At 43.7% G+C, this 48681-nt stretch carries 41 protein-coding genes and 1 pseudogene; 23 read left to right on the forward strand and 19 right to left on the reverse strand.

What is annotated here, in order from left to right; genetic code table 11:
• Positions 1 to 351 precede the first annotated feature (351 nt).
• On the reverse strand, positions 352 to 924 hold the full coding sequence (locus tag GVV58_RS12960) for a peptidylprolyl isomerase (protein WP_100355787.1): 573 nt from the start codon (positions 922 to 924) through the stop codon (positions 352 to 354).
• A gap of 103 nt (positions 925 to 1027) precedes the next feature.
• Here GVV58_RS12960 and GVV58_RS12965 point away from each other — a divergent pair, with 103 nt between their 5' ends.
• Positions 1028 to 1702: an acetoacetate decarboxylase family protein gene (locus tag GVV58_RS12965; protein WP_159516718.1), complete on the forward strand. Its 675-nt coding sequence runs from the start codon at positions 1028 to 1030 to the stop codon at positions 1700 to 1702.
• 71 nt (positions 1703 to 1773) lie between these two features.
• Here GVV58_RS12965 and GVV58_RS12970 read toward each other — a convergent pair whose 3' ends face one another.
• Positions 1774 to 2844, reverse strand: coding sequence for an alpha/beta hydrolase (locus tag GVV58_RS12970; protein ID WP_159516719.1), 1071 nt, complete (start codon positions 2842 to 2844; stop codon positions 1774 to 1776).
• A gap of 216 nt (positions 2845 to 3060) precedes the next feature.
• Here GVV58_RS12970 and GVV58_RS12975 point away from each other — a divergent pair, with 216 nt between their 5' ends.
• From GVV58_RS12975 to GVV58_RS13000, 6 genes and pseudogenes are all read left to right on the forward strand, one after another.
• Positions 3061 to 3570, forward strand: coding sequence for a hypothetical protein (locus GVV58_RS12975; protein ID WP_005173548.1), 510 nt, complete (start codon positions 3061 to 3063; stop codon positions 3568 to 3570).
• A gap of 853 nt (positions 3571 to 4423) precedes the next feature.
• Positions 4424 to 4972, forward strand: a complete 549-nt coding sequence (gene grpE, locus GVV58_RS12980) for a nucleotide exchange factor GrpE (RefSeq protein ID WP_005173545.1) — start codon at positions 4424 to 4426, stop codon at positions 4970 to 4972.
• A 155-nt stretch (positions 4973 to 5127) separates the two neighbouring features.
• Entirely contained in the window at positions 5128 to 7071 is a 1944-nt protein-coding gene (dnaK, locus tag GVV58_RS12985; RefSeq protein WP_074383783.1) for a molecular chaperone DnaK, read from the forward strand.
• A gap of 170 nt (positions 7072 to 7241) precedes the next feature.
• Positions 7242 to 7502 (forward strand): annotated as a pseudogene (locus GVV58_RS12990) (hypothetical protein); the annotation flags it as partial.
• A gap of 60 nt (positions 7503 to 7562) precedes the next feature.
• Positions 7563 to 8471 (forward strand): matrixin family metalloprotease, encoded by a 909-nt coding sequence (locus GVV58_RS12995; protein WP_005173536.1) that lies wholly within the window; start codon positions 7563 to 7565, stop codon positions 8469 to 8471.
• Between the two features lie 106 nt (positions 8472 to 8577).
• Complete coding sequence (locus tag GVV58_RS13000) at positions 8578 to 8955, forward strand: hypothetical protein (protein ID WP_167381287.1); 378 nt, start codon at positions 8578 to 8580, stop codon at positions 8953 to 8955.
• A gap of 55 nt (positions 8956 to 9010) precedes the next feature.
• On the opposite strand, the gene erpA is transcribed toward GVV58_RS13000, so the two are convergent.
• The 4 genes from erpA to GVV58_RS13020 form a co-directional block, all read right to left on the reverse strand.
• Complete coding sequence (gene erpA, locus GVV58_RS13005) at positions 9011 to 9346, reverse strand: iron-sulfur cluster insertion protein ErpA (protein ID WP_004281944.1); 336 nt, start codon at positions 9344 to 9346, stop codon at positions 9011 to 9013.
• 121 nt (positions 9347 to 9467) lie between these two features.
• On the reverse strand, positions 9468 to 10475 hold the full coding sequence (locus tag GVV58_RS13010) for a putative solute-binding protein (RefSeq protein WP_074384156.1): 1008 nt from the start codon (positions 10473 to 10475) through the stop codon (positions 9468 to 9470).
• A gap of 192 nt (positions 10476 to 10667) precedes the next feature.
• Complete coding sequence (locus GVV58_RS13015) at positions 10668 to 11678, reverse strand: putative solute-binding protein (RefSeq protein ID WP_159516720.1); 1011 nt, start codon at positions 11676 to 11678, stop codon at positions 10668 to 10670.
• Between the two features lie 254 nt (positions 11679 to 11932).
• Positions 11933 to 12937 (reverse strand): putative solute-binding protein, encoded by a 1005-nt coding sequence (locus GVV58_RS13020; RefSeq protein ID WP_159516721.1) that lies wholly within the window; start codon positions 12935 to 12937, stop codon positions 11933 to 11935.
• Positions 12938 to 13154: 217 nt separating this feature from the next.
• Between GVV58_RS13020 and GVV58_RS13025 the strand changes: the two genes are divergently transcribed.
• Both GVV58_RS13025 and GVV58_RS13030 read left to right on the forward strand, forming a co-directional pair.
• On the forward strand, positions 13155 to 15086 hold the full coding sequence (locus GVV58_RS13025; RefSeq protein ID WP_074383787.1) for an ATP-binding cassette domain-containing protein: 1932 nt from the start codon (positions 13155 to 13157) through the stop codon (positions 15084 to 15086).
• A 343-nt stretch (positions 15087 to 15429) separates the two neighbouring features.
• Positions 15430 to 16593: a zinc-dependent alcohol dehydrogenase gene (locus GVV58_RS13030; protein ID WP_005173519.1), complete on the forward strand. Its 1164-nt coding sequence runs from the start codon at positions 15430 to 15432 to the stop codon at positions 16591 to 16593.
• Between the two features lie 1172 nt (positions 16594 to 17765).
• Here GVV58_RS13030 and gyrB read toward each other — a convergent pair.
• From gyrB to dnaA, 4 genes are all read right to left on the reverse strand, one after another.
• Complete coding sequence (gene gyrB, locus GVV58_RS13035) at positions 17766 to 20237, reverse strand: DNA topoisomerase (ATP-hydrolyzing) subunit B (RefSeq protein WP_005173515.1); 2472 nt, start codon at positions 20235 to 20237, stop codon at positions 17766 to 17768.
• A 56-nt stretch (positions 20238 to 20293) separates the two neighbouring features.
• A complete protein-coding gene (gene recF / locus GVV58_RS13040) occupies positions 20294 to 21376 on the reverse strand; it encodes a DNA replication/repair protein RecF (protein ID WP_159516722.1) in 1083 nt (360 codons plus the stop codon).
• Between the two features lie 28 nt (positions 21377 to 21404).
• Positions 21405 to 22553, reverse strand: a complete 1149-nt coding sequence (dnaN, locus tag GVV58_RS13045; protein WP_005173508.1) for a DNA polymerase III subunit beta — start codon at positions 22551 to 22553, stop codon at positions 21405 to 21407.
• Positions 22554 to 22661: 108 nt separating this feature from the next.
• Positions 22662 to 24038 carry a chromosomal replication initiator protein DnaA gene (dnaA, locus tag GVV58_RS13050; protein ID WP_074383792.1) on the reverse strand — a complete coding sequence of 459 codons (1377 nt, stop codon included), beginning with the start codon at positions 24036 to 24038 and terminating at the stop codon, positions 22662 to 22664.
• Positions 24039 to 24698: 660 nt separating this feature from the next.
• Between dnaA and rpmH the strand changes: the two genes are divergently transcribed.
• From rpmH to mnmE, 5 genes are all read left to right on the forward strand, one after another.
• Positions 24699 to 24833, forward strand: coding sequence for a 50S ribosomal protein L34 (gene rpmH / locus GVV58_RS13055; RefSeq protein WP_000831329.1), 135 nt, complete (start codon positions 24699 to 24701; stop codon positions 24831 to 24833).
• A gap of 29 nt (positions 24834 to 24862) precedes the next feature.
• Positions 24863 to 25255 carry a ribonuclease P protein component gene (gene rnpA, locus GVV58_RS13060; RefSeq protein ID WP_005173501.1) on the forward strand — a complete coding sequence of 131 codons (393 nt, stop codon included), beginning with the start codon at positions 24863 to 24865 and terminating at the stop codon, positions 25253 to 25255.
• Between the two features lie 9 nt (positions 25256 to 25264).
• The gene (gene yidD, locus GVV58_RS13065; RefSeq protein WP_005173498.1) at positions 25265 to 25585 is read left to right on the forward strand and encodes a membrane protein insertion efficiency factor YidD; all 321 of its coding nucleotides are present in this window, start codon (positions 25265 to 25267) and stop codon (positions 25583 to 25585) included.
• Positions 25586 to 25590: 5 nt separating this feature from the next.
• Complete coding sequence (gene yidC, locus GVV58_RS13070; RefSeq protein WP_005173495.1) at positions 25591 to 27354, forward strand: membrane protein insertase YidC; 1764 nt, start codon at positions 25591 to 25593, stop codon at positions 27352 to 27354.
• Positions 27355 to 27445: 91 nt separating this feature from the next.
• Positions 27446 to 28804, forward strand: coding sequence for a tRNA uridine-5-carboxymethylaminomethyl(34) synthesis GTPase MnmE (gene mnmE, locus GVV58_RS13075; RefSeq protein WP_159516723.1), 1359 nt, complete (start codon positions 27446 to 27448; stop codon positions 28802 to 28804).
• Positions 28805 to 29192: 388 nt separating this feature from the next.
• Here the strand turns inward: mnmE and GVV58_RS13080 are convergent, their stop codons facing one another.
• Positions 29193 to 30338, reverse strand: a complete 1146-nt coding sequence (locus GVV58_RS13080; protein ID WP_074383794.1) for an MFS transporter — start codon at positions 30336 to 30338, stop codon at positions 29193 to 29195.
• 416 nt (positions 30339 to 30754) lie between these two features.
• On the opposite strand from GVV58_RS13080, the gene GVV58_RS13085 reads away from it, so the two are divergent.
• A complete protein-coding gene (locus GVV58_RS13085; RefSeq protein ID WP_005173487.1) occupies positions 30755 to 31456 on the forward strand; it encodes a DsbC family protein in 702 nt (233 codons plus the stop codon).
• Between the two features lie 77 nt (positions 31457 to 31533).
• Here GVV58_RS13085 and GVV58_RS13090 read toward each other — a convergent pair whose 3' ends face one another.
• From GVV58_RS13090 to GVV58_RS13110, 5 genes are all read right to left on the reverse strand, one after another.
• On the reverse strand, positions 31534 to 31791 hold the full coding sequence (locus tag GVV58_RS13090; protein ID WP_005173486.1) for a GlsB/YeaQ/YmgE family stress response membrane protein: 258 nt from the start codon (positions 31789 to 31791) through the stop codon (positions 31534 to 31536).
• A 172-nt stretch (positions 31792 to 31963) separates the two neighbouring features.
• The gene (gene hpt / locus GVV58_RS13095) at positions 31964 to 32491 is read right to left on the reverse strand and encodes a hypoxanthine phosphoribosyltransferase (protein ID WP_159516724.1); all 528 of its coding nucleotides are present in this window, start codon (positions 32489 to 32491) and stop codon (positions 31964 to 31966) included.
• A gap of 218 nt (positions 32492 to 32709) precedes the next feature.
• Entirely contained in the window at positions 32710 to 34047 is a 1338-nt protein-coding gene (guaD, locus tag GVV58_RS13100) for a guanine deaminase (RefSeq protein ID WP_100355775.1), read from the reverse strand.
• Positions 34048 to 34234: 187 nt separating this feature from the next.
• Positions 34235 to 35200, reverse strand: a complete 966-nt coding sequence (locus tag GVV58_RS13105) for a TerC family protein (RefSeq protein WP_005173479.1) — start codon at positions 35198 to 35200, stop codon at positions 34235 to 34237.
• A gap of 331 nt (positions 35201 to 35531) precedes the next feature.
• Positions 35532 to 36725 carry a sugar transporter gene (locus GVV58_RS13110; RefSeq protein ID WP_005173477.1) on the reverse strand — a complete coding sequence of 398 codons (1194 nt, stop codon included), beginning with the start codon at positions 36723 to 36725 and terminating at the stop codon, positions 35532 to 35534.
• A 153-nt stretch (positions 36726 to 36878) separates the two neighbouring features.
• On the opposite strand from GVV58_RS13110, the gene GVV58_RS13115 reads away from it, so the two are divergent.
• Complete coding sequence (locus GVV58_RS13115) at positions 36879 to 37163, forward strand: GNAT family N-acetyltransferase (RefSeq protein WP_005173474.1); 285 nt, start codon at positions 36879 to 36881, stop codon at positions 37161 to 37163.
• 24 nt (positions 37164 to 37187) lie between these two features.
• A complete protein-coding gene (locus tag GVV58_RS13120) occupies positions 37188 to 37478 on the forward strand; it encodes a GNAT family N-acetyltransferase (RefSeq protein WP_005173472.1) in 291 nt (96 codons plus the stop codon).
• 141 nt (positions 37479 to 37619) lie between these two features.
• On the opposite strand, the gene GVV58_RS13125 is transcribed toward GVV58_RS13120, so the two are convergent.
• Positions 37620 to 38702 carry a zinc-dependent alcohol dehydrogenase family protein gene (locus tag GVV58_RS13125; protein WP_005173470.1) on the reverse strand — a complete coding sequence of 361 codons (1083 nt, stop codon included), beginning with the start codon at positions 38700 to 38702 and terminating at the stop codon, positions 37620 to 37622.
• Positions 38703 to 39008: 306 nt separating this feature from the next.
• Positions 39009 to 40373: a UDP-N-acetylmuramate:L-alanyl-gamma-D-glutamyl-meso-diaminopimelate ligase gene (gene mpl / locus GVV58_RS13130; protein ID WP_159516725.1), complete on the reverse strand. Its 1365-nt coding sequence runs from the start codon at positions 40371 to 40373 to the stop codon at positions 39009 to 39011.
• A 242-nt stretch (positions 40374 to 40615) separates the two neighbouring features.
• Here mpl and GVV58_RS13135 point away from each other — a divergent pair, with 242 nt between their 5' ends.
• From GVV58_RS13135 to GVV58_RS13150, 4 genes are all read left to right on the forward strand, one after another.
• The gene (locus GVV58_RS13135) at positions 40616 to 40957 is read left to right on the forward strand and encodes a DMT family protein (RefSeq protein WP_074384157.1); all 342 of its coding nucleotides are present in this window, start codon (positions 40616 to 40618) and stop codon (positions 40955 to 40957) included.
• A 199-nt stretch (positions 40958 to 41156) separates the two neighbouring features.
• Positions 41157 to 41669: a 5-(carboxyamino)imidazole ribonucleotide mutase gene (gene purE, locus GVV58_RS13140; RefSeq protein WP_005173464.1), complete on the forward strand. Its 513-nt coding sequence runs from the start codon at positions 41157 to 41159 to the stop codon at positions 41667 to 41669.
• 27 nt (positions 41670 to 41696) lie between these two features.
• Positions 41697 to 42818: a 5-(carboxyamino)imidazole ribonucleotide synthase gene (locus GVV58_RS13145; protein WP_159516726.1), complete on the forward strand. Its 1122-nt coding sequence runs from the start codon at positions 41697 to 41699 to the stop codon at positions 42816 to 42818.
• A 595-nt stretch (positions 42819 to 43413) separates the two neighbouring features.
• The gene (locus tag GVV58_RS13150; protein ID WP_159516727.1) at positions 43414 to 44709 is read left to right on the forward strand and encodes a lytic murein transglycosylase; all 1296 of its coding nucleotides are present in this window, start codon (positions 43414 to 43416) and stop codon (positions 44707 to 44709) included.
• 73 nt (positions 44710 to 44782) lie between these two features.
• Here the strand turns inward: GVV58_RS13150 and GVV58_RS13155 are convergent, their stop codons facing one another.
• Entirely contained in the window at positions 44783 to 45910 is a 1128-nt protein-coding gene (locus tag GVV58_RS13155; RefSeq protein WP_159516728.1) for an anhydro-N-acetylmuramic acid kinase, read from the reverse strand.
• 80 nt (positions 45911 to 45990) lie between these two features.
• On the opposite strand from GVV58_RS13155, the gene tyrS reads away from it, so the two are divergent.
• Positions 45991 to 47205 (forward strand): tyrosine--tRNA ligase, encoded by a 1215-nt coding sequence (gene tyrS / locus GVV58_RS13160; protein WP_100535507.1) that lies wholly within the window; start codon positions 45991 to 45993, stop codon positions 47203 to 47205.
• A gap of 521 nt (positions 47206 to 47726) precedes the next feature.
• On the forward strand, positions 47727 to 48014 hold the full coding sequence (locus GVV58_RS13165; protein ID WP_005173437.1) for a hypothetical protein: 288 nt from the start codon (positions 47727 to 47729) through the stop codon (positions 48012 to 48014).
• The last annotated feature ends 667 nt before the right edge of the window (positions 48015 to 48681 follow it).

A 48681-nucleotide genomic window follows, 5' to 3' on the forward strand; every position in this document is an offset into this window, starting at 1 on the left:
GTAATTTCTACCATCAATCAATGAAAATAATTTCGATCGATCAACCAGTAAAAATCCACACAAGTTGTTCTTCATAAGCTCTTAATGATCTTTCTAACACCTCGTCAGTGCCAGAAGCTGGACTTCGATATACTTAACAACTCAGCAATCTGCTTCGTTCGTTTCCGTCTATCTCGTCGGTATGTGCTCATTATAGGGCAATTTCTTACACGTGCAAGCGCTTTTAACGCACAGGAATCACGAGTGTTTTATTTTTATGCACCAAATTGGTTCAATTCCATACAATTCATTACATAAGTACATATTTTTAAAACAGAAATATAAATTAAATATTTCTGTTTTATTCTGTACCTAGTTTTTCACGACTGGTGCTTTAATCGTCACACTGGTGATTTTTACAGGGTTCACCGGCACATTTTGATGCATTCCATAGTTTCGGGTCGGTACTTTAGCAATCTGATCGACGATATCCATACCTTTAGTGACCTTACCAAAGACCGCATAGCCGGCATTTCTGGCAGAACGATCCAGGAAATCATTATCAACCAGGTTCACAAAGAATTGTGCTCGGGCAGAATCCGGCTGATTGGTACGCGCCATGGCTAAAGTACCGCGTTTATTTTGCAGACCATTCGATGATTCGTTTTTAATGGGTGCTTTGGTATTGGCTTTTTCCTGCATGTTCACATCAAAGCCACCGCCCTGCACCATAAAGCCTGGAATGACGCGGTGAAAGATCGTGTCCTTATAGAAGTTACTCTTTACATAGCTTTCAAAGTTCTTTGCCGAGATTGGCGCTTTGTCATTGAAGAGTTCAATTTCAATATTTCCTGATGAAGTCTTCATCTCAATAATCGTATTTGCAGCAAAGCTTGGTAGACTGAGCGCAGCAAGTGCGATCACACATAATGATTTCTTTAACATTTATTAACTCATCTACTTAGAAGTAATGGTTGTGAATGACTATATATTAATCTTTTATAACTCATAATGCAGTGATCTGCCGACTAAAGACAAGAGAATAAGAATGAAGCATGCATTATTACAGGAGCAAAATATCCACCAGTTTCCACCTTGGCGTTTGCAGGGTGAAGGTTTTATTCTGAATTATTGGCTGACCCCCAGCTTTATTGAGCAAGCGAAACAGTTCCGGATCGCACCATCTCCGCTGGGGCGGATGGTCCAAGTCTTATTGGTGCGTTATCATTCTTCGCCGATTGGCCCTTATGATGAGTTACTGATTCTGGATCATCCTTTAATTAGTAAACGGCACCTCAGCTCGATTCCTAAAATTTATGTGTCTACTCATGAATCTGTCGTACACGGCCAGCATTTATGGGGTATTCCCAAAGAACATGCAGAATTTGAATGGCAGGAAAAAAATCAGGAAATATTGTGTCATATTCAGCATCAAAACCAGCGTATGACGATTCGACTCAAAAAAACCAAATCTGCGCGCAAGTTCTATATTAATAGTCATCATATTCCAGCCTCTATGCTCAAAATTCAGCAAGCCTGGAAAGGTCAGCGTTTTCAGTTCAGCCCACAATTCCGTGGTCATCTCTCCAAGCTGTCCCAAGTGGAATGGCAAAATATCAATAATATATTTCCAGATTTTTCTAAAGCCAAGTTGCTACAGAGCTTTTATGTACCCAAGTTTAATCTGATCTTCCCTGAAGCAAAGATTGCGACCAAGCCATAACAACTTATATCAAGCCAGGTATAAAAAAGGCATTTCCATGAGAAACACCTTTTTGTATGCACGTTTTGGATTTAGCTATGTTTATCCCAAAATTTGCGAAAATCTTTGCTGATCTCGATTACATATTTTTTAGCACGGCGGGAAATCGGGGTTAAATTGATAAAACCATGGGCCTGATCGATATAGTCATGATAATAAACACTTACCCCATTTTGACGTAATTTATGTGCATAAATAGAACCTTCATCATGCAAAACATCATGTTGTGCGGTAATCACATAGGCAGGCGGCAAGTTTTTCAATTGACCATAGGTGGGAGAAACCAATGGATCATCCAGTTCAATCTGGTGAGTTTGGGCATACATCAAGGTCACCAGATCAATATCCTGATCTGACAATACCAAGCCGTCTTTATAAGCATAAAAAGAGGGATGACGGCTTTTAAAATCAACCGCCGGATAAAGCAAGAGCTGGGCACGTGCTGCATAAGATTTGCCTGCACTACGCTGCGCCACCACTGCTGCCAGATTTCCACCTGCACTGTCTCCCGCCACCGCAATCCGGTTTTTATACACTTTCAGCTGTTTACTATGCTGATGTGCCCAGGCGAGGGCATCTTCACAGACCTGTACCATCTGCAAGGGACTAAATTCCGGTGTCAGCGGATAAGCCACACTCAGCACCTGTACTTTGGCATGCACTGCCAGAAGGCGACAGAACTCATCATGGCTGTCCAGACCACCCACCATAAATGCACCGCCATGATAAAAAATCACCATAGGCAACTTCTTTTGCGGTGCAGGATGATAATGCCGGGCAAAGATGCTGCCACTTTGCAAAGGCAGACGCAGCTCTTCTACCATTTTCACAGCAGTCGGTCTGGCCTGAATTGTTTTCATGCGCGCATCAAACGCCACCCGTGCCTGTGCGACATCTTCACTCAGAAAGCTGCCATGCCCCTGTTTAAGCTGAATCGCCATCAGGCATTTGACCATGGGGTCTAAATTAGGATAGTGATGAGGATAGTCCAAAGCCTTAACCAATGCGTCTTGTGCAATACCAGGTAAGCGATCCAGCATACGCGCTGCTGTGCCTTGCCCTTTCTCCATGACACTTTTCAGTACTGGATGATTCACAGTCATTATTTTTAGTCCTTATTCTCTTAATTCTTCATAGTTTCTACACGATTAGCGTTTCAGTGACCATATTCTTATATAAGTCTTAATATCTAAGTACATATAGTTTTATCCAATACGTTAACCTGATTTATAAAAGATGTCATTGACCGTTTAAATGGTATTTTTGACGTAGTTTTGCGAGCTTCAGTATATTTTTTATTTCAAGTTGGGAGAATGCCTATGGCTGGCAAAATTATAGCTCTGTCTCTGGCGACTGCATTTTTGGCTGTAGGCTGTGTTGCTTTCCCTGAAGATGGTGGCTACTACGATGGCCGTTATGATCAGCGTTCTGATCGCCGCTATGAACAGGACCGTCGTTATGAGCAACAGCGTCGTTATGATCGGCAACGCTGGGAATATGAACAGCAACGTAAACGTATTGAACTGGATCGACGTAAACAGGAAGTGCAGCGTCGTAACTGGGAACAGGACCGTAAAAGACAGTTAGAACAGGACCGACGTAAAAGCCAGCTGGAACGACAACGCCAGGAACAGCAGCGTAAAAACATGATGAGCCAACGGCAAAAACAGGCTGAAGCAGAACGTAATAAACGCCGCCTGGAGCAGGATCGTAAACGGATCACCGATCAGCGTGCCAGAAAAGCCCAGCAAAACCGTTCATCTAACCCACGCTGGAGCGATAATCGACGTCAACAGCAACAGCAGCGTCCACGCGATCGCCGTGATTAATGCTTTGATTTCACTCTTTGTTAAAAAAGCCTGTAGCAGGCTTTTTTAATGGAAAATTTTATCTCAAGCTGATTGAATAAAAGTAGTATTTTTGCATGAAGGTCGGACTAAGCCGCCAAGCCATCATTTTTATCTTGATCAGATCAAGAATGCTCAATTTTAGCAAAAAAAAAGGCCTATCTTAGAGAAAAAGATAAGCCACGAAAACACATTTCAAAATAAGAAGAAACTACAGCGATAGAATCTGGAATAAATATTAATCAAAAGTTCATCTATTGAGAAATACTTTATTGCTTAGATATTAATCGCTTTTATGTCTAATAAATAATCAGGCAAAAAAAAGCCAAGTCTTGGGGGAACTCAGCTTGAAAAAAGTAACTTGAAATAAGGCAACAGCAACCGAGTTCGGCTCTCTCCTCTGAACAAGGTCGCTGTCTATGTCAGTATCATGCAATTTTTTTACTAATATTTAAAACAGATTAAAATTATTAAATTTATTTAAAAATACGATTATCAATTTTTTATATTTATTTTCAAATAATTCATGTTTTATTTTAAAGCTCAGATTGTCTATTCAGCGACGTATACAACAATGATCAGATGACTCCTTGATCATTTACTTCAATTTATCTCCGCCTATATCGCGGTAAAAGCCTGCCATCTGCTCGCTGTTTTATTCAGAATTTTGTATAAATCTTAAATTTAATCTTGACTGACGCTTGAATTTTTACACCCTGCCCCGATTTCTTTAGGTAATCAAGAACTTCAACCATGGCAGTTCAGCATTAACGCAGTGAATACTGAGGCCTGAGGACTGTACATGTTTAAGAACCCATTTAAACGGAGTAAATCAATGGCGACTGAGCAAAACGAGCAAGCTCAAAAATTTGAGCAAGAGCAAGCGGAACAAGATACAGCGCAAACTCAAGCTGAAACCGAGCAGGCAGAAGTTTCCGTTGAGTCTTTACAAGAGCAGATTGCGCAGCTTGAAGGTGACTTAAAGTTAGAAAAAGCACGTACGGCCAATGCAGTCTACGAAGCACAAAAAAGTGTGGAACGTATTCAGCGTGAATCTGAAAAGCATAAAGATACCGTTTTAGAAAAGTTCTCTAAAGAACTTTTAGAAACCGTCGACAATCTCGAGCGCGCCATTGTTGCCGCAGGTGAAGAGAAAACTCCACTGCTGGAAGGCGTTGAACTGACACTTAAATCTTTATTGAATACCTTAGAGAAATTTGGAGTCGTGGTGGTAGACACCAGTAACGGCTTTAATGCTGATCTGCATCAGGCAGTTGGGATTGATCCAAATGCCAAAGCCAATGAAATTGGCACTGTTTTGCAAAAAGGCTACACGCTGAATAATCGCCTGTTGCGTCCGGCGATGGTCATGGTTGGCGCTTAAGCCAAATAAATTCGGGAGTTTGTGAAATTTTTTCAACAATTTTACTTGAAAAAAATCGAACGGCTCTCATATCGGATAACAAGTAAATCCCTTTTAATTTCCCTTTGATAAAGGGAAAAGTTTGGGAATAAAAAAATTTTTGAGGAAACATCCAAATGGCTAAAATCATTGGTATTGACTTAGGTACTACAAACTCATGTGTTGCAGTACTTGAAGGCGACAAAGTTAAAGTAATCGAAAACGCTGAAGGCGCGCGTACAACGCCATCAATTATTGCCTATAAAGATGGCGAAATTCTGGTAGGTCAATCGGCAAAGCGTCAAGCGGTAACGAATCCGAAAAATACCTTGTTCGCGATCAAACGTTTGATCGGTCGTCGTTATGAAGATCAAGCGGTACAAAAAGATATCGGTCTGGTACCGTACAAAATCATCAAAGCTGACAACGGTGATGCTTGGGTTGATGTCAACGACAAGAAACTTGCGCCACAGCAAATCTCTGCTGAAATCTTGAAAAAGATGAAGAAAACAGCGGAAGATTACCTGGGTGAAACAGTAACTGAAGCGGTCATTACCGTTCCTGCTTACTTCAACGATGCCCAGCGTCAAGCCACTAAAGATGCAGGTAAAATTGCAGGTTTAGAAGTGAAACGTATCATCAACGAACCAACGGCTGCTGCACTTGCGTTCGGTATGGACAAGAAAGAAGGCGACCGTAAAATCGCGGTTTATGACTTGGGTGGTGGTACATTCGACGTTTCAATCATTGAAATTGCGGATCTTGATGGCGACCAGCAAATCGAAGTGTTGTCTACTAACGGTGATACATTCCTGGGTGGTGAAGACTTCGATAACGCATTGATCGAATTCCTGGTTGAAGAGTTCAAGAAAGAACAAAACTTCAACTTGAAACAAGATCCGCTTGCGCTGCAACGTTTAAAAGAAGCTGCTGAAAAAGCGAAGATCGAGCTTTCTTCTTCGAATGCAACTGAAATCAACCTGCCATACATCACTGCTGATGCGACTGGTCCTAAACACTTGGTGATCAACGTAACACGTGCGAAACTTGAAGGTTTGGTTGCTGACTTGGTTGCGCGTACCATTGAGCCATGTAAGATTGCACTTAAAGATGCTGGTCTTTCGACTTCAGACATCTCTGACGTGATTTTGGTGGGTGGTCAATCACGTATGCCAATGGTTCAACAGAAGGTTCAAGAATTCTTCGGTAAAGAGCCACGTAAAGACGTAAACCCTGATGAAGCAGTCGCAATGGGTGCTGCGATTCAAGGTGCGGTACTTTCAGGTGACAAAACTGACGTACTTCTACTTGACGTTACTCCGCTGACACTTGGTATCGAAACCATGGGTGGCGTGTTAACAGCAATCATCGAGAAAAACACCACGATTCCTGCGAAGAAATCTCAAGTGTTCTCGACTGCTGCTGACAACCAGCCTGCTGTAGACATTTCTGTGTTCCAGGGTGAACGTAAAATGGCGCAGCAAAACAAATTGTTGGGTAACTTCCAATTGGGCGATATCCCACCTGCGCCACGTGGTGTGCCACAAATTGAAGTATCTTTCGATATCAACGCTGATGGTATCTTGAAAGTATCTGCAAAAGACAAGAGCACGGGTAAAGAGCAATCGATCCAGATTAAAGCAAACTCAGGTTTGTCTGATGCTGAAATCGAAGCAATGATCCGTGATGCTGAAGCGAATGCTGAAGAAGATCGCAAATTCGAAGAATTAGCGAAAGCACGTAACGAAGCGGATGCGTTAGTTTCTTCTGCTCAAAAAGCAGTGAAAGATTTGGGCGAGCAAGTGACTGCAGACGAAAAAACTGCAATTGAAACTGCGGTTTCTGAGCTTGAAGCATCAACTAAAGAAAATGATGTTGAAGAAATCAAAGCGAAAACTGAAGCGTTGCAAAACATCATCATGCCGATCACTCAGCGTGCCTATGAAGCAGCTCAAGGCCAAGGCGGTGCGCAAGGGTTTGATCCGAACGCATTCGGTGGTGACGCTGGTCAACAACAGCAAAAAGCGGACGACGGCGTTGTAGATGCTGAGTTCACTGAAGTAAAAGATGACAAAAAATAATTTGTCGCTTTAACTGAAAAACCGCGCAATAGCGCGGTTTTTTTATGTCCAAATTTTAAAGCATGAAGGTAAAATGACTAAAAATGGATCGTATGTTCAAGTAAAGCTGTTTAAGCTAAATCCAGCATGAAACGACCATCAACCCTGAAAATTCTGATTTTGCGGCCTTTCAGCAATGGGTTAAAGCCATGTTATTGCTACAGGAACGCCACGCTTGTCGACTGTATGCCAAATCCGGCCGGGGTATGGAGCTAGAAGCGCAAGTTGGCTGGCGCACGGGCTGGATCGAAACACCACAGGCTGACATCGTGGTCTTTTCCCTGAATATACAGATGCACAGTCATATGGATCCGGCGATTCGCCTGGACATTTTACAGCAGGCCTTGGCCGAATTAGGACTTTATCCAAAAGCTGAGCAGGAAGGCAAATAAGCATGGGAAATGCCTTAAAATTAAGCTATATTTTTTAAAAATAAGCATCTCAATAGCAATATGCGCCTTCTACTCTGTCTGGTCATCGTTGGGTTAATCCTGTCTGCCTCTATGCATATGCAGACCAAAGCTCATCCACAACTGCGCTACAACTCGCTTGCAGACCGGCTCAGTCATCCTTTTGACACACGTTTACGCTTTAAGGTCGATCAGGTTGATGCAGGCTTTGGGCTGAGTAAAGAGCAAGTGATTCAACTGAGCAAAGAAGCCGTCGAGATCTGGCATCAGGGCACCCATCGCGATGATCTGCTGCTCTATGATGAAAATGCCCAGCTGAGTATTCATCTGATCTATGATCAACGGCAACAGGAATATAATGCCTTAAAGAAAGTCGAAAAACAGTTGCTGGCAGATGATGCCCAGTATCAACGTCAGGTCAAAAATCTGGAAGCATCTTATCAACATCTGGAAAGTCAGCAACAGCGCTTGATCCAGCAAAGAGATCAGATTAATTATGAATTTCAGAAGCTACAGCAACGACGGCATCAGCCAAATTTATCTGCCTATGAGCACGAACAATTAGAATATGAGTTTCAGGCTTTACAGCGCAAATCGGAAAATTTTAAACGGGAAGCCGAGTATCTTCAGCGACAGCAAAGTTCTTTTAACCTGAATGTTTCGCTGCATCAACATAGTCTTGAAAATCATCAACAGAATATCATTCAGGCCCAGCAACGTTTTCCTGCCCGTGAATTTCATAAAGGGGTATTTATGGGTCATCAGATTCATGTATATCAGTTTGATGCAGAAGATGATCTGCGTCTGACACTGGCTCATGAACTGGGGCATGCTTTGGGCCTGTATCATCATGATGATCCAGAGGCGCTGATGTATCCGGTACTGGGAAAACAGAATTTACAACACTTTCAGTTGCGACCTGCCGACAAGACTTTGCTGTATCACCGTTAAGTGATCAGCCTGAATTCCTTAATTAATTTAAGTGTATAAGTGTTATAAAAAAACACTCTATTCGGATTTCATGTTATTGTGAACGGCTACATTGTTCAGGCCATCTTTGGAGATTCATGTGAGTTACTACCATATTTTAATTGAAGTAAATGACCACATTAGTACGATTGATGAAACGCGTGATATCGAGATCTTTGATATTGAGGATATTCAGCCACATCTTCATGCGATTTTATTGCCTTATTTCAATGAACAGCTGATTGAACTGGACGATGAGAATCTGGAATATAAAGATATTTTACATCTGGAAATCAAACAGACCCTCTTGCCGATCAATGACCTGATCGAAGAAGAGCAGCGCCTGTTGCCAAGTGATACCGATATTACCATTAGCGCTTATGAGATTTTTAATAATCGTGAGCTGAGTCAGGATGTCACATCAGTAATTTTTGACCTCTTGGAAGCGGTAAAACTGGAAAATTAAGTTTTCTTCAGATATAAAAAAGTCCTCATCAAGAGGACTTTTTTATTGTACGTGTTTAGATCGAGAATGAAGATCCACAACCACAAGTGGTGGTCGCATTCGGGTTTTGCACCACAAAGCGTGAACCTTCCAGACCTTCCAAATAATCTACAACTGAACCGACCAGATATTGATAGCTGAGTGAATCGACCAGTACTTTCACATCGCCGTTGGCAAATTCTGCATCATCTTCATTCTGACTTTCGGCAAAGTTAAAGCCATAAGAGAAACCTGAACAGCCGCCACCGGTAACATACACACGGAGCATTAAGTCTTGGTTACCTTCACTGTCACGCAACTGGCGTACTTTATTTGCGGCATTGTCGGTGAGCACAAGCGCTTGGGCATTCATGGCGGATTCCTCTGTTGAATGGAATGTCTTTAAAAAGAAAAGACCATATCGAAGTATAACACACTCAATATATGGTCAGTCTCTACAGATTAAAAGTCAAATCAGAGTAATTTTATCAGGATTATTTGTAGTTCTCATCCTGTAAGGCACATTCGAAGTTTTGCGGGTTCTGTTTACAACGGAATTGCCACAGCAGTTTCATCATGCGCTTATCATATACGCCGCGTTTGGTCAGGTCTATTCTGGAATCGCGCATCATTTTCTGATAGCCCGGTTTATCTGCAGCCGGAATATCCATCCAGTATTTTGCAGGAATATCGGCTTTCATTTTGCCCAGAATACCAAAAGCGCGCGGCAACTGGCTTCTCACCCATTCACGTGATTTTTGACCATAACCCGCCGGGAATTTATCGGGACGGATAATGATATTACCGGTCACTTGCAACACCGGATAATTCACAATCGCACCTTTTGTACCTAAGCCTTTGTGTAATTCTAGGGGTTTAAATACCGCAGCGGGTGCGCCAATGATATCAACCTGACCATTGTTAAACTTGGCGCCAAAGTTGGTGACATCGGCACTAACGGCTTGAGCACCAACCTGCTGCACCATGATTTTTTGTGCTTCATCATAGTCGAGTACCGCAATTTTTTTACCTGCAGCTTTGGCCACGGTATTAATACTACGGTCATTGACCAACAGAAAAGCATCACCGACAGGAATCACCCCCACCACTTCATATTTGCCATTGAGCATATGTTTGGCAAAAGTCGGACTCGCCAGACCCTGCATCACTTTAACGGCCAGATTCAGATCTGGAATCGCCCCGATGGCATCGAGTGAGCCGGTAAAACTGTTGAACTGACGCCCGCGCATTCCAGTAACACTAATCCCGTCACATTTTCCGGCTTTAAAATCTTCTGCAACCACGGCTTCATTGGTATTCACTCTAAGCTCGATATCAGCGCCCCAGTTTTTCGCTGCCAGCTGATAATCTTTCATGACGCTATACACATCGCCATTTTTGCCCACCAGATCAAATACGCACATCACCTGTTTGGCCTGTACCAGACCTGAAACAGTAAATGTCGCTGCGGCCAATGCCAGTATTTTCCATCTTCTTTGCATCATCCTAATGTCCTTATACCTTGTTTTTGTTATTGCGATTTCAGCCGCATCTAATTATTTTTATATCAATCATAAGAAATCAATCTTTAGATCAAGCTTAAGCTATTTAATCAGCTGTACAATGGCTGATCTGCCTCAGTTCAACCACAAAAAAAGCTTAGACTCAGCTAAGCTTTTTCTTTAAAAATCAAATTACTCACCCGGAAGTGAACACTCAAAATTGGCTTTGTCGACAGAACAGCGCGCGCGTTTTAACACTGACATCATGCCAGCATCATAGATTCCGCGTTTGGTCATGTCCATACGGCCATCACGTAACATTTTCTGGTACTTGGTTCTATCTTCAGCGCTCAGATTCATTTTATATTTCGACGGAATTCCGGCTTCCAGACGGCCGATCATGGCCATACTTTTTGGCAGGTTTTTGATAAACCAGTCACGCGATTTTTGCCCAAAACCTGCCGGGAATTTTTCCGGGCGAATGACAAAATCGGACGTCACATGCAGCACCGGGAAATTAAACATCGCGCCGTTATTGCTGAGGCCTTTATAAATCTCTAGCGGTTTATAAGCATAGGCTGGTGCCCCCACCATATCCACCTGACCATTGTTAAATTTGGCCACAAAATTGGATACATCGGAAATCACAGCCTGTGCACCGACACGCTGCACCATAATTTTCTGAGCATCGTCATAGCCCAATACTGCGAATTTTTTACCTGCGGCTTTTTCGATCGAGTTAATATTTTTGTCACGGACAAAGATGAACGCCGAACCAAGTGGTGCAATCCCGGCAATTTCGTATTTTTTACCACCCAGATTAGTTACCATTTTCGCGGCATTACGTTTGTCCAGAGCAAAACTGATCGCACGCTGGGCAATGGCATTACTTGGTGCGCCGCCCAGTGCGTCAATAGAACCGGCAAATTTATTGTATTGACGGGCACGCATGGCGGTCATAAATACGCCATCACATTTACCTGCCTTAAAATCATTGTCGGCAACCGCTTCATCCTGACGGGCAATCAGATTGATTTCTGCGCCCCAGCCTTTTGCAGCCAGTGCCCATTCTTGCGCCATCTGGAAAGACTCACCGGATTTACCCAGTAAGTCAAACACACAGATATCGACTTTTTCTGCATGTGCTGCACTTGCAAAACTAAATGCAGAAAATGCAGCCAATGATAAGAGTGTTTTTTTCATTGTAGTGATCCTTTGAAATCTTGTTATTCGCTGAGTGTCCGTACACGGGACAAATATTAAGCAAGTTTAATTAAAAAAAATAGAGCATTTACTCCATTTAAAGCCGGCATTTTGGCCTATAAAGATAAATCAGCAGGAGTTATCTCAGTTATTTTTAAATATATAATTAAATATCAATGCCTTAATATTTAAAATTGTTTTCTTATAATTACATTTACCTAGATATAGTTACAAAGATATACATCTTTGCAGATTTATTCCCCACTAATCGAACACTCAAAATTAGTTCGTTCTACCGTACAGCGGGCACGCTTCAATACCGTCATCATGCCGGGATCATAAATACCTTGTCGAGTTAAATCGATGCGGCCTTCGCGCAAAATCTTCTGATAGGCGAGGCGATCTTCACGGCTTAGATTCAAAATATATTTGCTTGGAATTTCAGCTTCCATGCGCTTGACCATCGCAAAGCTGCGCGGTAACTGTTTCACAAACCAGTTTCGGGATTGTGCCGCAAAACTTGCCGGAAATTTCTCCTGCCGGATGATCAGGTCGGCGGTGACATTGATCACTGGAAAATTAATCATGGCGCCTTTATTGCCCAGACCTTTTTCTAATTCAAGCGGTTTAAAGGCATAAGCCGGTGCAGCCACAATATCGACTTCGCCCTGATTAAACTTACGAATAAAATTGGAAATTTCCGACATTACCGGCACGGCTTCAATCCGGTTGACCATAATTTTCTGGGCATAGTCATAATGCAGCACGGCAAATTTCTTGCCTTTTACCTGTTCCAGTTTATTCAGCTCGCGATCACGGACAAAAATATAAGCCGGGCCAATCTGTCCGATCCCGGCCACTTCAAATTTTTCTTTGCCAATCTGGGTGATCAGGCGCTTGCTGTTGCGTTTGTCCAGTACATAACTGATGGCTTTCATGGCAATGTCATTATTTGGCACACCACCAATCGCATCAATCGAGCCGGCGAATTTGTTATAGGCGCGGGCCCGCATGGAGGTCATATAGAAGCCATCGCATTTGCCTGCCTTGGCATCCTGATCCACTTTGGCTTCGTCCTGATAGGCAGTCAATTGAACATCAGCATTCCAGGCTTTTGCAGCTAAGGCCCATTCTTCCAGTAATTTAAAAGATTCGCCAGACTTGCCCAGCAAATCAAAAACACAGACATTTACTTTGGCATGACTTGAAGTCGATGCCAGTAGACCCAGTGCAGATAAAACTAAAAATCCCTTTTTCATTTTTATTTTACTCTATTATATTTTTTGCTTGATCAGCTTCTACTATAAACAACTGTTAATGCTGAAAATAGAGCTTATACTCAACTTATGCGTCCATAATATATAAATTCACAGTATTTAAAAGCTGGCTCATTTCAGTAAAAGTCGCAAGATTTTTCATTTTCCCAAGGCTTTCCTTTAGAATAGGCGCATCTTATTTCTTAGCTTTGATTTCTCAATGATTCAGTTAGACCAGTTATCTATACGTCGCGGTGGACGTGTTTTATTTCAAAAAGCGTCGATGCAGTTACACCCAGGATGGAAAATTGGCCTAACCGGTGTCAATGGTGCAGGGAAATCGACCCTGTTTTCAGCTTTGCTTGGTGGCATGGAGTCAGACACCGGTTCGTTGACCCGTCCTGCGGTATGGACCGTGGCGCATATGGCGCAGGAAATCAAAGCGCTGAATATGAAAGCCATTGATTTCGTCTTGTCCGGCGATGAAGAATACTGGGATATTCAGCAGAAACTGGAGCAGCCAGATCAGCTGGATGATGCAGAACTGGCCCATTTATATGGCCGTTTTGATGAAATTTCAGGTTATTCTGCACCGGCCAAAGCTTCGCAACTGATGGCCGGTCTGGGCTTTTTTGAACATCAATCCCAACTGGATGTTTCAAGTTTTTCTGGTGGCTGGCGCATGCGCCTGAATCTGGCGCGTACCCTGATGAGCCGTTCCGATTTACTCCTTCTTGATGAACCGACCAACCATTTAGACCTGGATGCCATTCTCTGGCTCGAAGACTGGCTGAAAGCCTATGAAGGTACGCTGGTGCTGATTTCGCATGACCGGGATTTTCTCGATGCGATTACCGACCATATTTTACATATTGAAAATCAGGAACTGATTTTATATACCGGTAACTACTCGACCTTCGAGCGTACCCGCAGTGAACGTCTGGCGCAGCAGCAACAGGCTTATGAAAAGCAGCTGGAAACCCGCGCACATCTGCAAAAATATATTGACCGTTTTAAAGCGCAAGCCACCAAAGCCAAGCAGGCACAGAGCCGGATCAAACAGCTGGAGCGTATGCAGGAACTGTCTGCTGCCCATGTTGATACACCATTTACCTTCAGTTTCCGTGAACCGACCAAAATGAGTTCGCCTTTATTGCAACTGGAACATGCCGATATTGGTTATGGTGACAAGCTGATTGTCACCAATGTCAATTTACAGATCACGCCAAGCAGCCGGATTGGTTTGCTCGGGATGAATGGTGCCGGTAAATCTACCCTAATTAAATCGCTGGTCGGTGATTTAAAATTGCTTCAGGGTCTGCGCAAAGACTCGGAACTGCTCAATATTGGCTACTTTGCCCAACACCAAATGGATGCACTGGATGGCAATGCCAGCCCGATGTTACAGCTGGCCCGTATTGCCGATAAAAAAATCAGTGAAGCCAGCTTACGTTCTTTCCTGGGCAGTTTTGGTTTTAGCGGCGAACGCATGGATACGCCAAGTGAAAGTTTCTCAGGCGGTGAACGTGCCCGTCTGGCTCTGGCATTGATTGTCTGGCAGCGTCCAAACGTGTTGATTCTGGATGAACCGACCAACCATTTAGATCTGGATATGCGTCATGCATTGACCATGGCCTTGCAGGATTTTGAAGGTGCTGTGGTGCTGGTATCGCATGAACGCCAGCTGATTGCCAGTGTCTGTGATGAATTGCTGCTGGTACATAATGGTCAATGCCGTGAATTTGACGGTGATCTGACCGCTTATGCCGACTGGTTACGTCAGGCCCGCATTGAGATGATCAAAAACGGGCAGAAGCCAGCCGAGCCGGTGAAATCTCAGGTCGAAGTCAAAGCAACCATTTCCAAACTGGACAAAGAAGCACAGCGTAAGGAAGCGGCACGCCAGCGGGAACTGAGCCGCCCGATTCGTAAAAATATCGAAAAATGCGAAGCACAGATTGCAAAGGTTACGCCGCGTCTGGCTGAAATTGAAACTTTACTGGGTGACAGTGCTTTATATGAAGCCTCACGTAAAAATGATTTGCTCAAACTGATGAATGAGCAAACCGAGCTGAAAGCCAAACTGGAAACAGCCGAGGAACAGATGCTGGAACTGATGATGGAACTGGAAAGTCTGGAGCAGTCCTTCTAACGCTATTTCAACACCCCCCATTATCTGAGAGATGAGTAACAAGCGTTATTCATCTCTTTTTTTTATTAAAACCACCCATGTTTAATATTTTCCTCCTGCTTTTCATCTTCGGGTAGTTCCTCGCTATTCTTGAGTGCTGCATCTCTTCTTCAAAACTCGACACATTTTGTCGTGAATTACGCAAGTGCCATATAAGTTTATTTTTTAAACAGTGGAGTGGCTTTTTTCATACATTAATTTACAGCGTCAGCTTGCATCCTAAGGCTCTAATACAAGTGTTTTTTAATTTTTGGCAGCCTTGATTCGAGTCTGTTTAATGTTGAACTAGAGAGAGGAAATCCGCATGCGTGCTCTTACTTATCACGGTACTCGCGATGTACGAGTTGAATCTGTTCCTGATCCAGTCATTCAGGAAGCAGATGATGTCATTCTCAGAGTAACGGCTACTGCTATCTGTGGCTCAGACCTGCATCTTTATCGTGGGAAAATTCCCGCAACCGAACAGGGTGATATTTTCGGTCATGAATTTATGGGGGTGGTCGAAGAAGTCGGTCCTGAAGTCACTTCAGTAAAAAAAGGCGATCGGGTGATTATTCCCTTTGTGATTGCATGTGGCCACTGTTTTTTCTGTGAACACGAGCTGATGGCTGCCTGTGAAAATACCAATAGCGGACGTGGTGCAATTATCAATAAAAAACAGATTCCACCAGGTGCCGCCCTGTTTGGTTATAGCCATCTGTATGGCGGTGTGCCAGGCGGTCAGGCCGAATATGTGCGGATTCCCAAAGGCAATGTCGGACCGTTTAAGGTTCCCGGTTCCCTGCCTGATGAAAAAGTATTGTTTCTGACCGATATTTTACCCACAGCCTGGCAAGCTGTGACCAATGCCCAGATTGGCCGAGGTTCCAGTGTCGCCATTTATGGAGCTGGGCCGGTCGGTCTGCTGGCTGCGGCCTGCGCACGCATGCTTGGTGCTGAACAGATCTTTATGGTCGATCACCATCCTTATCGCTTGCGTTTTGCTCATCAAACTTATGGGGCGATTCCGGTCAATTTTGATGACGTGGATGCAGCCGAATTCATCATTCAAAATACGGCAGGTTATCGTGGTGTCGATGCGGTGATTGATGCGGTGGGTTTTGAGGCCAAAGGGAGTATGCTGGAAACGGTAATGACCAATCTAAAACTGGAAGGTTCGAGTGGTTCTGCGCTAAGACAATGTATTGCGGCGGTGCGCCGTGGCGGTGTGGTCAGTGTGCCGGGGGTTTATGCCGGTCCAATTCACGGTTTCCTGTTTGGTGATGCCTTCGATAAAGGCCTGACCTTTAAAATGGGACAAACCCATGTGCACAAGTTCCTGCCACAATTACTGGAACATATTGAAAATGGTGATCTTTCGCCAGACCTGATTATTACCCATCGCATGAAACTGGAAGATGCTGCTGAAGGTTATCGCATTTTCGATAAACGTGAAGAAGACTGCCGCAAGATTATCCTGACACCATAAAAATTTAAGCAATAAGAAAGCGCCGTCAGGCGCTTTTTTTGTTTTTTACCGCATTTGATGAATTGTATTTTTTCTATTTTCAATTCACAAAACTTTGATGTCCTTTTCTGTTTTTTCTAAACATCATGCATAGCATGATTGTCAAAATGAGATTTAGCACTCAGCCAGAAAATACAAACCTCAAGAAGGAATAAAAACAATAACACGATGATTTTAAATTAAAAAAATGAAAATTCACTTGATTGTTAAATTAATTATGTAGTTTAACTACACCCTCTATTTTTCAATCAAAATATGTTTCACGCTCATTATTAAATAAAACTACAATAGATATATAAGTAATTAATTTTAAAAGTATTTATAGTTTTCAATAAAAATAGCTGCTCAAGCATGCTGACGAGTAGCTATTGATTTTGCAGGGTTGTATAACAGAGGAAATATAACTCTAAATAGCACTTTAAATTCAAAACGCCATTTTAAATTCAAAAGCACTTGTCCACAAGCCAAATATTTTAAATTTAAAACCAGAAATTAACTAGAGAGGGAGTTGGTTTGTGGATAAATACAATCTTATTCACATAACTAATTAGGGATAACTTTGTAGTTATCCACATACTTGATCATATTTAGAGCAGACCTTAAAATAATCCTATTCACATATTATTTGAGATACGGCAGGATATTTTAATAAGCCATTCAAATAATAGAATTTAAAAAAACCAGCTTTATCATTTTGTATTTATTATTTTCCAGCTCTATCGCTCTCCACTCTTCAATTCGGCCTTCGCTACGGGTATTTTTCATACACCAACTTTGGCTTCAATGGCTTCTACACGCTATTTTGCAGCACATGTACAATTGATCCTAGTATCGATAGTTATCCTTTAAACCCTGCTAAAATCTTCATATTTATAGTGGCACAATTACTTCCCCACCATGATAAATTGCATTCATCCAGATCTCATACTTGTCTTTATATTGCTTACTTATGGATAATTTTTTAGGTCGATTAGCCACCGCTTAATTCGACTTTTTTTGCAGCTAAAATCAGCTGATCATTTGGCAGAAAAGCACGCTCTAGGTTGGAATTCCTCCAAAACAATTCAGATGATATTCGCATAAATTTTGCATCAAAAAAGCGCCTCGAAAGGCGCTTTTTAAAATCATCTTAATCAGGTATCAATGTCTGCATTCAAGGCATTTTCTTCAATGAAGGCACGACGTGGTTCCACATCATCGCCCATCAGACAAGAGAACATGCGGTCTGCTTCAATCGCATCGGTGACTGTCACTTGCAGCATGTTACGGTTATCCGGATCCATGGTGGTTTCCCACAACTGTTCCGCATTCATCTCACCCAGACCTTTATAACGCTGGATCATCATGCCGCGACGCGAGTCAGACAGAATATGCTGCCAAACCTGATGAAAATTGTTCACGTTAATCTTACGATCACCTTTTTGCAAATAAGCACCCTCTTCAAGCAGGCTGAACCAGCTCTTCGAATTCTTTAATAAACGTGCATATTCACTTGAACCTAAAAGCACAGAGTCTAATAGATAACTATGTGGCAGGTTATGCACATAGATGGTGATTCTTGGTAACCAGCTTTGAGTTTTCTGACCATCTGCCAGTTCTTTCTCAAAAGATTCCAGCGTTAATTCTGGACGTAGCGTCGGCTGAATGGCTTCAATCGCTGCACGCAGATTTTCACCCCAAGTTTCGACATAACTTTTATCTTCAAGCTGATCGAGTTTAAAGGCGTCCAGCGACAGCAAAGCATCGAGCAAGCTCGCCGGATAACGCTGGGTTAAACGGGCCAAGCTCTTCTGTGAGGTTTGATAATCGGCAATCACCCTTGCCAGTGCTTCACCACGAATCGCAGGTGCTTCAGCACTGATATGCAGTTCTAGCTCGTCAATGGCATTGGAAATCAGGTAAGTTTCCAGTGCATCGTTATCTTTGATGTACTGTTCCTGCTTGCCTTTTTTCAGCTTGTAGAGTGGTGGCTGGGCGATATAGATATGACCACGCTCGACCAGTTCCGGCATCTGACGGAAGAAGAAGGTCAACAGCAGCGTACGAATGTGCGAACCATCGACGTCAGCATCGGTCATGATAATGATTTTATGATAGCGCAGTTTGTCCGGGTTATATTCTTCACGACCAATACCACAGCCAAGTGCAGTAATCAGTGTGCCGACTTCCGCAGAGGAAATCATCCGGTCGAAACGCGCACGCTCTACGTTCAGAATCTTACCTTTCAGCGGTAAAATCGCCTGCATTTTACGGTTACGGCCTTGCTTCGCAGATCCACCGGCAGAATCACCCTCGACCAGATACAATTCAGACAAGGCTGGATCTTTTTCCTGACAATCGGCCAGCTTACCTGGAAGACCGGCAATATCCAGTGCGCTCTTGCGACGAGTCATTTCACGGGCTTTACGCGCTGCATCACGGGCACGTGCGGCATCAATAATTTTGCCGGCAATCGATTTCGCTGCTTGTGGATTTTCTAAAAGATATTCAGAAAATGCCTTGTTCATGGCCTGCTCAACCGCAGTTTTCACTTCACTCGACACCAGTTTTTCTTTGGTCTGCGAAGAGAATTTCGGATCAGGCACTTTCACCGAGACGATCGCGGTTAAACCTTCACGCGCATCATCACCCGAGACTGCAACTTTTTCCTTTTTCAGGATATTTTCGCTGTCCATGTAGTTATTTAAACCACGGGTCAGTGCAGCACGGAAACCAGCCAAATGTGTACCACCATCCTTTTGCGGGATGTTATTGGTAAAGCAGCGTACGTTTTCCTGATAAGAATCATTCCACTGTAATGCCACTTCTACCGTAATGCCGGTGTCGAGCTGTGCAGTAGTGAAATGGAAAATATCGTTCAGATGCGTTTTGCCTTCGTTAATGTATTTAACGAACTCAGATAAACCACCTTCATAGTCATAGATATTTTCAAGGTTGACGCGCTCATCACGAAGTACAATGCGTACACCTGCGTTCAGAAACGATAGTTCACGCAAACGACGCGCCAGAATATCGACATTGAATATGGTTTGGCTAAAAGTTTCAGCACTTGGGTAAAAACGTACAGTGGTACCTGACGTTTCGGTTATCCCTGTTTCACGTAATTTATAAACAGGATCACCATGACGGTATTCCTGTTCATAAGTTTTACCTGCACGACTGATGTTCAACAGTAGTTTTTCAGAGAGTGCGTTGACCACAGACACACCTACGCCATGCAGACCGCCTGAGACCTTGTAACTGTTGTCATCAAACTTACCGCCGGCATGCAGAATGGTCAAAATCACCTCTGCCGCAGACACGCCTTCTTCAGGGTGAATATCGGTTGGAATACCACGACCGTTGTCAGAAACTGAAACCGATTCATCTTCATGAATAGTCACTATAATTTCATCACAGTGGCCTGCCAAGGCTTCATCAATCGAGTTATCGACTACTTCGAACACCATGTGGTGCAAGCCTGTGCCATCGTCTGTGTCACCAATGTACATGCCCGGACGCTTACGTACTGCGTCTAAACCACGTAATACCTTGATGCTAGAGGAATCATAAGCCTTTTCAATGGTTTGTTCTGTTTGAGAAGCAGCTTGATCTTCTGAACTCATGGTTTCTCCCTAGTGAAAAATAGGTCTATCCCAAGATGGGTAAAACTAAAAAAATACTATTGCACAACAACCTGAACTGTACCGTTTTCAACATTGAATAACTGATATGAGATAGACAAATCATGTAAGTGCTTTTGTACTGATTCATGGTCTAAGGTGGTAATAAAAACTTGACTACCAAGTTGGCTCAATCGCTCAATTAAACGTTGTTGTGCGGTTAAATCTAATTCTGCTGTCACATCATCTAATAATACCACAGTTTCCTTATTACAAGAATGCAGCATTGCGATTTGCGACAGTTTTAACGCCATCATCAGCAGCTTTTTTTGCCCGCGTGACAGGATCACATCGGCATCCCCCAGAGGGGTTTTCAGACGCAAATCTGCGCGATGTGGACCGTATTCTGTATAACGTCTTTCCAGATCTTTTGCATGCTGATTGGTCAGATCATTCAGCAGGCCGGTTTCACTATGAAAACCCGGACTGTATTCCAGACTGATCTGCAGATCAGGCAATAGCTGCTGCAGATCATCTTCAAAAAAGGACTTCCACTGTTCCACGATACCCGCACGCTGCGAATGTAAAATCTCGCCATATTCGCTCAGCATCTGGTTCCAAGGCTCCAGATCGGACAGACTCAAGAAACGTTTGCTTTTGAGCAAACTATTGCGCTGCTTCAAGGCACGCGAATAATATTGCCAGGCATGATAAAACTCAGGTTCCACGTGGAACATTAACCAGTCTAAAAGTTGACGTCGTGGCTTGGCACCATGATCAATAATATCGGTGCTTTGTGGGTCAATCAGCTGCAAAGGCAATAGCTTGGCGAGTTGGCCCTGCGTTGCCACCAGATCACCATTGACCTTGATCAACTGTTCCCCGCTGGCCATTTTTTGCATGCCGATTTTTTCGGTCGCGGACTGTGCAAACACAATCGCGTCCTGTGCGCCATGCTGAATATAATTTTTCGGGATATGGGTACGGAAAGAACGACCGGCAGCAAGTAAATGAATCGCTTCTAAAATCGAGGTTTTGCCTGAACCATTTTGGCCATAAAAAACATTAAACGGCTGCAATCCGTGGAGAGCAACCGTCTTTAAATTCCGTACACGCTCAATATGTAAACGCGTAATATGCATGTCTTATACGAGTATCAATAGCCGCGACTTAAACACGCATCGGCATGACGACATAAGTTTGATCGGTATGTGCCGGGTCTTGTACTAACACAGACTGATTGGCTTCAGTCATGGTCATGGAGACATCATCACCATCCAGCACACCCAGCACCTCAATCAAGTACTGCGCATTAAACGACATCTCCAGCGGTGAGTCGGCATATTGAATGGCTAAGTCTTCAATCGCCTCATCCTGTTCCGGGTTATTGGCGCGAAGTTGCAGGGAATCGGCATTAAAATTCAGGAACACGCCACGGAGTTTTTCATTACTTAAAATCGCGACACGCTGCAAAGACTGCTTGAACACATCATGCGCAATCATCACGATTTTGTCACCGCCACGTGGAATCACACGACGATAATCCGGGAATTTACCATCAATCAGTTTGGTGGTGAAACGCACGGTAATATCGGCCTGTTCCTTATCACGGCTTGGCATATTGATGGTCACATTCAGCAGTTCACGACCAATCAGCAAAGATAACTGCTCATCTTCAACACTGAGCAGACGCTGTAATTCCGCAACAGCTTTACGTGGCACAATCGCTTGAATCGGCTGGGTCGCAGTAGATTGAGCCGCAGTTTCACAAAGCGCCAGACGGTGGCCATCGGTGGTCACAGCACGTAGCTGATTGGCATCAATTTCCAGCAAAGTACCGGTCAGGTAAAAACGCACATCCTGCACCGCCATCGCAAAGGCAGTTTTCTCGAATAAACGCTTCAGCTCACGCTGGGTAACAGTTACTTGCGTACCTTGGGTGTTTTCAGTATTCAGTAATGGATAATCATCAGCAGGCAAGGTACCCAGCACAAAACGGCTGTTACCTGATTTGAGAATGCAGCGCTGATCTTCAGTAATATGCAAATCCACCAATGCCGCTGAAGGAAGTGACTTACAGATATCAATCAGCTTACGCGCCGGAACTGTGGTTTCCCCGGCCTGCAAACATGCACCTTCAGCCAGTGCGGTACTGGCCACCAGTTCAACCTCAAGGTCGGAACCGGTCACCGTTAATGCCTGGGCAGTCACCTGAATTTTCAGGTTAGATAAAATATTTAAGGTATGGCGACGTTCAACCGCTCCTACGACATGTGAGAGAACATTCAGTAAGCTTTCTTTCGCGATTTTTAAACGCACGGTGCATTCCTCTAAAGCTGAAGATTAATATAGAAAAAGTGAATTTTTAACGGTTTACTATGCGGCAAAAGCAGCCGCATAGCAAGAATAGAATTTGAGCGATTTAGGTCAACTTTGCAACAGACGTTGCAGGTTTTTATAGTCTTCGTTAAAGATTGGATCTTCCTCACGCAGGCTCTGCACTTTCTCGCAGGCATGCATCACGGTACTGTGATCACGACCACCAAAAGCCATGCCAATTTCTGGAAAACTGTCGCCAGTCAGTTCACGTGCCAGACCCATCGCCAGCTGACGTGGACGGGCATAAATTCGGGTGCGTTTCGGTCCGACAATCTCTTTTAAGGGAATACGGAAATATTCACTGACCACACGCTGAATATTTTCAGTACTGATGGTGCGGGCACGAATCGCCAGCACATCTTTTAAGGATTCACGCACCACATCCAGATCAATCGGTGTGCCTTTAAAACGTGAAATCGCCACCACTTTGTTTAGCGCACCTTCCAGTTCACGCACGTTAGCCACCACCTGCTGCGCAATAAACAGGGCACAGTTACGCGGTAAATCCACCTGATTGCTTTCGGCTTTTCTTAATAAAATTTCAATCCGGGTTTCAATATCCGGTGGTTCAACCCCAACCGACAAGCCCCAGGAAAACCGTGAAACTAAACGTGGATCCAGTTCAGTCAGTTCTTTTGGATAGCGGTCCGAGGTCAGAATAATCTGCTTAGATTCATCTAAAAGTGCGTTAAAGGTGTAGAAAAATTCTACCAGGCTGGCTTCTTTACCGGCCAGTAAATGGATGTCATCGACCAGTAACAAATCCAGAGAACGGCAATTTTTCTTAAATTCTTCCACTTTGCCTTGCTGCAAAGAACTAACAAAATCTTGTACAAAGCTTTCCGCGGTCATGTACATCACCCGTGCATTCGGCTTGGCCTGCAACAGTGCATTGCCCACGGCCTGCATCAAGTGAGTTTTACCCAGACCGGTCGGCCCATATAAAAATAAGGGATTATGCTGTGAAGCACCGAGTTGGGTCAGTACCTTGCGACAGGTTTCTGCTGCCATCTGGTTAGAACGGCCTTCGACAAACAGCGAGAAAGTAAATAACGGATTGAGCTGACGTCTACGGCTATTTTTAACCGTATCTTCTTTTTCTTTTTTCGGTTTTTGTACCGGCATTGGGGTTGAAGTCAACGCCGCGGTGGTGGTCGCTGGCTGTTCACTGGCCGATAAAATCGCACCAGGACGTGAATCGACCAAAATTTCGACCTTGCGTACCCGTCCTTCGGACAGCTGTTCGGCCAGAATCGTAATCAGTTCCAGATGATGCTCTTGAATGTAACGCGTCCAGTAAGGATTAGGTGCATACAAACGCAAGCTATCTTCCAGCTCTTCTGCAACCAATGGGCGAATCCACATTGTAAAGACATTTCCAGAGAGCTCTTGTCGCAGGCGATTTAAGCAGTCCGTCCAAAGCATGTGAATCCCCTATTCATTCCATTGTTCATTCAAAAAGATGACCGCGACCAAAAGCGGGTCGCCATTCTAACCAAGTTATCCACATCTGTCATGATCATTTCTACAGAAACTGTGCAAAAAGCCATCATCGTGCATAAATTTAAATTTAAAACCCGGTGTGGATAAGTTTATCCGCAAGCTGTGGATAAAATATAGCACAAAGTTATCCACAAAGTATAAAATTATTAGAAACAGTTTTATCCACAACATAAATATATGTTTAATTAAATAAAAAGTGGCTTATCCATAGAAAAAGTGCTCCCTAATAGTAATAAACTTAAATTTATAAATTTGAATTTATTTATAAGCTTTGAGTTTTCTGTGGATAAATCGAAAGATTACGAATTTAAATTCAAAAACAGAATCTTGCTTTTCAACACTGGATAGATTGTGGATAACTTTGTTGATAGAGTTGTTTATAAGTTATATATCTATGTATAACAATAATTTAATCTGTGGTTAAGTATAATTTAGTCATTTCACCAACAGTTTTTTTGACAACTCGGGTAAAAATCTTTTTTAAGCTTATTTGAAAAGAAAAGTGCTTTTGCATTGACAGCTCAAGCAATGAGCACTAAAATCGCGGACCTTCATAGAAAGATCATTTTTTGGAGTTTCAATATGAAACGTACATTCCAACCATCTGAATTAAAGCGTAAGCGTGTTCATGGTTTCCGTGCTCGTATGGCTACTAAAGCTGGTCGTCAAGTATTAGCTCGCCGTCGTGCAAAAGGTCGTCATAGCTTAACTGTTTAATCAGTTACGCTAAGACGATTTTGGGTGTTATGACAAAACTTTATAGTTTTGGTACAGAGTTGCGATTACGCTGTGCCGCCGATTATAAAGGTGTGTTTGATGGTGCGCTTTTTAAAGTGCATCAGCCCCATTTCTTATTTCTTGCAAAACATTCCGAACTGCCAAATAGCCGTTTGGGTTTAGTTGTTGCTAAGAAGAAAGTGCGCCGAGCACACGAACGAAATAGAGTAAAACGACTTGCTCGCGAAAGTTTTCGTCTGCATCAACAGCAATTAGATGACTTAGACATTGTAATCATGCCAAAAATGGGTGTGGAAGCAGTGCCTAATGCAGAATTGCATCAGCAATTACAATTTGCTTGGCAAAAACTGAACCGTCTTGCCAAAAAGCATACAAAAATAGCCCCCTCCCCACAAAAGTAGAGTAGGCCAATGGTACGTTTACTACATTGGTTGATACGTTTCTATCAGATTGCGATCAGTCCTTTATTGGGGCCGCGCTGTCGTTATATTCCAACTTGTTCTCAATATTCCTTGGAAGCAGTCCAGATACATGGGGCTGGACGTGGAGTGTGGCTGGCTACTAAGCGTATTTGCCGTTGTCATCCGTGGGGGGGCTCGGGATATGATCCTGTTCCCTCTAAAGCGATTCGTTTTATTTCATTTCAGCAAATAGATTCTCAAACGCTTCACGTTGCTGTACCCTTTCGTGATCGTTTATTGAACCAAAATCACTCTCACCACTTGGGGTAATACATATGCAACAATGGGCCAGGATTGCAATTCTCGGAGCCATGTTTGTTGTCGCATATTTGCTCATTTTGGCGTGGCAAAAAGATTATGGAAATGCTGAAACCAAACCGCAGCCAGAAACTGCTGTTGTTTCGCATGACGTATCTGCAGATTTGCCAAATGCTCAGACGGCTACAGTTGCCTCTGATCTGCCACAAGCGAATATGCCAGCGCAGCAAGCCACGGATGCCACAGCACCTGTAAGTCAGCAGCTTATTTCAGTACAAACTGACCTTTATCATCTTTGGATCAATCCGAAAGGTGGTGATATTGTTCGTGTTGAATTACTCAATCATGACAAAAACAAGGACAGCGATGAACCGTTCGTGATGCTGGAAAGCGATGCGAAACGTACTTATGTCGCTCAGTCTGGTCTGATCGGTCTGAATGGACCGGACAGCAGCCGTAACGGCCGTCCGACGTATGAGCTGGAAAAAACCGCTTATACCTTGGCAGACGCGAAAGCAACCAAATCTAAAGAGGGTGAAAACCTTAAAGTCTTGTCTGTACCGTTGGTATTTAAAACCGCCGATGGTGTCGAGATTATCAAAACCTTCAATTTCACTGAAGGTGAATATCCGGTTGTTGTGAACCACAAAGTGGTGAACCGCAGTGCTCAGACCTGGCAAGGTCAGATGTTTGGCCAGATCAAACGTGATAATTCAGAAGATCCGGGTAAATCAGACCAGGGTATTTTCACGCTAGGGACTTTCCTGGGCGGTGCCTGGGGTACGCCAGACGAGCAGTACAACAAGCTTAAATTTGACAACTTTGTTGAAGAAAAAGTCAGTACTGAAGCGACAGGTGGCTGGGTTGCCATGGTACAGCACTACTTTGTCAGTGCTTGGGTACCAGGTAATCTGAAGTTGACTCAGGGTAATGGTGAAGCGTATAGCGCCAAGCTTGAATCACGTAAATCAACCGATAACATGAACATTATTGGTTTTACTTCTCCAACCTTTAATGTGCCTGCAGGTACTGTGGCCGAGATTGATGCGACCTTCTATTCAGGTCCAAAAATCCAGTCAGAATTGAAGGATTTGGCCACAGGTTTAAACCAAACAGTCGATTATGGCTGGTTATGGCCAATTGCGAAGCTCTTGTTCGTGGGTCTGGAATTCTTCCATGGTTTAGTGGGTAACTGGGGCTGGGCAATTATTCTATTGACCATTCTGGTGAAACTGATTCTGTGGCCATTGTCGTCGAAGAGCTACCGCTCAATGGCGAAAATGCGTGTGATTGCTCCAGAAATGCAGCGTATGAAAGAAGAGTTTGGTGAAGACCGTATGCGCTTCTCTCAGGAAATGATGGCACTGTATAAACGTGAGCAGGTCAATCCGCTTGCAGGCTGTTTACCGCTGTTATTACAAATGCCAATCTTCCTGGCTTTGTACTGGGTCTTGATGGAGTCGGTTGAACTGCGTCATGCGCCATGGATGCTCTGGATTCAGGATTTATCCTCAATGGATCCATGGTTTATCCTGCCATTGTTAATGGGTCTGACGATGTATATTCAACAGTCCTTAAATCCACAACCCACTGATCCAATGCAAGCCAAAGTCTTCAAGATTATGCCGGTGATTTTTACCGTATTCTTGCTGTTCTTCCCTGCGGGCTTGGTTCTATACTGGATTGTGAACAACTTGATCACCATCCTGCAACAAGGCTTGATTAACAAGTCTGTTGCTAAAGAACGTGCCAAACGTGATGAAGCAACGCCAGTCAACTAAGTTGTAATGACGGGCTGAATAAATCCGCTTAAGATGATACTCTTAGGCGGATTTTTTTTGGCTGAACTTTTGGATTTTTTAGGTGAATTTTATGCTCAACCGAACCACGACTATTGCTGCGATTGCAACGCCACCAGGACGTGGCGGCGTTGGGGTGATTCGCCTATCGGGTCCAAAATCCTATGAAATTGCCGAAGCACTCACAAAACAACCCCTTGCCGGTGCACGCTATGCTGCCTTTCGTAAGTTTTACGATACCGCTGGTGAAATTATGGATGAAGGCCTAGCTATTTGTTTCCCGAATCCGCATTCTTTTACCGGTGAGGATGTGGTGGAGTTACAAGGTCATGGCGGTCCGGTGATTCAAAATGCCTTGCTTGCACGTTTGCTGGAACTGGGTGCGATTGCTGCCAAAGCCGGTGAGTTTTCCATGCGTGCTTTTGAAAATGGCAAGATGGACTTGGTACAGGCTGAAGCCATTGCTGACCTGATTGATGCCACTTCACAAGCAGCTGCGCGTTCTGCGGTTCGTTCCCTGCAAGGTGCATTTTCGACCAAAGTCAATACGGTGCTTGAGCAGCTGGTACATTTACGTTTGCACGTGGAAGCCGCAATTGATTTTCCTGAAGAGGAAATTGACTTTCTGGCTGATGGCAAGATTCTGAATCTGCTCGATGGTGTGGCGACTGCGGTCACGCAAGTTCAGCAATCAGCACGTCAAGGTCAGTTATTGCGTGAAGGTTTGCAAGTGGTGATTGCTGGTAAACCGAATGCCGGTAAATCTTCATTATTGAATGCGCTGGCCGGGATTGAACGTGCGATTGTGACGGATATTGCGGGTACTACGCGTGATGTGCTGCATGAAAAAATCACCTTAAATGGCTTGCCAATTACCCTGACGGATACCGCAGGCTTGCGTGAGACCGGGGATATTGTCGAAAAAGAAGGGATTCGCCGCGCAATCAAGGAAATCGAACAGGCCGATTTGTTACTGCTGGTCTATGACCTAAGTCAAGGTGAAGATCCACTGCAACTGGCCCAAGAATATTTTGCTGAACATATTGAAGCAAAACGCCTGATGCTGATTGGGAATAAGTGTGATCTGACTGGTGCTGAAGCTGCAATTGCTGATTTGAATGGTTTCCGGCATATCGCAGTCTCTGCCAAGCAGGAAACTGGTGTGCAAGCGCTCATAGAGGCGATTACAGCGCATGCAGGCTTCCAGCCTGAAGAAGATACCTTTATTGCACGTACCCGTCATTTAGACGCAATGAAGCGCACTCAACTGTATTTGGCTGAAGCACGTGAACAATTGGTGGTGTACAACGCCGGTGAACTGGTGGCGGAGTCCTTACGTCTAGCCCAGAATGCACTGGGGGAAATTACCGGTGACTTTAGTGCCGATGATCTGCTTGGAAAAATTTTCGGTTCGTTTTGTATTGGAAAGTAAGCAAAAAATTATGCATAAATAGCCCTCATCAGAGGAATGCCAGTCAGTTAAGAAATTGACTAGTATTTTCTTTTTTAAATTCATGATCATATTTGACAAGTAGAAAAGTCATCCGCAACTGTTTGAGGCAGGACTAGATTTAAAAATGATTGTTTCTGCGACAAATTTACTAGTCGATGGTGGCTGACGAGTTTTGCGGTGAGGAGTGTTGCTCCGCAAGATGCCTTCCTTGCGAAGCTTCGCTTCTCATTTGGGCGAAACCAAAGTAACAAATTATTTTCAAGTATTTGATTTATAAGGTGAAGACTCCGTCATGAACGACTAAAAAGTTAAAGAGTCTATTTCTAAACTCCTTAACTGATCAGCATTACCTCATCAGAGGGCTATTTTAAGCTTTTACACTGAGCTTCTGGTGGCATAACCAGAGCACGACACATAAAGCACTCATCGCCACACAGAAGCTGATCACAGCGAAATTTAATCCAAAATGGTCGGCCAAGTAACCCACCGCAAGAATCGGCACAATGGTGCCCAAATAGCCAATAAACAAGTAGGTCGACATCACCGCGGCCCGGTTTTGCAAAGTGGTTATAGCATGAATTATGCCAAAAGCCCCCATCAGGGCAAAACCATGCCCAATACCAAATAAGAGATCGCTCACGAAGAATAAGAAACTTGCCTTAAGCAATATACACAATGCAAGGCTGAGCAGGCTAATCAGCATCATGACCAAGCCGATATTCAGACATTTTTTTGCAGCGACCGCTTTGGCCAGGTATTGCACCACTGCAGATACCAGCAGAATACAGGTAATGGCGGTACCACTTACTAAAGGACCATGCCACGGTAAAATATCTTGCACAAAAGAAGGCGAAAGTGAGGCAAATAAACTAAAGGCAGCAAAGGCACTAAATGCAGTGAACCCAATGATCATAAATACAGCATGATATTGAGCCTCAGGACGCTGTAATTTGGGGGCGATACTAAAGGGCTGACGCTCAAAAGCAGGCACTTTTAACCAGAATAAGCCGATAAAACAAAGCACTGCTCCAACAATAATCGGAATATAGGGAGTCACCAGCGGGGCTTGAGAAAACTGCGCAATGACTCCCCCGATAAACGGACCCAGACCAAAGCCAATCGCAGTCAAAATAGAGACCCATTGCGGCGCAAGCTGCTTATGACTCTCCGGAATGGTCTGCATCATGCCAAGCATGGCAGAAGTCGTCATCAAACCAGAGGCAATCCCGATAATGAAACGGCCCAAAGATAAAATCAGGGCATTATTGGCAAAGACCGAAATAATCAAACCCAGACTAATAAACACGAGGCCAATTTGTAGAGTTTTTAAAAAGCCAATGCTATTGCTGGTGCGCCCCAGAAACAATAAGGTGCCCAGACAGCCAAACATATAGGCGACAAAAATATAGGTAATCTGGCTTGGGGATAAATTCCAGAGTTGTTGATAAATCGGATAGAGTGGACTCGCCAAAGCAGTACCAATCGTTCCCATGATTAAAGCCAGGCTGACCATCCAGAAGGGTCGCCAAGTGGTTATTGTTGTCATGAACATGCCGTTATAGTGTTGATCCTTGGCCAATCCATGTCAGGGCATAGCGAAGAAAAAGAAAAGTATATGCAGTGTAGAGCGGGCCAAGAAACATGGTCAAGGGCGAATCAGTAAAAGATTTTAAATCAAATAGATGTGTTTATATAGATTTCAACAAAATAATATATTATTTTATAATATATAAAATATTAACCAGAATGTAATCTCATGCAAGAATTTATTTTTGTCCGTTATTTAAGCTTCTTTTATCGCTTCTGTTCCACGTGAAACATAATTCACTGATTAAACTTGGAATAAACAGTAACATAAATCCGTGGGTAATTTAAAAGCAGACCCATTAGAATCGAAGCATATTTTTATCTGATTCATGTAGAACATTCATGTTAAAAAAAACACTGATTATTGCTTTAAGTACATTTGTTTCAAGCTTCGCATTCGCTAATATTGATATGGTAAAAGCCAATCTGGCAAAGAATAGCCCCAATTTAAAAATCGAAAATATCCAGACCACGGAAATGAAGGGCATCTACAGTGGTTTTATGCAGGGTCAAGTGGTTTATCTGAATGAAGATGCCCAGCATCTGATTGCCGGGTCGATGCTGCGGATTCAGGATCAGCATAATCTGACCCGTGATTTGATACTAAAACAGAACAGTGTTGACTGGAAAAAATTGCCGCTTCAAGATGCTGTGAAAAGTGTAAGAGGTACGGGGAAACGTCAGATTGCGATCTTTTCTGACCCAAATTGCCCGTATTGTAAACAGCTTGAAGTAGAGTTGAAAAAACTCAAGGATGTGACGATTTATACTTTTATTCTGCCTTTAAAGCCACAATCGGTTGCGCCTTCAAAACAGGTGTATTGCGCGTCTAATCCTGCTCAGGCTTGGGAAGATCTGATCACTCAAGGTAGCCTGCCAAAATCGAAAAAAAGTTGTGCCAATCCGATTGAGCGCAATAAAAAACTGGCCCAGTCTTTGGGTGTGAATGGGACACCAGCAATTATTTTTTCGAATGGTTTTAAAGTCATGGGGGCCTATCCGGCAGAACAGATCGAACAGATTTTTAAGGAATTTTCACTATAAAGTCGAGAGATATACAAGAGCAAAAAGCACCCAACTGGGTGCTTTTACTGGAACTGCTCAGATTAAGCCAGAACCGCTTAGACCGTACGGCGTTTGGTCAGCATGTTATAAATAAACAGAATAATCACCGCACCGATCACGGAAGCAATCAGACCTGCCGCAGAATCTGCCGAATAAAGACCGAGCATACGACCAGCAAATGTAGCCAATAAGGAACCGGCAATACCTAACAGGGTCGTCATGATAAAGCCTGCCTTGTCATTACCTGGATGGATTGCACGTGCAATCAGACCCGCGATAAAACCAATGACAATCGCAACAATAATTGTCCACATAGGTATGCTCCTTATTATCATGTCTTTGTTTTTACATCATGTTTAATTATCTTGAAACAGAATAGAAAGCAAAAAAAGTTGAATCCTGAAACGAGATGTTATTTTTTGTTCCTATTTTTCTGTCTATTTGAGACATAAAAAAAGTGGCCTAAGCCACTTTTTTAAATAAACTTTAAAGACCGATTTCACCAATAAATGGCAGATGACGATACTTCTGGTCATAGTCCAGACCATAACCTACGATAAATTTATCTTCAACTTCAAAGCCCAAAAATTCGACCTTTAAATCGATTTCACGACGTGATGGTTTACTTACCAAAGTACACAGTTGAATCGAGTTTGGTTGGCGGGTTTGCAGGATTTCCAGCACCTTGCTCAAGGTATTTCCCGAGTCAATAATATCTTCAACCACCAACACGTCTTTGCCACGGATTTCGCCGTCTAAATCTTTCAGAATTTTTACATCACGCGAAGATAAGGTGCCACCGCCATAACTGGATACCGTCATGAAATCCAGTTCATGGGGTTTGGAAATCACCCGACACAAATCGGCCATAAAAATCACTGAACCACGTAATAAACCGATGAGCACAAGGTCTTTGTCACTATGGGCATAGTGTGCATCGATTTGAGCACCAAGCTCTTTGACTTTAGCTTGAATTTCTTCAGCGGAAATCATTACGCTCATTTGAACGGTCATGGGTAGATACCTAAAAAGTAAAAATAGCAAAATAAAAAAGGTGTTGACCTGCAACACCTGAATACACTGTAATTTTAATACATCCCTACTGCAGATGCACCTGTTTTGCATGCTGTAAATGTAATCATTTCTTTGCTGCCTGCGAATCCCTGCGCAGGATGAAAGTACAGGTCAGCAACATGGCAGAGACGATCAGCTAGCAATGGCGGTGCTGGGTTTTAGTCGTCTGAGCGGGTACATCGGGCTTTGACATAGACAGCTTCTCCGTAGACATAGGTCACTGCAATATTACGGTCATCGCCGAGCATGGTCAGTGCAAAAAATGCATCTTCAATATTTTTGGCTCTGCTTTGGCGTAACTGCTGTAAAGCAGTGGCATTTAGATCCAGCACCACAAAGTCCGCCTCCTTGCCGATATTAAAGTTCCCCAAACGATCGTCCAGACTTAAGGCTTTAGCACCGCCTAAGGTGGCATGATACAAGGCTTCAAAAGCAGAGAGTTTTTCTCCCTGCAATTGCTGCACTTTGTAGGCTTCATTTAAGGTCTGTAGCTGGTTAAACGAGGTGCCTGCCCCGATGTCGGTACCCAGACCAACTTTCACCTGCTTGTCCCACGCTTTCTTTAATGGGAATAAACCACTGCCCAGAAACAGGTTTGAGGTCGGACAAAAGGCAATCGCTGAATTGGTCTGCTGCATGCAATCCCACTCCTGCTCTTCCAGGTGTACACAATGTGCAAATACTGATTTTGCACCGGTTAAACCATAGTGATGATAGACATCCAGGTAGCCTTTACGTTCCGGAAATAACTCTTTGACCCAGGCAATTTCATTTTTATTTTCACTTAAATGGGTATGTACATAGACATCTGGATATTCGGCTTTGAGCTGACCTGCTTTTTCAAGTTGTTCATTGGTGGACGTCGGGGCAAAGCGAGGGGTAATGGCATACAGGTTACGGCCTTGCCCATGCCATTTCTCAATCAGCGCTTTAGAATCGGTATAAGCACTTTCTGCCGTATCCGTCAGCGCTTCCGGTGCATGTCGGTCCATCAAGACTTTACCGGCGATCAGACGCATATTTCTGCGGCTCGCCGCTGTAAACAAAGCATCTACTGATTCAGGATGTACGGTACAGAAGACCAGTGCCGTGGTGGTGCCATTTTTAAGCAATTCCTGCACAAAAAATTCGGCGATTTTTTCGCTATAGGCTGTATCTGCAAACTGGATTTCTGTTGGAAAAGTATAGGTATTTAACCATTCCAGCAGTTGTTCGCCATAGGCCCCGACCATCTCGGTTTGCGGGAAATGAATATGGGTATCGATCAATCCCGGCACAATCAGCTGTTCAGGATAATGGGCGACCTGGATATTTTCAGCTAGATGTTTCTGCCCTTCATCCCAGCTGCCAAACCATTGAATCTTGCCATCTTGCATGATGATCAGACCATCTTCTACATAGCGCACCTGGTCATCAATCTCATGTGCCTGGGCAACTGTATGCTGGATATCAAGGAAACGACCGCGGACTGCCGTTGTTGCAATCTGAGAAGACATGTTAAAACCTGTGCTTTTAATTTTTTCAATAGATTGTAACCCACTTCAGTGGATTTATAACGTGATCATGCTGACTTCATTTGCCTGAATTAAGTCGAAGCTGTGGTAAGGCAGTCGAGCAATAAAAAAAGTCCGCTCATGATTGAACGGACTTTTTTGACGCTAAAGATGATTGTCTATACAGTTATTAGAGCGTGGTTTGATTATGTTTTTTACTGTGGCGAATCGACAGGATCGCCGTGATCGTCAAGACAATCACAATAAAGCTCAGTGAAATCCAGATTGGCATATGGAATACATCCAGCATCAGCATTTTAAAGCCGATAAAGACCAGAATAATCCCGAGACCATAAGGCAGATAATGCATTTTTGATGCGGCACCCGATAACAGGAAGAACATCGCGCGCAGACCCAAAATCGCCATCAGGTTAGCAGTCAGTACAATGAAGGGATCGGTGGTCACAGCGAAAATTGCCGGAATAGAATCGACCGCAAAGATCACATCCGAGGCTTCGACCAGAATCAAAACCAGGAATAACGGCGTTGCCCACAGTAAACCATCTTTACGGATAAAGAATTTGTCACCTTCAAGTTGCGGTGTAATCCGCATACGTTTACGCAGCCATTTCAGAATCGCCATATCTTCAATATTGCTTTCTTCTTCATCCTGACCACGCAGGAATTTAAAGCCGGTATACACCAAGAAGGCACCGAAGATATATAAAATCCATGAGAATTCCTGAACGAACCAGGCGCCAATAAAAATAAAGATGGTTCTGAGGACAATCGCACCGAGTACACCGTAGAGCAGCAATTTACGTTGTAGCACGGGTGGAATGGCGAAAGCAGCGAAGATCATCAGCCAGACAAAGACGTTATCAATTGCCAGGGATTTTTCCAGCAGATAACCGGCGAAGTATTCCATGACCTTGGCATTGGCAATTGCAGTACCTGCGGTCTGCTCCAGATAGAGCCATAAACCGCCACCAAATAAAGTCGCGATACTGACCCAGGCAATACTCCAGTAGGCCGCAGTCCGGACTTTGACCTCCTGGCCATGCTGATGTTTAAAGCCGACGAAATCGATGATCAGCATGACTGCGACAATCGCGAAAAAGACAAGATACAGCCACAGCGTACCAATTGTTTCCATGTGAATTCTCCACATCTGACAATCGGCCATAAAAAAACCTTGACCTGTTGTCAGATGAAAAACATCTATACCAACATGATCAAGGTCTTGCCTACATCTCACTGTTACACTTCTTATTAAAAGTGTCGCAGTGAGATGCTCAGATACCGACTTTTTGCAAAGTGTAATGACGATATTCTGACACGTTGAACAATCTGAACCACAATTGCTAAACGTTTGGAGGAGGCTACTCCCCTTGTTCAAACGAAATTCTGTTTGAGCAAATGCTCAATATGCAGAAGCATGACAGATTTTTATTAAGACTACAATTTCATTTACAAAAATGCATGATTCAAGCTATTTTTTGAGCAATAAAATCCGGACGGCGAATTAAATATAACGTGATGAGAAAACCCAGACTGGCCAAGATGGCCCCGAGCCAGCCAATACTGTGCAAGCCGATCTGTGCCGTTGCGATCCCACCGAGTAAAGCGCCAGCACCAATTCCAATATTATACAGGCCAGAATAAATCGCCATGGCCACGTCGGTGGCATCGGAGGCCAGATTTAAGGTCTTGGCTTGCAAGGCCAGACTGAAACCAATAATACTGACGCCCCAGAGTAAAGCCAGGGTATTTAACTGCAAGACATTGCTGGACAACGGCAGCAATAATAGCAACGAGATAGCCAGTCCAAGTGTGAACAGTGGAATAGTAAGTTTGGGAAAATGCGGTGCAAAACGGCCAAATAGATAAGAGCCGATTAAACCTGCCCCACCATAGACCAGCAATAAAGTCGTGGTCTGTACAGAACTGAGCTGGGCAATATTCAGTGAAAATGGCTCGATATAACTATAGGCGGTGAATTGTGCACTAATTACAATGACCGTCAGGGCAAATACCAGCATCAGGCTTGGACGTTTTAACAAGGTTTTCAAGCTGCTGAGTGAACCTGAATTGACACTCGGTAATAAGGGCAAGGTTTTGGCCAGTAGCAGGCAGACCACGCTGGCGACGATGGCAATCAAGGCAAAACTATTGCGCCAGCCATAGGCCTCCCCGATCATGCGACCAAAGGGAATTCCCAGAACCATGGCCATGGCAGTACCTGTGGCCAATAAACCCAAGGCTTGAAATTCTTTGCCTGCTGGTGCGACACGTACTGCAAGCGAAGCGGTAATTGACCAAAACAGCGCGTGCGCTACTGCAATCCCGATCCGGCTAAATACCAGAACACTGAAACTCCAGGCAAAATAAGACAGCACATGACTGGAAATGAAGACCGCAAATAAAACCATCAACAAGAAACGTCGTTCAATGTTTTTGGTCAGTAGCATCATCGGTAAAGACAATAAAGCCACGACCCAGGCATAAATGGTCAGCATCAACCCGACCTGAGTCGCCGACATGTCAAAACTTGCACCAATATCACTGAGTAAGGCCACGGGAATAAATTCGGTGGTGTTGAAAATAAAGGCGGCACTGGCTAACGCAATTACGCAGATCCATTGACGTCTTACCGAGGAGCTAAAAGAAGGGCTGGACATAAATATCTGGCTTAAACAACAGACAGGCAGTTTAAACCTGTTCATTGCATGGTGATATCAGGAAAGAGCACAGATTCACAATCGTTTAAAGAAATCGAACAATATGCGACTGAAAAATATGTCAGTCTGGATTAAAAATACGGAGTTTAGAGGATGTTGATTGAGCATCAGCAACAAGGCAGTCAAGGTCAATGGTTTGTCGAGCCAAATGAAAAGCGTCTGGCCGAAATGAGCTATTTCTGGAAAGATGAGGATCGACTGGTGATTGAACATACCTGGGTCGATGACAGTTTGCGTGGACAGCATGTCGGACATTATCTGGTCGAAGCAGCGGTCAAGTTTGCCCGTGAGCAAGGGGTCAAGATTATTCCGGAATGCCCTTTCGCTCAATCGGTATTTGAGCGTGATCCTAATTTCAGCGATGTGTTAAGCAGTTAAAAATGAAAATAAAGGTGGAGATCTATGCAGATTCAATATCAAGATTCAAAACGCGGTGGTGTATTTTTTATGGAAGATAAAGGTCGACGTCTGGCCGAGATTACCTATCAATGGCGGGAAGCCTCGGTGATTATTGCAGATCATACCTGGGTCGATCATTCCTTGCGTGGTCAGGGCGTTGCCCGAAAAATGCTGGATGTGCTGGTCGATTTTGCCCGTGAAAAAAGTTTAACCATCATTCCGCAATGTTCCTATGTGGATGTGATGTTTAAGCGTGACCAAAGTTTATCTGATGTCGCGGCCTCTTCTACTTAATCATTTAGATCGATTTGCCAAGAGCAAAACGGCCTAATGAGCTTTCAATACAAGCTGATAAGTAGTGCGGTGATATGCCCTATTTTTCACTCCAGCTACAAATAAAAAAAGTCCGCCAAGCGGACTTTTTACTTTCCCGCATTAATTGAGTTCGATCATCACTTTCAAGGCCTTTTCATCGGCTGCATGCTTGAACACATCATAAGCTTTTTCAAATTCATTAAATTTAAAGTGATGGGTCGCCAGTTTTTCCAGCGGTAATTTACCGGAACAGCAGGTTTTGAGCAGCATAGCAGTGGTATTGGCATTGACCAGTCCGGTGGTGATGGTCAGGTTTTTAATCCAGAGTTTATTCAGTTCAAAATTAACTGATTTGCCATGTACGCCGACATTGGCAATATGTCCACCCTCTTTGACTACATGCTGGCAGATATTCCAGGTCGCCTCCAGACCAACCGCTTCAATGGCACAATCGACCCCTCGCCCATCCGTCAGCTCCAGCACACGTTGTATGGCATCTTCTTTCGCGGAGTTAATGCTATGCGTCGCTCCCACTGTTTTGGCGAACTCGAGTCGGTTGTCATCGACATCGACCATGATGATGTTGGCCGGTGAATAGAATTGAGCGGTCAGCAGGCAGCTCATGCCGATCGGGCCGGCACCGACAATCACCACATTATCTCCGGGTTTGACATCGCCATATTGCACACCAATTTCATGTGATGTCGGCAAGATATCCGATAAAAACACAGCGACATCTTCATTTAACCCTTCAGGTAAATGATAGAGTGAGGTATCCGCAAACGGCGTGCGTACATATTCGGCATGAGTACCATCAATCATATAGCCCATGATCCAGCCGCCTTCATTGCGACAATGTGCATACAGCTGTTTCTGACAGTTTTCACAGGTTCCACAGCGGCTGACACAGGAAATAATCACCCGGTCGCCTTTTTTGAAGTTTTGAACGGCAGAACCGACTTCTTCTACAATGCCAATGCCTTCATGGCCTAAAATACGGCCATTAAAACTGCCCTGTTTGCGTGTGGCTTGCTGTTCAATTTCCGGGTTTTTACCTTTCCAGATCCCGAGGTCTGTACCACAAATAGTGACTTTAGTGAGTTTGATAACAGCATCGCTGGGATGCAAAATAGTTGGAATGGGACGGTCTTCAAACCGGATGTCGTTTTCGCCGTAATAGACCATGGCTTTCATTGTTGTCATGACACATCTCCTGAAGGAGTGAGGAATGAGAATGACCTGATTCTGATCTGGCTGTCAGGTCTATAAATACCTGTGTTCTTCTCGATTGTGCCTTGAGTGATGTGCTGCTGCAATCTATCTCGCGTTCAGATTGCAACAAAACATCATGCGTAATGACTAATGAGTGATCGGCATTTTAGGCCAATTTGACATCATGCAATGTGAAGGTCAAAACAGCCATTCTCTCTTTTTGCTAAAACAATTGCCCTAAAAAAAGAAGCCCGCATCGCGGGCTTCTTTTTTCACATACTTATCCACGCATCTATTTTATGCGTTTAAAGCACTGATCAATTTCTGATGCAAACCACCAAAACCGCCATTTGACATAATCACTACGGCATCGCCCTCACCTGCCTCTGCTACCACGGTCTGAATGATGTCATCCAGTGTGCGTGCAATTTTGGCTTTATTTGGCGCAGCATTAATGACCGGTTGCAGATCCCAGTCCAGTCCTTCCGGTTGATACCAGATTACTGCATCGGCCAGACGTGCTGAATGAGCCAGACCCTCTTTATGACTGCCCATACGCATGGTATTGGAGCGTGGTTCAATAATTGCCCAGAGTTTGCGTTCACCCAGACGTTTGCGCGCGCCCTCCAAGGTCGTATCAATCGCTGTCGGATGATGGGCGAAATCATCATAAACCTCAATACCACGGACTGTGCCTAACAGTTCCATACGGCGTTTTACCCCACCGAAATTAGATAAAGCTTCACAGGCGGTTTCAATGGAGACGCCGACATGCTCGGCAGCGGCAATCGTCGCGAGCGCATTGGCCACCGAATGCTGTCCGGTCATGCTCCACTGCACTTCACCTTTCACCACACCGTGTTGCAAGACTTTAAAGTGAGAACCATCTGTCGATAACTGTTCGGCATACAGTTCAGATTTTTGATTGGCATCCAGACTGGTGCGCACCACCGGTGTCCAGCAACCCTGCTCTAGTACTTCATCGATATTGCTTTCGGTAATCGGCGCAATGATTCGGCCTTCGCTTGGAATGGTACGGACTAAATGATGAAACTGCTTTTGAATTGCAGCCAGATCATCAAAGATATCGGCATGGTCAAATTCAAGGTTATTTAAAATCGCCGTTTTTGGATGGTAATGCACAAACTTGGAACGCTTGTCGAAGAAAGCCGAATCGTATTCATCTGCCTCGACACAGAAATATTTGCCGCCACCGAGACGTGCACTCTCACTAAAACCCAGTGGCACACCGCCAATCAGGAAACCTGGCTCTAAACCGGCTTGATCCAGCACCCAGGCCAGCATGGTTGTGGTGGTGGTTTTGCCATGTGTACCCGCAACCCCCAATACATGTTTGCCTTGCAGAACATGATCTGCCAGAAACTGCGGGCCTGAAATATAAGGCAAGCCTTCATTCAGCATATATTCTACTGCATCAATACCACGCTTCATGGCGTTGCCGACAATGATCAGATCTGGATGTGGCTGCAAGTGACTACGCTCATAACCCTGCATCAAGCTGATGCCTGCATTTTCAAGTTGGGTCGACATCGGTGGATAGACGTTCAAATCTGAACCTGTCACCTTGTGGCCCAGATCGCGTGCAAGGAGCGCCAGCGATCCCATAAAAGTGCCACAAATACCCAAAATATGCAGATGCATCTACTTCACTCCGTTCCTGTCTGACCCATCACCTTATATTGGTGCGGTTATCATGATTTATTCAATTTGCAAGCAACGATAGCAAGGCTTACACGGAAAAGATAGTCAAAGTTCAAGCATTGCTGCGGGAATTTTTAAATCCTGTTTCACGGATAAATTCAGAGAAAATTTCAAATTTAGAGAATATCTTTTTGCAAAATAAATCGTAGAATAAACCCGATCTTTTTGCAGAGTACATGCCGATGTTACCGGCTTTATTTCTTCTGGTGATTGCCAATTGCTTTATGACCTTGGCATGGTATGGGCATTTAAAATTTTTACCGCATGATGCGCCGTTGTGGCAGGCAATTTTATTCAGCTGGATGATTGCCCTGTTTGAATATAGCCTGATGATTCCGGCCACCCGATTACTGGCACAGCAGGGACTGGCCGTGGGGCAAATGAAAATCACTCAGGAAGTGGTGACCTTGCTGGTCTTTGTGCCTTTTATGATTTTCATGTTTAAGCAGCCCTTTAAACTGGATTATCTCTGGGCAGCCTTGTGTCTGTGCGGATGTGTGTATTTTGTCTTCAGAAGTTCCTGATCGAAAGCTTTGCAGACTACACGCCTATTTTTATTCCAGTTTTTAATATTCTGCTAAAAAAATAAGAAAAATCGAACCTTGCTTTGACCGTTAAATTTTATGAAGCCGAAAAATCAGTCTATAATAAGCACCTCCTATTAAAGCTTGGCTCTCTCGTCGAGATTTATTTTTTGTTACTTTAATCTCTGGAAAATTTGCAATGAATGCGGCTGCTGCACAAGATGCTCCTCTAGTAGGAATTATCATGGGTTCTCAATCAGATTGGGCAACTCTCGAACATACTGCCAACATGCTCAAGCAGCTTGGTGTCCCATTTGAAGCTGAAGTCGTTTCTGCACACCGTACTCCTGACCGTTTATTTGAATATGCTGAACAGGCGCGTGATCGTGGCATTCAGGTGATTATTGCCGGTGCTGGTGGTGCTGCGCATTTGCCGGGCATGTGTGCGGCAAAGACTGATCTTCCAGTCTTGGGTGTGCCAGTCAAATCATCCATTTTAAACGGCGTCGATTCTTTGCTTTCAATTGTACAAATGCCAGCAGGTATTGCGGTGGGTACGCTTGCGATTGGCCCTGCCGGTGCAACCAATGCAGCCATTATGGCAGCGCAAATTTTAGGTCTGACCCGCCCTGATATCGCGAAAAATGTTGCAGATTTCCGTGCGGCACAAACAGATAAAGTGGCAAGCAATAACATTCCTGGTCAAAACTAAAACCAAGCTTCATACGGGACAGACATCATGGATAAAACCATCGGTATTTTTGGCGGCGGTCAGCTCGGGCGCATGATGGCGCAAGCGGCATTGCCATTGAATATTCAATGTACTTTCTTTGAAGCAAGTACGGATTGCCCTTCTGCGGCACTCGGTCAAGTGATTTCCAGCAAGGCCGAAAATGGTCTACAGGATTTTATGCACAGTGCTGATGTATTCAGTCTGGAATTTGAAAATACGCCTCTTTCAGATGTGGATGTGCTGGTGAAAAATAAAGACCTGCATCCACCACGCCAAGCCTTGGCAATTGCACAGCATCGTCTGTCTGAAAAAGCCCTGTTTGATACGCTCGACATTCCTGTTGCGCCGTATAAAGCAGTGACTGCACTTGAAGGTTTACAGGCTGCTGTGGCTGAACTGGGCTTACCAATCGTATTAAAAACCTCTCGCGGTGGTTACGATGGTAAGGGTCAATTTGTCCTGCGGAGTGCTGATCAAATTGAGCAGGCTTGGGCGGAACTTGGCCCTGCCGGTGAACTGATTGCAGAAAGCTTTGTGACGTTCTCACGTGAAGTGTCGATCATTGCGGTACGTGGTCAAAATGGTGATGTAAAAACCTGGCCCCTGGCTGAAAATCATCATCACAATGGCATTCTGTCGCACTCGATTGTGCCTGCACCGAACAGTGCAGACTTGCAGCCGGTCGCACAGGACTACATCACTCGCCTACTCAATCATCTGAACTATGTGGGCGTCTTGACCCTTGAGCTGTTTGTGACAGACAAAGGCTTATATGCAAACGAGATGGCACCACGTGTGCATAACTCAGGGCACTGGTCGATTGAAGGTGCAGTCTGCTCACAGTTCGAAAACCATATTCGTGCGGTGGCCGGTCTGCCACTGGGTTCAACGGAAGTGATTCGTCCAAGCGTACTGGTGAATATCATCGGACAGCATCCAAAATCTGCAGATGTTCTGGCTTTAGAAGGTGCGCATTTGCATCTGTATAACAAGTCAGAGCGTGAAGGTCGTAAGATTGGTCACATTACCCTGATGCCAACCGACAGTACTCAGCTGACGACTTTATGCCGTCAACTGGCGAAGATTTTACCGAATCCACTGGCATTGAGCGAAGATATGACCATTTAAGCGCTATCTTGCTGATAAAAAAAGCGATCACTTCGGTGGTCGCTTTTTTATTTCTCCAGATTCAGGCATGATTGCGCCTCTTCGAAAATGCCTGCCATTTATCGGATCATAATATTTTTCAATTGATTGTAAAATAAACAATTGCGTATACATAAAAGAGTCTAAATGAAGATTCACAGACCACAGAGAAATACTTTGAATTTAAAGTTTAAATGAATTCAAAATATGAATTTAAATTCAAACCGCTACTTTGAATTCAAAGTTTTAAATTTAAAAATAAACCAAGTCACCCTGTTTTTTAATTCACAAAACAAGACCTTGATAAATATCTGATTAATCCTGTTTATATTAAGTTATCCACAAAGAAGGTTTTGAATTTAAAGGTTGTTTCCTAGATTTTAAATTTAAATTCAAACAGCACCGCTGCTTTTTGAATTTAAAAACAAGTTGTGAATAAGTTATTTAAATTTAAAACTACAAAATGAATTCAAAAGTGCAGAAATTATGAATTTAAATTTACCTATTTGAGCTTTAATTTTTAGATTGAGCTGCTATGTTAAGAACATAATTCAAAATCTAAATATTCAAGGGTCTTATGCAACGTTTTGCGCTTGTGGTTGGTTCTTTATTCTTGGCTGTTTCTCAGGCAAATGCCGAGCTGATTATTAATGGTCAGCGTGTCGACACGACTACTTTGCCTTCAGCGGCCAGCAGCCCGTCAAATTTCCCTGCCCAGAATAATTTTCAAAACTGTTTGGCGAATTTACGTAGTCAGGCTGTAGCAAAAGGCGTCAGTGCAGCCAGCTATGACCGTTATACGCAAAATTTAATGCCTGATTACTCCGTAATTGAACGTTTAAACTATCAACCGGAATTTTCTACCCCGATTTGGGACTATTTGTCTGGTTTAGTCGATGAAGAGCGGGTTCAGCTCGGCCGGCAAAAATTACAGCAACATCGCGAAGTCTTAAATCGTGTTTCCGCAGCCTATGGCGTGCCTGCAGAAACGATTGTCGCGGTATGGGGTGTAGAAAGTAATTTTGGTGATATTTCCGGTCGCTATCCTTTATTGCAGGCCTTAGGAACATTGAGCTGTGAAGGGCGGCGCCAGAGTTATTTCCGTGGTGAGTTTTTTACCACGATGAAACTGTTACAGCGCGGTGATGTACGAGAGGATCAGCTGAAAGGTTCATGGGCTGGAGCTTTTGGTCATACCCAGTTTATGCCATCGACCTATGATGAGCTTGCGGTCGATTTTGATGGCGATGGCCGCCGTGATCTGGTCAGTAGTATTCCGGATGCTTTGGCATCAACCGCCAACTTTTTAAGCAAGCGTGGTTGGCAGACCGGGCAGCCTTGGGGTTTTGAAGTAAAAATCCCGCAAGGCATGTCAATCTCAAATGAAGGCCGTCGCAATAAAAAATCACTGAATAGCTGGATTAGCCGTGGTGTAGTGCGTGCCGATGGTTCCCCTTTAATTCAAGGGAATTTATCAGCATCTTCTCAGGCTGGCTTGCTTGCGCCTGCCGGCCCGAATGGCCCAGTCTTCCTGGTCTTTAGAAACTTTGATACCATTTATAGCTATAATGCAGCAGAAAGTTATGCCTTGGCGATTGCGCATTTATCTGATCGTTTACAGGGTAAAGGGAGCTTCAGCACATCTTGGCCAACCGATGACGTGGGTACATCGCGTTCAGAACGTCGCGAGATTCAGCAATTTTTACTAAATCGTGGCTATGACATTGGTGCGGTGGATGGTCTGATTGGTGATAAAACCCGTCAAGCGATTCGTCAGGAACAGCAGCGTTTGGGCTTAAGTCCTACAGGTCGTGCCGGTCAGCAGATTTTGCGGGCCTTTAGAAATGAAAATGCCAAAAATTTAATGCAATAAAGAATATTGAAAATGGAAAAAGGTCTGCATAAATGCAGACCTTTTTTATAACTTTAGATTGCTCTGGTCGGGTTTAAACAGCAGTAATGGTTCCCAGAACACGGTAGCCTAAAGCACCGGTCACCGCTGGCAGGTTACCATTGAGTTGCTTGATAAAACGCATTGCCAGCCAGGCAAAGGCAGTGGCTTCTACCCAGGTCGGACTGAGGCCCAAATCAGCCGTGGTTTGTATGCTCCATTCATGTTTGCGTAAGCGCCAGCGCAGTTGCTCAAGTAAATAAGAATTATAAGCGCCACCACCACACACGAAAACTTGTCCAGTATCCATGCCAGAACGATAAATGGCTTTTTTAATGGCACGGGTAGTGAGCTTTAATAAGGTCGCCTGCACATTTTCCGGGGTATCTTCCAGTTCATCGTATTGCAGGTCATTGCGCCAGTCGGCAATCTGTTCATCCAGCCATTCCAGGTTAAAGTCTTCACGGCCGGTACTTTTAGGCGGTTCTTTAGAGAAAAATTCGTGTGACTGTAAACGATCCAGCAGGCTGCGAATCGGCGTACCATAAGCGGCCCAATTGCCATTTTCATCATAAGGCTGGCCGGTATAACGCGCGCACCAGGCATCCATCAGAATGTTGGCCGGCCCTGTATCAAAGCCATAAACATCATCAGGCTTTCCGGCAGGTAACAGGCTGACATTGGCAATTCCACCCAGATTTAAAATTACCCGGTGAATGCTGTCATGCTGGAAAATATCCTGATGAAAGGCTGGCACCAATGGTGCGCCTTGACCGCCCGCCGCCAAATCACGACGACGGAAATCTGAAATCACCGGAATCTGGGTGATTTCGGTAATAATATTGGGGTCACCAATTTGCAGGGTAAAACCATGCTCAGGGCGATGGCGGATGGTCTGACCATGGGAGCCAATGGCTTTAATTTTAGATTTATCTAACTGGTTGTTTTCAATCAGTTGGTTGATACCATGACCAATCATTTCTGCCAAGGCCACATCGGCCTTGCCCATACGGTCAATTTCATTGTCATCGGGCAAAGTCAGTGCCATCAGCTCATGCCGCAGGTCAGGATCGAATGCCAAAGTGAGTGTGGCATGAAGCTGTAAAGGATCAAAAGAAGCAGCAACAATATCGACACCATCCATGCTTGTGCCGGTCATTACCCCAATATAGATCACTGTCATGGTTATTCTTAAGCCTGCAATATGCTGAAAAAGTGTTAGTATATCGCACAAATTGAGTAACTGATGTATTGGATTTTGTGATGTCAAATTTCCTGCCGGCTGAAGAACAACTTGCCCTCATTCAACGAGGCACCCATGAAATTATTTCTGAAGAAGACCTTCTTAAGAAATTAAAAAAGAATCGTCCATTAAAAATTAAAGCAGGTTTTGACCCAACTGCGCCTGACCTGCACTTAGGTCATACGGTTCTCATCAACAAGTTAAAAGTATTTCAGGATTTGGGCCACGAAGTATTCTTCCTGATCGGTGACTACACGGCGATGATCGGTGATCCAACAGGTAAAAGTGCTACACGTCCACCATTATCACGTGAACAAGTTTTAGAAAATGCAAAAACCTATCAAGAACAAGTGTTTAAAATTCTTGATCCAAACAAAACCAAAGTTGTATTTAACTCGGAATGGTTTGCACAAAAAACCGCGGCTGATTTAATTCAATTGGCATCACAGCAAACTGTGGCGCGTATGTTGGAGCGTGACGACTTTACCAAGCGTTATAACAGTCAACAGCCGATCGCGATTCACGAATTCTTGTATCCATTGGTACAAGGTTATGATTCGGTGGCTTTAGAAGCGGACGTAGAGTTGGGTGGTACAGACCAGACCTTTAACCTGTTGATGGGTCGTACGCTACAAGGTCGTTATGATCAGGAAGCACAAGTGTGTATTACGGTGCCTATTCTTGAAGGTTTAGATGGCGTGAATAAAATGTCTAAATCTTTAGGCAACTATATTGGTGTATTTGATGCGCCAGGTGCGATGTATCAAAAAGTGCTTTCAATGCCGGATGCATTGATTGAGCGTTATTTTGATCTGCTCAGCTTTAAATCAATTGAAGAAATTCAGCAGTTGCTAAAAGAAATTGCTGAAGGCCGTAACCCGCAAGAGGTGAAAAAGATTCTTGCGCTGGAGCTGGTTGAGCGTTTCCACGGAAGCGACGCTGCTGCGCATGCACATAAAGGTGCAGGTAATATCATTACTGAGGGTGAATTACCGGAAGGTACGCCAGAAGTGACTATTTCACGTGGTGAGTTTGGTGGTGAAATCTTTATTACTTCAATTTTACGTGAAGCAGGTTTGACCAAGAATGCGGCCCAAGCCAAAGATGCTTTAGGTCGTGGCGCGGTGAAAGTGGATTGGCACACTGTAGATAGTTCTTATTCGGTTAAGGAAAATCTGACCTTGATCGTTCAGGCCAGCAAAAAAGCGATTGCGAAAGTTACTTTCACCGATTAAAAAATTGATAAGTTATTGAAATAAAAGCAGGCTTCGGTCTGCTTTTTTATTGATGTTCTATATTCATAAAGCAAATAAGCAACTTCAAAAAAAACCCTATAAAAACAAGAGTTAAATTTTCCCAAATTGCTTGCTTTTCGGGTTTATTATCTATAGGATTTATTCATCTAGAGAATTGGTTCAAAGCATCTAGAGGGTGATAATAAGACAACTCCACAATTTATAAGGTCTCTTCCCCAAGAGACTCTTTTTTAAGCTTTAAAGTGAATAACTATAATAATGACATAATGGATCGGGTAAAGATTCAATTCTAAGGAGGAGATTTTGGGAGAGATCTCTTCCTTTTTTATTTGTAGTGATTTCATTCTGAACCTTTAAAATCGCAGGTATTATTTTCTTGGAGAGGGCATTCCACCTAGAATTCATCCTCTAATTAAGTGTTGTTTTGCTAGCTAAAGGGTGGCTGACTATATTGGTTCGCAAAAGACAGCACAATATAAAAAGAAAGCAGAGGGGGTTCGATGTATCGCTATCCAACAGAAAATATTTTTGATGAAGACATTGATTGTATTTTAAGTTTCTTATTTGAATATCAGTCTGCCGAACAAAAACAGCAACGTTATATCCCTGTCTATAACTTATTTATGCAGCTTGATCTGGCTGCGAATTACTATCTATTTTCCCTGATTGAAGAGCGTTTACCGCGACGTGCAAAACTATTTTTTGTTGCTGAAGACTATCAGGGCAAAAAAGACATAATTATAGAAGTCATGCAATACTGGCTTGGGCAGCGCAAGCAGGAAAAGTAACTGAATAGAATTAACCTGCTGATATGTTCTATCTCTATATAGATAAGCAAGCTTGTGCGGCCTTATACCCAAACACCAAAATCATTGAATAACATCTTTATAGCCTAAGATACCTATACGCTTTTATAAGAAGTTTCACTAAAAAAGTGCGAATGAACTACCAAGCCGAAAGGAGAGAATCGTTGGTTTCGCTAATATGTCATGATTTGGTTTTGTTTCTGGGGGTTGAACGAGATAAAAAGCATTATTTAAGGATAAACAGCAAAAATTACTACTCTAGCTATTATTTTGATCGCTTTTAAGTCTAATTAAATTTTGGCTTATAAAAATAAAATGATGTGTTTAGTGCATTTATTGCATAAAAACGCTTAAAAATTAGATAAAAAAGCGATTTTTTAGGATTTTTTGTAGAAAAAAAAGACATACGTGAAAAATATAGTGAATAGGGGGTTGCAATGATTCTGAAATCCTCTAGAATGCACCCATACCGACGAGATAGACGGAAACGAACGAAGCAGATTGCTGAGTTGTTAAGTATATCGAAGTCCAGCTTCTGGCACTGACGAGGTGTTAGAAAGATCATTAAGAGCTTATGAAGAACAACTTGTGTGGATTTTTACTGGTTGATCGATCGAAATTATTTTCATTGATTGATGGTAGAAATTAC

Source organism: Acinetobacter sp. 18QD2AZ41W, from assembly GCF_009829025.1.
Taxonomy (GTDB): domain Bacteria; phylum Pseudomonadota; class Gammaproteobacteria; order Pseudomonadales; family Moraxellaceae; genus Acinetobacter; species Acinetobacter pseudolwoffii.

Excerpts from the sequence above, each read along its gene's own strand:
- GVV58_RS12960 (WP_100355787.1), bottom strand. The coding sequence starts at position 924 with ATGTTAAAGAAATCATTATGTGTGATCGCACTTGCTGCGCTCAGTCTA.
- GVV58_RS12965 (WP_159516718.1), top strand. The coding sequence starts at position 1,028 with ATGAAGCATGCATTATTACAGGAGCAAAATATCCACCAGTTTCCACCT.
- GVV58_RS12970 (WP_159516719.1), bottom strand. The coding sequence starts at position 2,844 with ATGACTGTGAATCATCCAGTACTGAAAAGTGTCATGGAGAAAGGGCAA.
- GVV58_RS12975 (WP_005173548.1), top strand. The coding sequence starts at position 3,061 with ATGGCTGGCAAAATTATAGCTCTGTCTCTGGCGACTGCATTTTTGGCT.
- grpE (WP_005173545.1), top strand. The coding sequence starts at position 4,424 with ATGGCGACTGAGCAAAACGAGCAAGCTCAAAAATTTGAGCAAGAGCAA.
- dnaK (WP_074383783.1), top strand. The coding sequence starts at position 5,128 with ATGGCTAAAATCATTGGTATTGACTTAGGTACTACAAACTCATGTGTT.
- GVV58_RS12995 (WP_005173536.1), top strand. The coding sequence starts at position 7,563 with ATGCGCCTTCTACTCTGTCTGGTCATCGTTGGGTTAATCCTGTCTGCC.
- erpA (WP_004281944.1), bottom strand. The coding sequence starts at position 9,346 with ATGAATGCCCAAGCGCTTGTGCTCACCGACAATGCCGCAAATAAAGTA.
- GVV58_RS13010 (WP_074384156.1), bottom strand. The coding sequence starts at position 10,475 with ATGCAAAGAAGATGGAAAATACTGGCATTGGCCGCAGCGACATTTACT.
- GVV58_RS13015 (WP_159516720.1), bottom strand. The coding sequence starts at position 11,678 with ATGAAAAAAACACTCTTATCATTGGCTGCATTTTCTGCATTTAGTTTT.
- GVV58_RS13020 (WP_159516721.1), bottom strand. The coding sequence starts at position 12,937 with ATGAAAAAGGGATTTTTAGTTTTATCTGCACTGGGTCTACTGGCATCG.
- GVV58_RS13025 (WP_074383787.1), top strand. The coding sequence starts at position 13,155 with ATGATTCAGTTAGACCAGTTATCTATACGTCGCGGTGGACGTGTTTTA.
- GVV58_RS13030 (WP_005173519.1), top strand. The coding sequence starts at position 15,430 with ATGCGTGCTCTTACTTATCACGGTACTCGCGATGTACGAGTTGAATCT.
- gyrB (WP_005173515.1), bottom strand. The coding sequence starts at position 20,237 with ATGAGTTCAGAAGATCAAGCTGCTTCTCAAACAGAACAAACCATTGAA.
- recF (WP_159516722.1), bottom strand. The coding sequence starts at position 21,376 with ATGCATATTACGCGTTTACATATTGAGCGTGTACGGAATTTAAAGACG.
- dnaA (WP_074383792.1), bottom strand. The coding sequence starts at position 24,038 with ATGCTTTGGACGGACTGCTTAAATCGCCTGCGACAAGAGCTCTCTGGA.
- rpmH (WP_000831329.1), top strand. The coding sequence starts at position 24,699 with ATGAAACGTACATTCCAACCATCTGAATTAAAGCGTAAGCGTGTTCAT.
- rnpA (WP_005173501.1), top strand. The coding sequence starts at position 24,863 with ATGACAAAACTTTATAGTTTTGGTACAGAGTTGCGATTACGCTGTGCC.
- yidD (WP_005173498.1), top strand. The coding sequence starts at position 25,265 with ATGGTACGTTTACTACATTGGTTGATACGTTTCTATCAGATTGCGATC.
- yidC (WP_005173495.1), top strand. The coding sequence starts at position 25,591 with ATGCAACAATGGGCCAGGATTGCAATTCTCGGAGCCATGTTTGTTGTC.
- mnmE (WP_159516723.1), top strand. The coding sequence starts at position 27,446 with ATGCTCAACCGAACCACGACTATTGCTGCGATTGCAACGCCACCAGGA.
- GVV58_RS13080 (WP_074383794.1), bottom strand. The coding sequence starts at position 30,338 with ATGGTCAGCCTGGCTTTAATCATGGGAACGATTGGTACTGCTTTGGCG.
- GVV58_RS13085 (WP_005173487.1), top strand. The coding sequence starts at position 30,755 with ATGTTAAAAAAAACACTGATTATTGCTTTAAGTACATTTGTTTCAAGC.
- GVV58_RS13090 (WP_005173486.1), bottom strand. The coding sequence starts at position 31,791 with ATGTGGACAATTATTGTTGCGATTGTCATTGGTTTTATCGCGGGTCTG.
- hpt (WP_159516724.1), bottom strand. The coding sequence starts at position 32,491 with ATGACCGTTCAAATGAGCGTAATGATTTCCGCTGAAGAAATTCAAGCT.
- guaD (WP_100355775.1), bottom strand. The coding sequence starts at position 34,047 with ATGTCTTCTCAGATTGCAACAACGGCAGTCCGCGGTCGTTTCCTTGAT.
- GVV58_RS13105 (WP_005173479.1), bottom strand. The coding sequence starts at position 35,200 with ATGGAAACAATTGGTACGCTGTGGCTGTATCTTGTCTTTTTCGCGATT.
- GVV58_RS13110 (WP_005173477.1), bottom strand. The coding sequence starts at position 36,725 with ATGTCCAGCCCTTCTTTTAGCTCCTCGGTAAGACGTCAATGGATCTGC.
- GVV58_RS13115 (WP_005173474.1), top strand. The coding sequence starts at position 36,879 with ATGTTGATTGAGCATCAGCAACAAGGCAGTCAAGGTCAATGGTTTGTC.
- GVV58_RS13120 (WP_005173472.1), top strand. The coding sequence starts at position 37,188 with ATGCAGATTCAATATCAAGATTCAAAACGCGGTGGTGTATTTTTTATG.
- GVV58_RS13125 (WP_005173470.1), bottom strand. The coding sequence starts at position 38,702 with ATGACAACAATGAAAGCCATGGTCTATTACGGCGAAAACGACATCCGG.
- mpl (WP_159516725.1), bottom strand. The coding sequence starts at position 40,373 with ATGCATCTGCATATTTTGGGTATTTGTGGCACTTTTATGGGATCGCTG.
- GVV58_RS13135 (WP_074384157.1), top strand. The coding sequence starts at position 40,616 with ATGTTACCGGCTTTATTTCTTCTGGTGATTGCCAATTGCTTTATGACC.
- purE (WP_005173464.1), top strand. The coding sequence starts at position 41,157 with ATGAATGCGGCTGCTGCACAAGATGCTCCTCTAGTAGGAATTATCATG.
- GVV58_RS13145 (WP_159516726.1), top strand. The coding sequence starts at position 41,697 with ATGGATAAAACCATCGGTATTTTTGGCGGCGGTCAGCTCGGGCGCATG.
- GVV58_RS13150 (WP_159516727.1), top strand. The coding sequence starts at position 43,414 with ATGCAACGTTTTGCGCTTGTGGTTGGTTCTTTATTCTTGGCTGTTTCT.
- GVV58_RS13155 (WP_159516728.1), bottom strand. The coding sequence starts at position 45,910 with ATGACAGTGATCTATATTGGGGTAATGACCGGCACAAGCATGGATGGT.
- tyrS (WP_100535507.1), top strand. The coding sequence starts at position 45,991 with ATGTCAAATTTCCTGCCGGCTGAAGAACAACTTGCCCTCATTCAACGA.
- GVV58_RS13165 (WP_005173437.1), top strand. The coding sequence starts at position 47,727 with ATGTATCGCTATCCAACAGAAAATATTTTTGATGAAGACATTGATTGT.